The sequence below is a fragment of the Pseudonocardia alaniniphila genome (assembly GCF_022524485.1).
Classification (GTDB): Bacteria; Actinomycetota; Actinomycetes; order Mycobacteriales; family Pseudonocardiaceae; genus Pseudonocardia; species Pseudonocardia alaniniphila.
The window spans coordinates 115343-172539 of the sequence record NZ_JAKXMK010000008.1 but is presented as its reverse complement, the minus strand read 5'-3'; the positions used below and the strand labels follow the sequence as shown (position 1 = coordinate 172539).

General features: G+C 72.4%; 51 protein-coding genes (2 of these 51 running past the window's edge). 26 read left to right on the top strand and 25 right to left on the bottom strand.

Annotated elements, in window-relative coordinates; genetic code table 11:
- Together MMF94_RS10680 and MMF94_RS10675 are read right to left on the bottom strand one after the other, a co-directional pair.
- Nucleotides 1-1044 carry the 5' portion of a hypothetical protein gene (locus MMF94_RS10680; RefSeq protein WP_241036184.1) on the bottom strand. Its footprint begins 735 nt before the window's first position, so 1044 of the gene's 1779 nt are visible here — the first part of the coding sequence; the start codon lies at nt 1042-1044; the stop codon falls past the left edge of the window.
- A gap of 14 nt (nt 1045-1058) precedes the next feature.
- A complete protein-coding gene (locus MMF94_RS10675) occupies nt 1059-1676 on the bottom strand; it encodes a hypothetical protein (protein ID WP_241036183.1) in 618 nt (205 codons plus the stop codon).
- A gap of 309 nt (nt 1677-1985) precedes the next feature.
- Between MMF94_RS10675 and MMF94_RS10670 the strand changes: the two genes are divergently transcribed.
- Together MMF94_RS10670 and MMF94_RS10665 are read left to right on the top strand one after the other, a co-directional pair.
- Nucleotides 1986-2765 carry an SDR family NAD(P)-dependent oxidoreductase gene (locus tag MMF94_RS10670; protein ID WP_241036182.1) on the top strand — a complete coding sequence of 260 codons (780 nt, stop codon included), beginning with the start codon at nt 1986-1988 and terminating at the stop codon, nt 2763-2765.
- A complete protein-coding gene (locus MMF94_RS10665) occupies nt 2759-3232 on the top strand; it encodes a cupin domain-containing protein (RefSeq protein ID WP_241036181.1) in 474 nt (157 codons plus the stop codon). The genes MMF94_RS10670 and MMF94_RS10665 overlap by 7 nt, the downstream gene beginning before the upstream one ends.
- A gap of 17 nt (nt 3233-3249) precedes the next feature.
- Here MMF94_RS10665 and MMF94_RS10660 read toward each other — a convergent pair whose 3' ends face one another.
- Nucleotides 3250-4032: a VOC family protein gene (locus MMF94_RS10660; protein WP_241036180.1), complete on the bottom strand. Its 783-nt coding sequence runs from the start codon at nt 4030-4032 to the stop codon at nt 3250-3252.
- A gap of 167 nt (nt 4033-4199) precedes the next feature.
- Between MMF94_RS10660 and MMF94_RS10655 the strand changes: the two genes are divergently transcribed.
- From MMF94_RS10655 to MMF94_RS10645, 3 genes are all read left to right on the top strand, one after another.
- Entirely contained in the window at nt 4200-5936 is a 1737-nt protein-coding gene (locus tag MMF94_RS10655; protein WP_241036179.1) for an ATP-binding protein, read from the top strand.
- A 21-nt stretch (nt 5937-5957) separates the two neighbouring features.
- On the top strand, nt 5958-6689 hold the full coding sequence (locus MMF94_RS10650) for a Type 1 glutamine amidotransferase-like domain-containing protein (RefSeq protein WP_241036178.1): 732 nt from the start codon (nt 5958-5960) through the stop codon (nt 6687-6689).
- Nucleotides 6690-6999: 310 nt separating this feature from the next.
- Complete coding sequence (locus MMF94_RS10645) at nt 7000-7494, top strand: hypothetical protein (RefSeq protein ID WP_241036177.1); 495 nt, start codon at nt 7000-7002, stop codon at nt 7492-7494.
- 11 nt (nt 7495-7505) lie between these two features.
- Here MMF94_RS10645 and MMF94_RS10640 read toward each other — a convergent pair whose 3' ends face one another.
- Nucleotides 7506-9041 (bottom strand): long-chain-fatty-acid--CoA ligase, encoded by a 1536-nt coding sequence (locus MMF94_RS10640; RefSeq protein WP_241036176.1) that lies wholly within the window; start codon nt 9039-9041, stop codon nt 7506-7508.
- Between the two features lie 525 nt (nt 9042-9566).
- Between MMF94_RS10640 and MMF94_RS10635 the strand changes: the two genes are divergently transcribed.
- Together MMF94_RS10635 and MMF94_RS10630 are read left to right on the top strand one after the other, a co-directional pair.
- Complete coding sequence (locus MMF94_RS10635) at nt 9567-10040, top strand: hypothetical protein (RefSeq protein WP_241036175.1); 474 nt, start codon at nt 9567-9569, stop codon at nt 10038-10040.
- 80 nt (nt 10041-10120) lie between these two features.
- Nucleotides 10121-11113, top strand: a complete 993-nt coding sequence (locus MMF94_RS10630; RefSeq protein WP_241036174.1) for a cytochrome c oxidase assembly protein — start codon at nt 10121-10123, stop codon at nt 11111-11113.
- 36 nt (nt 11114-11149) lie between these two features.
- On the opposite strand, the gene MMF94_RS10625 is transcribed toward MMF94_RS10630, so the two are convergent.
- On the bottom strand, nt 11150-11701 hold the full coding sequence (locus MMF94_RS10625) for an MOSC domain-containing protein (protein ID WP_241036173.1): 552 nt from the start codon (nt 11699-11701) through the stop codon (nt 11150-11152).
- A 109-nt stretch (nt 11702-11810) separates the two neighbouring features.
- Here MMF94_RS10625 and MMF94_RS10620 point away from each other — a divergent pair, with 109 nt between their 5' ends.
- The 3 genes from MMF94_RS10620 to MMF94_RS10610 are packed head-to-tail and all read left to right on the top strand — an operon-like array spanning nt 11811 to nt 17334.
- Nucleotides 11811-12998, top strand: a complete 1188-nt coding sequence (locus MMF94_RS10620; RefSeq protein ID WP_241036172.1) for an exonuclease SbcCD subunit D — start codon at nt 11811-11813, stop codon at nt 12996-12998.
- On the top strand, nt 12998-16333 hold the full coding sequence (locus MMF94_RS10615) for an AAA family ATPase (protein ID WP_241036171.1): 3336 nt from the start codon (nt 12998-13000) through the stop codon (nt 16331-16333). Before MMF94_RS10620 ends, MMF94_RS10615 begins: the two co-directional genes overlap by 1 nt.
- Entirely contained in the window at nt 16330-17334 is a 1005-nt protein-coding gene (locus tag MMF94_RS10610; RefSeq protein WP_241036170.1) for a DNA double-strand break repair nuclease NurA, read from the top strand. Before MMF94_RS10615 ends, MMF94_RS10610 begins: the two co-directional genes overlap by 4 nt.
- A gap of 23 nt (nt 17335-17357) precedes the next feature.
- On the opposite strand, the gene MMF94_RS10605 is transcribed toward MMF94_RS10610, so the two are convergent.
- The 5 genes from MMF94_RS10605 to recC form a co-directional block, all read right to left on the bottom strand.
- A complete protein-coding gene (locus tag MMF94_RS10605; protein WP_241036169.1) occupies nt 17358-18335 on the bottom strand; it encodes a hypothetical protein in 978 nt (325 codons plus the stop codon).
- Between the two features lie 82 nt (nt 18336-18417).
- Nucleotides 18418-19626, bottom strand: coding sequence for an acyl-CoA dehydrogenase family protein (locus MMF94_RS10600; protein ID WP_241036168.1), 1209 nt, complete (start codon nt 19624-19626; stop codon nt 18418-18420).
- A gap of 150 nt (nt 19627-19776) precedes the next feature.
- Nucleotides 19777-21681 (bottom strand): exodeoxyribonuclease V subunit alpha, encoded by a 1905-nt coding sequence (gene recD / locus MMF94_RS10595; protein WP_241036167.1) that lies wholly within the window; start codon nt 21679-21681, stop codon nt 19777-19779.
- Entirely contained in the window at nt 21678-25061 is a 3384-nt protein-coding gene (locus tag MMF94_RS10590) for a UvrD-helicase domain-containing protein (RefSeq protein WP_241036166.1), read from the bottom strand. Before MMF94_RS10590 ends, recD begins: the two co-directional genes overlap by 4 nt.
- Nucleotides 25058-28387: an exodeoxyribonuclease V subunit gamma gene (gene recC / locus MMF94_RS10585; protein WP_241036165.1), complete on the bottom strand. Its 3330-nt coding sequence runs from the start codon at nt 28385-28387 to the stop codon at nt 25058-25060. Before recC ends, MMF94_RS10590 begins: the two co-directional genes overlap by 4 nt.
- A gap of 184 nt (nt 28388-28571) precedes the next feature.
- Between recC and MMF94_RS10580 the strand changes: the two genes are divergently transcribed.
- Complete coding sequence (locus MMF94_RS10580) at nt 28572-28955, top strand: hypothetical protein (RefSeq protein WP_241036164.1); 384 nt, start codon at nt 28572-28574, stop codon at nt 28953-28955.
- A gap of 127 nt (nt 28956-29082) precedes the next feature.
- Here the strand turns inward: MMF94_RS10580 and MMF94_RS10575 are convergent, their stop codons facing one another.
- Entirely contained in the window at nt 29083-29577 is a 495-nt protein-coding gene (locus MMF94_RS10575; protein ID WP_241036163.1) for a hypothetical protein, read from the bottom strand.
- A gap of 230 nt (nt 29578-29807) precedes the next feature.
- On the opposite strand from MMF94_RS10575, the gene pgm reads away from it, so the two are divergent.
- A complete protein-coding gene (pgm, locus tag MMF94_RS10570) occupies nt 29808-31436 on the top strand; it encodes a phosphoglucomutase (alpha-D-glucose-1,6-bisphosphate-dependent) (RefSeq protein ID WP_241036162.1) in 1629 nt (542 codons plus the stop codon).
- A 22-nt stretch (nt 31437-31458) separates the two neighbouring features.
- Here pgm and MMF94_RS10565 read toward each other — a convergent pair whose 3' ends face one another.
- A complete protein-coding gene (locus MMF94_RS10565) occupies nt 31459-31692 on the bottom strand; it encodes a hypothetical protein (RefSeq protein ID WP_241036161.1) in 234 nt (77 codons plus the stop codon).
- A gap of 112 nt (nt 31693-31804) precedes the next feature.
- The gene (locus MMF94_RS10560) at nt 31805-33484 is read right to left on the bottom strand and encodes a hypothetical protein (RefSeq protein ID WP_241036160.1); all 1680 of its coding nucleotides are present in this window, start codon (nt 33482-33484) and stop codon (nt 31805-31807) included.
- Nucleotides 33485-33674: 190 nt separating this feature from the next.
- Here MMF94_RS10560 and MMF94_RS10555 point away from each other — a divergent pair, with 190 nt between their 5' ends.
- Genes MMF94_RS10555 through MMF94_RS10545 form a run of 3 tightly spaced genes read left to right on the top strand, consistent with a single transcriptional unit; the run spans nt 33675 to nt 36897 of the window.
- Nucleotides 33675-34826, top strand: a complete 1152-nt coding sequence (locus tag MMF94_RS10555; RefSeq protein ID WP_241036159.1) for a Gfo/Idh/MocA family protein — start codon at nt 33675-33677, stop codon at nt 34824-34826.
- Complete coding sequence (locus MMF94_RS10550) at nt 34823-36004, top strand: dihydrodipicolinate synthase family protein (protein WP_241036158.1); 1182 nt, start codon at nt 34823-34825, stop codon at nt 36002-36004. Before MMF94_RS10555 ends, MMF94_RS10550 begins: the two co-directional genes overlap by 4 nt.
- Complete coding sequence (locus MMF94_RS10545) at nt 36001-36897, top strand: sugar phosphate isomerase/epimerase family protein (RefSeq protein WP_241036157.1); 897 nt, start codon at nt 36001-36003, stop codon at nt 36895-36897. The genes MMF94_RS10550 and MMF94_RS10545 overlap by 4 nt, the downstream gene beginning before the upstream one ends.
- A gap of 21 nt (nt 36898-36918) precedes the next feature.
- Here the strand turns inward: MMF94_RS10545 and MMF94_RS10540 are convergent, their stop codons facing one another.
- Nucleotides 36919-37536 carry a class I SAM-dependent methyltransferase gene (locus MMF94_RS10540; protein WP_241036156.1) on the bottom strand — a complete coding sequence of 206 codons (618 nt, stop codon included), beginning with the start codon at nt 37534-37536 and terminating at the stop codon, nt 36919-36921.
- A gap of 81 nt (nt 37537-37617) precedes the next feature.
- Between MMF94_RS10540 and MMF94_RS10535 the strand changes: the two genes are divergently transcribed.
- The 3 genes from MMF94_RS10535 to MMF94_RS10525 all read left to right on the top strand — a co-directional run bounded on the left by MMF94_RS10535 (nt 37618) and on the right by MMF94_RS10525 (nt 39682).
- Complete coding sequence (locus MMF94_RS10535; RefSeq protein ID WP_241036155.1) at nt 37618-37929, top strand: hypothetical protein; 312 nt, start codon at nt 37618-37620, stop codon at nt 37927-37929.
- 75 nt (nt 37930-38004) lie between these two features.
- A complete protein-coding gene (locus tag MMF94_RS10530) occupies nt 38005-38676 on the top strand; it encodes an MBL fold metallo-hydrolase (protein ID WP_241036154.1) in 672 nt (223 codons plus the stop codon).
- A 37-nt stretch (nt 38677-38713) separates the two neighbouring features.
- The gene (locus tag MMF94_RS10525) at nt 38714-39682 is read left to right on the top strand and encodes an NADPH:quinone oxidoreductase family protein (protein ID WP_241036153.1); all 969 of its coding nucleotides are present in this window, start codon (nt 38714-38716) and stop codon (nt 39680-39682) included.
- 45 nt (nt 39683-39727) lie between these two features.
- Here the strand turns inward: MMF94_RS10525 and MMF94_RS10520 are convergent, their stop codons facing one another.
- The 3 genes from MMF94_RS10520 to MMF94_RS10510 form a co-directional block, all read right to left on the bottom strand.
- Nucleotides 39728-41392 carry a BCCT family transporter gene (locus MMF94_RS10520; RefSeq protein WP_241036152.1) on the bottom strand — a complete coding sequence of 555 codons (1665 nt, stop codon included), beginning with the start codon at nt 41390-41392 and terminating at the stop codon, nt 39728-39730.
- Between the two features lie 275 nt (nt 41393-41667).
- Entirely contained in the window at nt 41668-42072 is a 405-nt protein-coding gene (locus tag MMF94_RS10515; RefSeq protein ID WP_241036151.1) for a PPOX class F420-dependent oxidoreductase, read from the bottom strand.
- Between the two features lie 74 nt (nt 42073-42146).
- Entirely contained in the window at nt 42147-42653 is a 507-nt protein-coding gene (locus tag MMF94_RS10510; protein WP_241036150.1) for an Lrp/AsnC family transcriptional regulator, read from the bottom strand.
- A 125-nt stretch (nt 42654-42778) separates the two neighbouring features.
- Here MMF94_RS10510 and MMF94_RS10505 point away from each other — a divergent pair, with 125 nt between their 5' ends.
- Entirely contained in the window at nt 42779-45127 is a 2349-nt protein-coding gene (locus MMF94_RS10505; RefSeq protein WP_241036149.1) for a transketolase-like TK C-terminal-containing protein, read from the top strand.
- 20 nt (nt 45128-45147) lie between these two features.
- Here MMF94_RS10505 and MMF94_RS10500 read toward each other — a convergent pair whose 3' ends face one another.
- A complete protein-coding gene (locus tag MMF94_RS10500) occupies nt 45148-45615 on the bottom strand; it encodes a DUF4262 domain-containing protein (protein WP_241036148.1) in 468 nt (155 codons plus the stop codon).
- 105 nt (nt 45616-45720) lie between these two features.
- Nucleotides 45721-46683, bottom strand: a complete 963-nt coding sequence (locus tag MMF94_RS10495) for a PAC2 family protein (protein WP_241036147.1) — start codon at nt 46681-46683, stop codon at nt 45721-45723.
- Between the two features lie 152 nt (nt 46684-46835).
- Between MMF94_RS10495 and MMF94_RS10490 the strand changes: the two genes are divergently transcribed.
- The 3 genes from MMF94_RS10490 to MMF94_RS10480 all read left to right on the top strand — a co-directional run bounded on the left by MMF94_RS10490 (nt 46836) and on the right by MMF94_RS10480 (nt 49622).
- Nucleotides 46836-48134 carry an MFS transporter gene (locus MMF94_RS10490; protein WP_241036146.1) on the top strand — a complete coding sequence of 433 codons (1299 nt, stop codon included), beginning with the start codon at nt 46836-46838 and terminating at the stop codon, nt 48132-48134.
- A 101-nt stretch (nt 48135-48235) separates the two neighbouring features.
- Nucleotides 48236-49195 carry an ATP-binding protein gene (locus MMF94_RS10485; protein WP_241036145.1) on the top strand — a complete coding sequence of 320 codons (960 nt, stop codon included), beginning with the start codon at nt 48236-48238 and terminating at the stop codon, nt 49193-49195.
- Nucleotides 49196-49226: 31 nt separating this feature from the next.
- Nucleotides 49227-49622, top strand: a complete 396-nt coding sequence (locus MMF94_RS10480; RefSeq protein WP_241036144.1) for an SCO5389 family protein — start codon at nt 49227-49229, stop codon at nt 49620-49622.
- Between the two features lie 71 nt (nt 49623-49693).
- On the opposite strand, the gene MMF94_RS10475 is transcribed toward MMF94_RS10480, so the two are convergent.
- A complete protein-coding gene (locus MMF94_RS10475) occupies nt 49694-50473 on the bottom strand; it encodes a PadR family transcriptional regulator (RefSeq protein WP_241036143.1) in 780 nt (259 codons plus the stop codon).
- 110 nt (nt 50474-50583) lie between these two features.
- Nucleotides 50584-51387, bottom strand: coding sequence for an alpha/beta fold hydrolase (locus MMF94_RS10470; RefSeq protein ID WP_241036142.1), 804 nt, complete (start codon nt 51385-51387; stop codon nt 50584-50586).
- A 196-nt stretch (nt 51388-51583) separates the two neighbouring features.
- On the opposite strand from MMF94_RS10470, the gene MMF94_RS10465 reads away from it, so the two are divergent.
- Entirely contained in the window at nt 51584-51757 is a 174-nt protein-coding gene (locus MMF94_RS10465) for a hypothetical protein (RefSeq protein WP_241036141.1), read from the top strand.
- Here MMF94_RS10465 and MMF94_RS10460 read toward each other — a convergent pair.
- Complete coding sequence (locus tag MMF94_RS10460) at nt 51754-52242, bottom strand: hypothetical protein (protein ID WP_241036140.1); 489 nt, start codon at nt 52240-52242, stop codon at nt 51754-51756. The genes MMF94_RS10465 and MMF94_RS10460 overlap by 4 nt on opposite strands.
- A 137-nt stretch (nt 52243-52379) precedes the next feature.
- Here MMF94_RS10460 and MMF94_RS10455 point away from each other — a divergent pair, with 137 nt between their 5' ends.
- Together MMF94_RS10455 and MMF94_RS10450 are read left to right on the top strand one after the other, a co-directional pair.
- Nucleotides 52380-52745 (top strand): YkvA family protein, encoded by a 366-nt coding sequence (locus tag MMF94_RS10455; RefSeq protein ID WP_241036139.1) that lies wholly within the window; start codon nt 52380-52382, stop codon nt 52743-52745.
- Between the two features lie 48 nt (nt 52746-52793).
- Nucleotides 52794-53198 (top strand): tautomerase family protein, encoded by a 405-nt coding sequence (locus MMF94_RS10450; RefSeq protein WP_241036138.1) that lies wholly within the window; start codon nt 52794-52796, stop codon nt 53196-53198.
- Nucleotides 53199-53210: 12 nt separating this feature from the next.
- Here MMF94_RS10450 and MMF94_RS10445 read toward each other — a convergent pair whose 3' ends face one another.
- On the bottom strand, nt 53211-53633 hold the full coding sequence (locus MMF94_RS10445; RefSeq protein WP_241036137.1) for a PPOX class F420-dependent oxidoreductase: 423 nt from the start codon (nt 53631-53633) through the stop codon (nt 53211-53213).
- Nucleotides 53634-53730: 97 nt separating this feature from the next.
- On the opposite strand from MMF94_RS10445, the gene MMF94_RS10440 reads away from it, so the two are divergent.
- Nucleotides 53731-54669, top strand: coding sequence for an NADP-dependent oxidoreductase (locus MMF94_RS10440; RefSeq protein ID WP_241036136.1), 939 nt, complete (start codon nt 53731-53733; stop codon nt 54667-54669).
- 11 nt (nt 54670-54680) lie between these two features.
- Here MMF94_RS10440 and MMF94_RS10435 read toward each other — a convergent pair whose 3' ends face one another.
- Both MMF94_RS10435 and MMF94_RS10430 read right to left on the bottom strand, forming a co-directional pair.
- Complete coding sequence (locus MMF94_RS10435; protein WP_241036135.1) at nt 54681-55973, bottom strand: aspartate aminotransferase family protein; 1293 nt, start codon at nt 55971-55973, stop codon at nt 54681-54683.
- Nucleotides 55974-56044: 71 nt separating this feature from the next.
- Nucleotides 56045-57197, bottom strand: the 3' portion of a protein-coding gene (locus MMF94_RS10430) for a sensor histidine kinase (RefSeq protein WP_241036134.1). 134 nt of this gene lie beyond the right edge of the window; 1153 of the gene's 1287 nt are visible here — the last part of the coding sequence; its start codon lies beyond the right edge, outside the window; the stop codon is at nt 56045-56047.

Below are 57197 nucleotides of genomic sequence, written 5' to 3'. Positions count from 1 at the left end.
GGTGACCCGCACCAGCGCGCTCCGGAGCGCAACCACCGCCACGACCAGGATGATCAGCAGCGCCACGCCGAGGTAGCCGCCCTGCTCGCCCGGATGCGAGTGCAGGTGCTCCCCGAGCCGCCCGGTGCCGAACCGGAACGAGGACAGAGGGCTCGGCACGACGACGTTGGCGACGTCGGCTCCGCTGGTGGCCGGGTCCCGGATCTGCCCACGGGGACGCGCCGGCCCGGCGAGGAGCAGGTAGAGGGGGTAGGGGACCAGGGCCACGTACGTGGCGACGCACGCCGCTGCCGCCCTGGCGACGCTCGGGATCCGCTCGGCGGCGAGCTGCGGCCTGCGGATGGCCAGGCACGCCGCAGTGACCACGAGTGCGACGCCGCCGAGCGCCGCGGTCTGCGAGTAGATCCCGGTCTGTACGGCGAATCCGCCACCGAGCAGCATGCCCGCGCGGGCCGGGCGGGCACCCGGCGTGACGAAGATGGCGTGCACCGCCCACAAGAGGATGGGCGGCAGGATGGCCCAGACGAGGTTGATGTGGCCGACCGAACTGTGCGCCACGACAAATGGCGAGAATGCATACAGTAGCCCGCCGATAGAGCGCGGCAGCCATCGATTGATGTACGGCCGCAGTGCCAGTACGAGAGCCAGCCCCGAAACCACCGGACCGAGAATCATTCCGATGTTGAAGGCAGCGACCGCCCCGGCGGTCAGGGTGATCGGGGCCAGCAGGAACGCGAGGAGGGGGACCGAGGTGTTCCACATCGCGTTCACGCCGGTCGGGTAGTGCTGGTACGTGGTGAACAGCGGGTCCTGGCCGTGGCCCGCAGCCCAGGGGAACCAGTTCAACCACCAGACGAACAGGTGGGCGTCGGAGGTCCAGCCGGTGGTGGAGCCGGCCAGGTCGCCCAGCACGCGATGGTGCAGCGCGAGCGACACGGCAAGATAGGCGGTGGCCGTCAGCGCGAGCGCGACGACCGGGTGCGTCGGAAGTCGGGTGATCTCGCGGTGGGGGGCCTCCGTGCGGAGGCGGGTGGGCGCGAGCACCGCCCAGTTCTAGCTCACGCCATCGTGCTGCGCATGGCCGCATGCCGGGCCTTGAGCGCGGTGTCCTTGTTGATGGGGTCGTGGGCCTCGTCCGGCTCGATCTTGCCGGCGATCGCCACGGCGTCGAGAACGCTGAACATGCGGACGAGATGGGCGATGCGCGCCTCGTCCTGGTCGACCGCTTCCTGTTCGCCGGTGGCGAGGGCGAGCGTGCGGTCGATCCAGATGACCTCGACGTGCAGGTCGGCGTGCTGCAGCATGTCGCACAGCCGGTCGCGCAGCTCGCCCGGATGCAGGTCGACCCACTCGGACAGAGCCTTCGGGTCGGTCGGAAGCAGCCGTCCACGCTTGCGGAAATAGATGAGCTCGGCCGCGTATGCGTGGCCGTAGGCGTTGTACCGGCATCCGTTGTGCAGCGAGATGCTCATGCAGATCAGTTGGGTGCGCAGCGGCCCCAGAGCGCGCAGGGTGCGGTCGTAACGGTGAATGCTTCCCAGGCTCCAACCCACCGCCCGGGTGGCTCCGAGCTGCTCGACGGTGGCGCCCGCGAGCCGAGGAACGAACCCCCAGTACTCCTTGCCCAGCCCTTCGAGGAGGCCTGTTGCGAGCCGATCGAGCTCGCCAGCAGCCATTCCCCTACCCCCTACCGTGTGAGTGTTACGAATAGTACTCGCACGTGCAGGCGCATGTGCGCTCATCGGCGAACGAGTTGTCGCCGGGCGCAGAGTCCTGTCAATCGCGAGTGACGTATCCAACGCAATAAGACTAGTAGTGGTTGACGTATTCGGCTGAAGGGGCGGTCACGACACCCCGCAGTTCGTCCAAACGTGCAGTTCGCAACGATAATGACTACTTGCTGTGATCAACTCGTGTCACGATCGCGCAACACACCGAACACGGGCCGACCGTTGCCCTCCGGCCCCGTCCGGCACACTCCGGTCGTGCCTCCACGCCAGGATTGTGGTCTCCCTGACCTCTCCGGCACCGTCGGGCTCGTCACCGGAGCGAGTGGTGGCATCGGTTCCGGCGTCGCTGCGCGTCTGGCGGCCGCGGGAGCCGCCGTGATCGTGCACCACCACCGGGGAGCGGACCGAGCGGCGGCGCTGGCGGCCGCGATCGCGGACCGGGGCGGGCAGGCCGTGACCGCCACGGCCGACCTCACCCGGCCCGAGGAGTGCGCGGCACTGATGGCGGTGGCCGTGGAGCGATACGGACGGCTCGACGCCGTGGTCGCAGCCGCGGGCGTGCAGCCCGTGGCAGCGCTTCCCGGCATGAGCGTCGAGGCGTGGCGCGAGGTGCTCGACACCAACGCCACGGGCGCCTTCGCCACCGTGCAGGCGGCGGCCACCGTGATGACGGGACACGGCGGGTCGATCACGCTCATCGCGTCGGTCGAGGGCACCCGCCCGGCCGGCGGGCACGCGCACTACTGCGCGTCCAAGGCGGCGACGATCATGCTCGCCCGCAGCGCGGCGCTCGAGTACGGCGGCGCCGGGATCAGGGTCAACACGGTATCGCCCGGGCTGATCGACCGGCCCGGCCTGACGCAGGACTGGCCCGACGGGGTGCAGAGCTGGGAGCGGGCCGCGCCGCTGGGCACGCTGGGCGAGAGCCGCGACGTGGGTGACGCGTGCGTCTTCCTGGCCTCGCCCATGGCCCGCTGGATCACCGGGCACGACCTCGTGGTGGACGGCGGGATGTCGGCGGTGCCGGCATGGTGACCCGCGCCGAGGGCGAGCGGGTGGCCGCGCTGCTCGGCCTGGAGCCGCTGCCCGGCGAGGGCGGCCTGTTCCGGCGCACCCACCTCGACGCCCATTCCTCGGCGATCTACTACCTGCTGCTGGCCCCCGACTTCTCCGCGTTGCACCGGCTCGACTCCACCGAGACCTACCACTGGTACGCCGGGGCACCCCTGCGGCTGCTCCTGCTGCATCCCGACGGCGAGGTCGACGAACCGGTGCTCGGACCCGACCTCGCGGCCGGGCAACGGCCGCAGGTGGTGGTGCCCGCGGGTACCTGGCAGGGCTCCGGCCCGCAGGGGGAGTGGTCGCTGGTGGGTACGACGACCGCGCCTCCGTTCGACTGGACGGGCTTCCGGCTCGGCGAGCGTGCCGATCTCCTCGCCCGGTACCCGGACGCCCACGCTCGCATCACGCAGCTGACCAGGCAGACCCGCTCCGACGGGTGAGCGCGGCCCGCCCGGGATCAGGTGCCCTGCTGCTCGTGCGCGGGCCCGCCGTGCACGGCGAACGCGGCACCGAACGGATCGATGAGCACCGCCATCCGACCGAACGGCATGTCCCGTGGCCCGGTGACCACCGCGCCGCCGCCGTGCTCGGTGGTGCTCACTGCCGCGTCGACGTCGGCGACGGAGAAATAGGGCAGCCAATGGTCGGGCATCCCGGCCGGACCGGCCTTCCCACCCATGCCGCCGGCCGTCCGACCGCCCACCTGGAACGTCTCGTAGTCGCCCGGCATGCCGGGGCTCGGCTGGAACGTGTGCCCGAAGACCGCCGTGTAGAAGCATCTGCCTGCCGCGAGGTCGGTGAGCCGGGCTTCGGCCCAGACCAGCGATCCCGGCTCGTCGTAGATCTCGATGCCGATCTGCCCCGCGGCCTGCCAGACGCCGAACGAGGCGCCGCACGGGTCGAGCCCGACGAGCATGCGGCCGTTGCCCGGGACGTCGAACGGGTCGATGAGCACGCTGCCGCCGGCCGCGCCCACGAGCTTTGCGGTGGCGTCGACGTTGTCGCTGGCCAGATAGACCGTCCAGGACGACGGCTGGCCCTCCTGCTGGAGCGACCCGATCGCGGCCGCAGCCCGGTCGCGCGGGCGGGCGATGTGGTAATGGCCGAACTGCGCTCCTGAGTCGACGAACGACCACCCGAAGACCGGGCCGTAGAACTCCGTGGCCGCCCGGACGTCGGGGACCGCGAGGTCGGCCCAGCACGGGGTGCCGGGGGGCCACGGATCATCACGCGTCGGCATGGCGCGCCTCCAGTGGAGCGGAACGCGAGGACAGTGGGACGGCGCACAGCCAACCACCGGTCCCCGACACAATGCGTCATCCGATCGGCTGCTCACGGTCACGGCCCCCCGGTCGTGGAGCCGTGGTGGCCGGTTAGGGTCCCACCAGCAGTGATGAGGAGGCACCCGTGTCCGAGGAAGCGCCTGTCGGCCGCGTCGTCGGCACCGAGGACTCCACCCCGCTCCAGTTCAGCGTGGCGCTCGCACCCGAGCAGTACCTGCAGCTCGACGACGTCGTGGTCACCGTCCGTCCCGTGCCGGGGATCGGTCCGGTGCTGACGTCCGGGGTGGTCACCGAGGTCCGCGCCCGCCACGAGGGAGCCACCTTCGGCTCCGACGTCTTCCTCATCGCCGACGGTGTGCTGCCCGCTCACGTGCAGGAGGTCGCGGAGGTCACCACCACGCGGGTGGAGCCGGAGTGCTATGTCCCGCCCACTCCCGGATCGCTCGCCCAGCGCGCCACCGGCGAGGAGCGCGCGCGGGCGCTGTACTTCGACCAGATGAGCCTCAAGGTGCCCGTCGGTCTCGGACGTGACGGCGAGCCGATCTACGTCAACCTGGAGTTCCTCGACGGCACCCGCGGCGGCCACGTCTCCATCAGCGGCATCTCCGGCGTCGCGACGAAGACGAGCTTCGCCCTCTTCCTGCTGTACTCGATCTTCCGCAGCGGAGTGCTGGGGCGGCGCTCGGTCAACGCCAAGGCGCTGGTGTTCAGCGTGAAGGGCGAGGACCTGCTGTTCCTCGACCAGGCCAACCGGCGTCTCGACGACGACCTGCGCGCGGCCTACGCCAAGCTCGGCCTGCTCGCGGCGCCGTTCGCGTCCGCGGGCTTCTTCGCCCCGCCCACCCCCGACGACCTCTCCGGACGCCCGCACGTCACCGGCCGCACCAGCGGCGTCACCGCCTTCTGGTGGACGCTCGCCGAGTTCTGCGCCGAGGAGTTGCTGCCCTACGTCTTCGCCGACGCGGAGGACGAGCGCAACCAGTACACGATGGTCATCCACCAGGTCGCCGCGCGGCTGCGGCGCGAGGCGGAAGCCGTCGGCGACGGCGCCGTCGCGGTGGGCGGCAAGGTGCTGCGCACCTACGACGACCTCGTCGAGTTCGTCTCTGACCGGCTCACCGACGAGGACGACCGCCGCGACTGGGCAGGCCCCGTCACCGGCACCGGCACGGTCAACGCGTTCCTGCGCCGGCTGCGCTCGAGCCTCAAGCCGCTGCGCACGATCGTCCGCGGCGACCTCACCGACACACCCGGCCGCCGCGTGAGCACCGACGCGCACCAGGTCACGGTGGTCGACCTGCACAACCTCCCCGAGCGCGCGCAGCGGTTCGTCGTCGGCGTGGTGCTCGCGTCCGAGACAGCCCGCAAGGAGGCCGCCGGACCGGGCGGGCTGCTCTTCACGATGATCGACGAGCTGAACAAGTACGCGCCGCGTGAGGGATCGAGCCCGATCAAGGAGGTGCTGCTCGACATCGCCGAGCGCGGCCGGTCGCTGGGGATCATCCTGATCGGTGCCCAGCAGACGGCGAGCGAGGTGGAGCGGCGGATCGTCTCGAACTCCTCGGTGAAGGTGGTCGGCAGGCTCGACCCCGCCGAGGCCGGGCGGCCCGAGTACGGCTTCCTGCCGGCGTCGCAGCGCCAGCGCGCCACGATCGCGAAGCCCGGCACGATGTTCGTCTCGCAGCCGGAGATCCCGGTGCCGCTGGCCGTCGAGTTCCCGTTCCCGGCATGGGCCACCCGGCTCTCGGAGTCGGCGGGCGACCCGGAACGCGCCGGCGCCACCACCAACGGCGCGGTGCGGCGCGACCCCTTCGCACGGCTCCCGGTGGCGCCGGACGACGAAGACGACGCACCGTTCTGAGAGAGATGATTCGATCAGCGCATGACCGCTGACGCTCCCACGATCCTCGCGACCTCGATGGGCTTCGCCTTCCGCGACCGGAACGAGATCGACTACGAACCCGGTCCGATCTTCCCCTTCGCCTTCGAGTTGGCGCGGGCGTCCGAGCGTCCGAAGCTGTGCTTCATCGGCACCGCCACCGGCGACTCCGTCACCTATCTCGCCACCTTCTACGCCGCCTTCGCCGATCACGACGTGCAGACGTCCCACCTGGCCCTGTTCGCGATGCCGAACGTCGAGGACGTGCGGGCGCACCTGCTCTCCCAGGACGTCATCTGGGTCGGCGGCGGAAGCACCGCCAACCTGCTCGCGGTCTGGCGGCTGCACGGGCTGGACCGGATCCTGCGGGAATGCTGGGAGGCCGGGGTGGTGCTGGGCGGGGTCTCGGCCGGTTCGATCTGCTGGCACGAGGGCGGCCCCACCGATTCGTACGGGCCGCAGCTCGAGCCCCTTACCGATGCCCTGGGCTTTCTCCCGTATTCGAACGGGGTGCACTACGACGTCGAGAAACGGCGCCGGCCGCTCTTTCACGATCTGATCGGGAACGGCACTCTCGGCGCCGGGTACGCCACGGACAACGGCGTCGGCATCCACTATCGAGGCACCGAGTTCGTCGAGGCGGTGGCGGATCGACCCGGCGTGTACGCCTACCGCGTGGAGCGGGCGTCCGACGGAACGGTGAATGAGACGCGGATTCCTCCGCGGTTGCTCTGATCCCGAGCGATTTCGTCGACAGTGTCCGGAATCTCTGTTGCGGGCCGCTCGATCAGGGCGCATGGTTCGTTCTGAAGGAATATCGAAAAGCAGGCAAACCGGTTCCGCGGTCCCTCGGTCGGGTCGGTGGCGACTAGGCTGCGGGGGGAACTGCAGTGGCGCGGCTCCTGGAGCGAGCCTCGTGGCCGGCGGTGGTGTCGGGGGCCTGCCGAATAACGCGGACCGGCGGAATTGTCGGTCTTCCGGACGACGGCGCAGCGGCGCGGGCTCGACATCCGATCATCAACCGGTTCGGCATCGGGGTCTGCGCATGAGAACTGTCTATCGAGTCCTGGCCTACGTGATCGCGCTCGAGGTCCTGGTCCAGGGCGCGATGATCACCTTCGCCGTATTCGGGTTGAGGCACTGGATCGACGAGGGCGGCGTCCTGGACGAGACCATCGTCCAGAACCATGCGGAGGGGTTCGGCGAGGTCGTCGGATTCCGGCTCCACGCCACGAACGAGCAGGTGATCGTCCCGGCCATCGCCGTACTGCTCCTGATCTCCGCGTTCTGCGCGAAGGTGCCGAAGGCCGTGATGTGGGCCGTGATCGTCCTGCTCTCGGTCGTCGTCCAGGTGCTGTTGGGCCTGTTCGCGCTCGATGCGCCCGCCCTGGGGATCCTGCACGGGATCAACGGGATCCTGCTGTTCGCCTTCGCGCTGGTCGCGGCACGCAGTGCGGATGTGTCCGGTGCCGGGCCGTTACGGGCGTCTCGTGACGCCGCCGACCTGGGCCGATCCGGGGTGATCAGATCCACGCGCTAGGCAGGCGGCGTTCAGTTCGTGGCACCGCGCCGGTACTGCTCGCGCAGCTCTCGCTTGAGGATCTTCCCCGTCCCGTTGCGCGGCAGGGTGGACGCGAAGTCCAGGGATTTCGGGCATTTGTATCCGGCGAGCTGCCCACGACAGAACCGGAGCAGCTCGGTGGCGTCCGGGTGGCGCGGTCCGACAGGAACGACCACTGCCTTCGGGACCTCGCCCCACTTCTCGTCGGGCACGCCGATCACCGCAACCTCGCTCACTGCGGGATGTTCTCCCAGCACGCGCTCCACCTCGGCGGCGTAGATGTTCTCCCCACCGCTGATGATCATGTCCTTGATCCGGTCGACGATGAACAGATAGCCGTCGTCGTCGAGGTAGCCGACGTCGCCGGTACGGAGCCAGCCGCCGGGAAGCCGGGCGTCCGTCGTGGCGGCCGGTTGTTTCCAGTAGCCGGCCATCACCTGCTCGCCCCGCAGGAGGATCTCACCGATCTCCCCGGCCGGGACCGCCTCACCGGTGGCGCCCGCTGTGATCGCCACCTCGATGCCCGCCAGGGGCCGGCCTGCGGAGCTCAGGTGCCGGTCGTCGATCGGTGCGCGATGGTCGGTGGAGTCCAGCACGGTGGCGACGCCGGAGACCTCGGTGGCTCCGTAGACCTGGTAGAGGCCGGCATCGGTCGTGGCCAGCAGGCGGCGAAGCACCGGGAGCGGTATCGGTGAGCCGCCGTAGGCGAGGCCTCGCAGCGAGGAGAGATCCCGCTCGGCGAGATCGGGGAGCTCCACCAGTGCGGCGAGAACGGTCGGCACCACGAAGGCGTGTGTGACACGGAAGGTCTCGATCATGTCGACCAACTGGGCGGGCACGACATCGGGGACGAGGATCAGCGTCGCCCCACGGTGCAGCGCCAGAAGTGCCCAGGCCAGCCCGCCGATGTGGTACATCGGCATCGGAACGAGGTTCACGCTCGTGCGTGTCAGGCCGATGTGCGTGGAGACGGCCTCGCTGTGGGCCGCGAGGTTGCGGTGGGTCAGCATGGCGCCCTTGGGGACGCCGGTCGTGCCTGACGTGTAGAGCTGGAGGAACGGCTCGTCGGCGTCGGCGTCCCGCGGATCACCGGGCGGTACCGCCGACGCGAGCCACTCCTCGTACTCCGGGCCGACCGCCACGACCCGGCGGTGGTATCCGAGATCCGCGAGCACGGGAGCGAACTCCGGGCGGACCACGACGATCGCCGCTTCGGCGTCCCGCACGACGTAGTCGATCTCGGCCGGTGCGAGCCGGTAGTTGACGACGATCGTCGTCGCCCCGATCCGGGCCCCGGCCAGCACGAGCTCGAAGGCCGCCGGGTGGTTCCTTCCCAGGAACGCGATCCTGTCGCCGGGGCCGATCCCCGCTTCCCTGAGCGCACCGGCCAGGTGACGGACCCGGTCGAGCAGCTCGGCCCAGGTCCAGCTCCGGTCCTCGAAGCGCAGTGCGACCGTGACGGGCTGCGTGACCGCCCAGTGCTGCAGCAGTCGGGTCACGCTCGTGGGGCTGTCGGCACTGGGCACGTGCTCCTCCATCGCGGTCGAAAGCCGGCCGCCGCCGCTCTCGGCGCGGTGCCGATCGACTCTTGTGCTTTCGGATTCATCCGCACCGGTGCGGAACATTTCGAGATCGCCCGACGACTGTTTCACAGTCAGTTATGACGGTCAAAAATGTAGCAGCGGATCGGCCGGTGGTGCAGTCGGAAGTGTCGGCGATCACTTCACCGTCGGAAATGATCGACGCATCGGGCCGGGTGTGCAGAACGTCCGAATTCGAAGATCGCCGCTGGGGTGGCTCCGACCTCGGGAGATGGGCCGAGTTCGTCCGGATGAGGCGTCGGCGCAAGGCCGGCGAACTAACCGCGTCGATGGCGGTAGTGTGGCGCCGCGAAGGCCGCGCTGGTGCGGTTCCGCGTCTGAAGTGCGCGGGCAGTGCAGATTCCGGTACAACCGCCGAGAATTGTGCACATCGGGGGGGATACGCCCATTCTGGGCAATGGCGCCGGCGTCGCCGTCGATCACAATCCGCTCAGCGGCAAGGAGTTGTGCATGAGGTCCGTCTATCGCGTTCTCGCCTACCTGGTGGCGCTCGAGGTCGTCATCCAGACCGCGTTGATCGCGTTCGCCTTCTTCGGGTTGAGGAAGTGGATCGCCGACGGTGGCGTGCTGGATGCGGCCGCCATCCGGAACCACACGGCGACCTACACCGGGGCCGAGGGAATCACGGTGCACGGGGTCAACGGGCAGATGATCGTGCCGGTGATCGCGGTGCTGCTGCTGGTCGCCTCCTTCTTCGCAAAGGTGCCGGGCGGCGTGCTGTGGGCCGCGATCACCGTGGTCACGGTCGTCGTCCAGGTGCTGCTGGGCATCTTCGGCAGCGCGGCCGCCGGGCTGGGGGTACTGCACGGCGTCGTGGCGATCGGGCTGTTCGTCATCGCGGTGATCGCCGCACGCCGCGCCGACGCCCCCGTGCCCGCCGAGCCGGAGACTCCGACCTCACATCACGCGGCCGGCATCGCCTAGTTGTCACCGACGCGACGGGCGGGCCGTTCGTCCGGCTTCGGCGGCGCTGGTGCCTCCGCACCCCGGCGTAGCGTCGGGGCGTGGCTTCCGGAGTGGTCGCGGCGCTGGCGTATGCCGGTCCGCCGCCGTTGACGCTGGTACGGACGTTCACGTCCTGGCGCTTCACGCCCGGCGTCGCCGCAGCGGTGGCCGTTCTCGGCGGCGGCTACGGACTGGGGTTGCGCCGTCGGCCCGCGTCGGCGGGAGCGTGGCCGCGCGGGCGGACCCTGAGCTTCGCCGCCGGAGTGGTGATCATCGCGCTCGTCGGGATGTCGTTCCTCGGTGTGTATGACGACACGCTGTTCTGGGTGCGTGCCGTGCAGAACATCGTGCTGCTGATGGTGGTGCCGATGTTGCTGGCGATGGGAGCGCCGTTCACGCTGCTGCGTGACCAACTGCCAGTTCCGGCGCGCGCCCGGTTGTCGCGGCTGCTGCACGGCAAAGCGGCCCGGCTGCTGACGTTTCCCCTGGTCGTGACGGTCGTACTCACCCTGCCCCTGTTGGTGCTGTACCTCAGCCCGCTCTACGAGATGACCCTGCGCAGCGCCGTGGCGAGCGCGGTGGCAGGGCTGGTGCTGGCCACCACCGGGTTCGTCTACTTCTGGACGCGCTTTCGCATCGACCCGGCCCCCCGCACGGACCCCTACGGCGTGACGCTCGCGATCACCGTGGTGGAGATGATCGGTGACGCCGTGCTCGGCGTGGTGCTCTGGCTGGGCCCGCTGGTCGCGGCCGGGTACTACACCGCGCTCGCGCGCGACTGGGGGCCGAGCATTCAGGTCGACCAGTGGCTCGGGGCCGGGGCGCTGTGGATCGGCGGCGACGTGGTGGGGCTGCCCTTCATCGGCGTGGTGTTCGCGCGGATGACGCGCGAGGACCATCAGAAGGCCGTGGTGATCGACGCCGAACTCGACGCACGCGACGCCGAGAGGGCCGCCGCGACGGCCGAGCCGGACGGCCCGCAGGAAGCGGAGCGGCCGCGCCTGTGGTGGGAGGACGACCCGGAGCTGTCCCACCGGTTCCGGCGCCGCTGACACCGGTGCGGTTGGGCGCTCGTCCGAGCGGTGGGGTCAGACGCGGGACAGGGCTACCGGTCGTCCCGTCGGGAGTTCCACCTGGATGTCTTCGCCGGGACGGACGTGACCACCGGCGATGACGACGCCCATGACCCCCGCCTTGCGGACCAGCCGGCCCTGCGCGTCGCGGTCCAGCACGGCCTTCATCAGCCCGTCCTGCAGGCCGTTGATCTGGGCACAGGGGTTGCGCAGGCCGGTGACCTCCACGATCGCCTCCGCGCCGATGTGCAGCCGGGTGCCGCGGGGGAGCCCGAGGAGATCGAGACCGCGAACGGTGATGTTCTCGCCCAACTGGCCAGGGGAAACGTCGAAGCCCCTGCTCCGCAGCTCGTCGTGCAGCTCGGCGTGGATGAGGTGGACCTGCCGCAGGTTCGGCTGGGTCGGGTCCACCGCAACGCGCGAGCGGTGCTGCACGGTGACGCCTGCGTGCGCGTCGTCACGGACGCCGAGGCCGGCCAGCAGCTCGATGCTGTCCTCGACCGGCTTGCTGAACTCGTGCACCGAGCTGCGACTGACCGCGACGACCGTGCCGGCGTCCTTCTTCACGTGCCCATGCTCGCATCGGGGGAGTCGACCCGTCGGACGAGCGGCTCTGGGATCGCTTGCGGCGTGCGTCCCCGATCCTGACGGAGCGCGCGCCTACGATGACCACCTCATGCGGCTGTTGCACACGTCCGACTGGCACGTCGGCAAGACGCTCAAGGGCCATTCGCGCCTCGACGAGCAGGAGCAGGTGCTCCGCGAGATCGTCGGGATCGCGCGTGAGCACGAGGTCGACGCGGTGCTCGTCGCGGGCGACCTCTACGACACCGCGGCGCCGTCGGCGCAGGCCCAGCAGCTCGTGATCCGCACGCTCATGGGCCTCGCCCGCAACGCGGAGGTCATCGCGATCGCGGGCAACCACGACCACGCCCCCACCATCGACGCCTACCGGCCGCTCGCGGGCGTCGCGGGAATCACACTGGTCGGCTCGGTGCGCACGGCGGAGCGGGGCGGGGTCGTCGAGTTCACGGCCCGGTCCACGGGCGAGCGGGCCACCGTCGCGGTGCTGCCGTTCCTGTCCCAGCGCTACGCGGTGCGTGCCGCCGAGCTGGTCACGAACACGCCCGCCGAGAACACCGGCGCCTACGACCAGCAGCTGCGCGACATCCTCGCGAGTCTCACCGCCGGCTTCCGCGACGACGCGGTGAACCTGGTGATGGCCCATCTCACGATCCTCAACGCCACCTTCGGGGGCGGCGAGCGGGCGGCGCAGTCGATCTTCGAGTACGCCGTGCCCGCCACGATCTTCCCCGTCGAGGCGCACTACGTGGCGCTGGGGCACCTGCACCGCCGCCAGCGCGTCGACGCGCCCTGCCCCGTGCACTACTGCGGCGCGCCGCTCGCCATCGACTTCGGCGAGCAGGACAACACCCCGGTCGTCTGCCTGGTCGAGGCAGCGCCGGGCACGCCGGCGAAGGTCACCGACATCCCGATCACGGCCGGGCGGCGGCTGCGGACGCTGCGCGGCACGGTCGCCGAACTGTCGGTGCTCGCGGGCACCGTGGGCGAGGACTTCCTGCGGGTCTGGGTGCGCGAGCCCGCCCGTGCCGGGCTGCGAGAAGAGGTGATGGCGATTCTGCCGGGAGCACTGGAGGTGCGGATCGACCCCGAGTTCGCCGCGCCCGTGGCATCGTCGCGGCCCGCGTCCGGGGCGGAACGCGCTCCTTCCGAGCTGTTCCGCGAGTACCTCGGCACGAGGAACGTGGCCGATCCCCGCGTCGAGCAGTTGTTCGCGCGGCTGCACGACCGCGTCACCGATGGGTCGCTTGCGGGCCCGAACATCGATACCGGAGCCCGCTGATGCGACCGGTCCTGCTGGAGATCGCCGGGTTCGGGTCCTTCCGCGAGCCCACCACCCTCGACTTCACCGGCGCCGAGTACTTCGCGCTGGTCGGCCCCACGGGCGCCGGCAAGTCCACCGTGATCGACGCGATGACGTTCGCGCTCTACGGCTCCGTGCCGCGCTGGGACAACAGCCGCACGGTCGCGCTGGCGCTCGCGCCCACCGTCAACCGCGGCACGGTCCGGCTCGTGTTCGACGTGGGCGGTGCGCGGTACGTCGCAGCGCGCGAGCTGCGGCGGGCGGCCACCGGGAGCGTGTCGGTGCGTAGCGCCCGGCTGGAGCGGCTGCGTGACGCCGCAGGCACCGGCGGCCCCGACGAGGAGATCGAGCCGCTCGCCGACGGCGCCGGTGCCGTCACCAAGGCGGTCGAGGATCTTCTGGGGCTGCCTTTCGGCGATTTCTGCACCTGCGTGGTGCTGCCGCAGGGCGACTTCGCGGAGTTCCTGCACACCGAGCCGCGTAAGCGCCAGGAGAAGCTGGTGCGGATCCTCGGACTCGGCGTCTATGACGTGATCGCACGGGAGGCCAACAGCGAGGCAGCGGCGGCGCGGCAGCGGTCGGAGGTGCTGGCCGAGCAGCTCGCCGCGTACGCCGACGCCACGCCGGAGGCCGAGGAGGAGGCCTCCACGCGGGTGAGTGAGCTGGAGGCGCTCGCGGAGCGCGTCGGCGTGGCGGTTCCTGAACTCGCCGCCGCGGCGGCTGCGCTCGACACCGCGCAGGAGCAGGTCACCAGGCTGCGCCGCGAGCGCGAGCAACTCGGCGCGCTCACCGTGCCTGGCGGCCTCGCCGAGCTCGACGCGCGGCAGCGCGCCGTCGCCCAGGAAAGAGCTGCGGCGGCCGAGCGCGCCGCCGTTGCCGAGTCCGCCGACACCGCAGCCAGGGAACGACTCGCCGCAGCCCCGGCCCGGGGGCCGCTCGAACAGGCGCGGCGCCACCACGCCGAGCTCGCGAGCCTGTCCGGCGAGCTGCCGGGCGCGCGGGAGCGCCACGAGAAGACGAGCGCGGCCTACGCCACCGCTGTGAGCGACGCCGCCGACGCCCGGGCAGGCGTCGACGAGGCGCGGTCGCGCCGCGATGCTTCCGTCGCCGCGCTCACCGAAGCCCAGGAGGCCCTGCGCCGGCTCACGGCCGAACGCGACACCCTGCGGTCGGTGGCCGTGCCGGCAGGGCTGGACGCGCTCGATCGGCGCCGGTCCGCGGCCGCCACCGCTCTCGACCGTGCCGTCGCCGTGCTCGTCGAGGCCGAGGGCGCCGACGCCGAGGCGCGCACGGCCGTCGCCGCGGCGCCGGCACGGGGACCGTTGGAGCAGGCCAGGCGCGACCGCCACGATCTCGACGGCGCCGAGGTGGAGCGGCACGCCCTCGCGGAGCGTGCCGCCGCTGCCGAGCAGGAGATCGCAGCCGCCGCGGGATCGGTCGCCGAGACCCGCCACCGCCTCGACCACGCCCAGGAGCAGCAGGCGCTCGCCCAGCGCGCCGACCTCGCTGCCTCGCTGCGGCCCACGCTCGTCGCGGGCGATGCGTGTCCCGTGTGCGCGCAGGTGGTCGCAACGCTGCCCGCGCCGCTGCCGAGCAGCTCCGATGCCGACCCCGACGCTCCGCGGCGGGCCGTGGCCGCAGCCGAGCGGGCCCTCGACGAGGCCCGGCGCCGGGAGGCGGCCGCAGCTGCGGCACGCGGGCGGATCGCCGCCGAGTCGGAGCGGCTCGATGCCACGGTTGTGCGTCTCACCTCCGCGCTGCAGGGCGTGCTGCCGGGCCGGGCCGGCGCGGTGCCGGGGGCGGAGATCGATGCGGCTCTCGCTCGGCTCGACCGGCTCGCCGCGGCCTCGGACGAGGCGGCCACCGCGGTGCGTGGCGCCCGGCGCAGCCGCGACGAGGCCGCAGCCGGGGTGGAGGAGCTGCGCGCCGAGGTCGCCGCGGCCACCGCAGGCCTGCGCGCCGCGCGCGACCCGCTGGTGCCACTGGGCGTCCCCGCCGTCGCCGACGGCGATGTCGTCGGCGGCTGGACGGCACTGGTCGCGTGGGCGCGCCAGGCCGCCGAGGAGCGTGCGGCCGGCCTCCCGTCCGCGCAGGAGGCCGTGGCGGCGGCCGAACGCCACCGGCACACCGCCGAGGAGTCACTGGCCGCGGCCGACCGGGCCGCGGCCGAGCGCCGTCGTGACGAGACCTCCGCCGCCCGTGCGGAACAGGACGCCCGGGGTGCGGTCGAGACGATCGAGCGGCGCACCGCGCAGCTCGAGGCCGCCCTCGCGGACGCGCCGTCGGACGCCGAGGCCGCCGAGGAGCTCACACGGCTCGACGCCCTCGACGTCGCCTGCCGGGAAGCCGACGCGCAGCTGCGGGGCGCCCGGGCGGCGCTGCGGTCCGCGGAGCGCACCGCCGACGACGTCGGGCGTGAGGTCCGGGCGGCCTGGGAGGGGCTGCGGCAGGCCCGCGACCCGCTCGTCCCGCTCGGCGCGCCCGCCGTGAGCGGCGACGAACTGCTGGCGGGATGGCAGGCGCTCACCGGCTGGGCCCAGCGCGAGGCGGCGGTGCGAACCGAGCGGCTCGCCGAGGCGGAGCGGGCCGCGCAGTCGGTCCGGGAGGCCCGCGATGCCGTCGAACGACGGATCGGGGAGGACCTGCTCGCCCACCAGGTCACCGCAGCTCCGCCCCTGGGCACCAGCGCGCCTGCCGCCGTCGCGGCGGTGCTCGCGCGCTCGCGGTCGGCGCAGGAGCGCATCGCGGAGCGGCGGGAGGCGGCCGAGAAGATCCGCGCCGATCGTGACGAGGCGGAGTCCGCTCAGCAGGTCGCGAAGCTGCTCGGCAACCTGCTGCGCTCCGACGGGTTCCCACGCTGGCTGGTGGCCTCCGCCCTCGACACGCTCGTGGCCGATGCCTCCAGGAGCCTCGCCGAGCTGTCTGCCGGTCAGTTCGAGCTCACCCATGAGGGCGGCGAGTTCCTGGTGATCGACCACGCCGACGCCGACGCACGGCGGCCGGTGAAGACGCTGTCGGGCGGCGAGACGTTCCAGGCGAGCCTCGCGCTGGCCCTGGCGCTCTCGGCACAGATGTCCGGGCTCGCCGCGAAGGGTGCGGCCCGCCTGGAGTCGATCTTCCTCGACGAGGGGTTCGGCACGCTCGACGAGACCAACCTCGAGGTCGTCGCGGGCACGCTGGAGAACCTCTCCACGCGGGGTGATCGCATGGTCGGCGTCATCACACACGTGGCGGCGCTGGCCGAACGGGTGCCGGTACGGTTCGCCGTGCGCCGAGACCAGCGCACCTCGTCCGTCACGCGGGAGGGCCTGTGAGGTTCGCCGTCGAGGCCTGGGACCCGTCCTACGGCGCGAGCGTCGAGTCCGAGCTCAACGAGTCGGCCGCCGAGGTCGTCCTCGACGTCGAGCGGCCGGTGCAGGCGTGGCACCCGATCGATCCCGACCCATCGGTCCGGCCACCCGCCGCGGTGTTGTTCGTCGACGGTGTGCGACGGGTCGACGCGCAGGTGTGGGTGGAGGAGCAGGAAGGGCAGGCATCCCCCGCGCTGTGCGCCTCCTACGCGGCCGGGGCCGTGTGCTGCTGCCGCGATGGCGCCCATCTGCTGCCGCCCGAGGTCCGCCGCGGCCTGTTCAGCACGGCCCCGGAGGCCGACGACATCGCCACCGGCGCCGGCACATACCAGGCGCAGCGCACCGACGAGCGCAGCGGCGTAGCTCCCGGCCAGGTGCTCAGCTCCGCGCTGCAGAGGGCCCTCGCCGACACGGAGTTCGCCGCCGCCACCGCCGCCCGTGGCGGCCACCTGGCCCCGGAACATCCCGGCGCCGACGGCGATCTCGACGACCTGCTCGTGCTCGACGGTTCCCTGCGGGGCCGCCAGCACCTGCCGCGCACGATCGGTTACGTCAAGACCCACCACAGCAACTACCTCCCGCCGCAGCTCGCGGCCGTGATCGCCACGCTCGGCCCGGGCCAGCGCACCCCGGCGTTCCGGATCGAGGCCCCGTGGCGGCGCCACACCTGGTACCTGCGGCTGCCCTGCCGTCCGGGTGCCCCCTGGGCCGGGGTGGTGCGGGTGGAGTGCAGCGCGGAACTTCCCGCCGCCGACGTCGTCACGCTCGCGTCGCGGAGCCAGGTGACGTTGGGGCGGTTCGCCTCCGCGGAGTACAAGGACTCGCGCGCGCCGCAGAACCTCTATCCGATCGCCGGCCTCGAGCGGGAGCTGCGCAGGCGGCTGGGGGATCCCAACCTGCTGTACCGGGCGCTGCGCCGGGCTGCGGTGCGCGAGCGTGAGGCACAACCGGTGGCGGTGGCCTGACGGCCCGGCGCCGCACCAGAAGCTCAGGTCCGCGGCAGGCGCGGCTCCACGGGCAGATCGAGGATGCCTGCCGCCCGGGCCGACCTCCCCGTGCCGGGCGGGAAGTCCGTGGAGCGAATGCGGCTCTGGAGGAACTGCCGCTCGTCGCGGCTCCACCTTGACCACAGCTGCTCGATCGCGGCGAGGGCCTGGAGCTGCTCGTTCGCCGACGCCGGGGCGGTCACCGCCGACGCCAGGAGCGCCACGTCGGCGGTCGACGGGTCGCCCTTCATGAACCCGATAGCGAGGGTGCGCAGCACCGGTGATCCTTCGAGAAAGATGGCGCGGACCTCAGCGGCGGGGATCTTGGATCCGAACGCCATGGCCCGGGCCCGCTCCACCAGGACGTCCTGGAGGTGCACCCGCGCGTGATCGAGTTCGGGGGTGCCCCGGAGCTCGGCGTGGACGATCTCGTAGGCGATCGCGAAGCGGGACAGCCCGGAGTTCTCCATCACGGCCGCGGCGATGGGTGCTCCCGTGGCGGCGGCCTCCTGCGTGAGCTTCAGGCTCACGCCGTCCGTCCGCACGTCGAGCTCGGTGAGCCGGGGCAGCACCACGGAGACGATCAGTAGCGCCGTTCCGGCGGCGAGCACGGCCACGGCTGCCGCATCGCTACCCAGCACGAACGAGCCCACGCCACCGGCGATCAGAGCGAGAACACCCACCGCGGCGATCCCGAACCGCACGAGGACCTGGGATGACACCTTCGGCCGCCGAGACGCGGCGCTGTCTCCCCGGACGGGAACGTTGCGGACGTCAGCGGCGGCAGCGGCACGCGCCCGATCACCGGGAGCGGCCGGATGCCGCGGCGTTGCCACGGCGTCCGCTCGGGTCGGCGTCTCGTGCTTGTCCGTCACCTGAGCGGGATCAGGGACCGGACTGCGCGGCCGATCACCGTGGGTGCTCGGGTGCTGCTGCGCACCGAGGTCCGCTCGGGCCGGAGTCTCGTGCTTGTCCGTCACCGGAACATGATCAGGGCTGGGGAGTGCTGCCGATCTCCGCCGCGCCGTCCCGCCGCGCGAACGTGATCGAATCGGCCGGAGTTCAGATCAGCGGGCTGACCTGATCCTGGGAGCCGACGAGCGCCCGGCCGTACATCTCCCGGCTGAGGCCACCGTTGAGGGCGGGGTGGCGAGCCGCGGTCTCGAGATCCCGCCAGTAGCGCTGGATGACCTTCGCCCGCGAGAGCGAACTCGCACCGCTCACCGTCAGGAGAAGCTGCACCGCCTCGCTCAGGCATCGGCACGCGTAGCTGGAATCCATCCGTACGCGTGTGCGCTCGACCATGTCCGGCTGCTGTCCTGCCGCAGCAGCTGCGCCGACGAAATCCGCGGATCGGCTCATGTGCAACCAGGCCGAGTCGATCAGGTTCATGGCGTCGGCAAGCGTGGCCTGCACGCTCGGTGAGTCGGCAAGCCGCGTGTAGATCGACATGGCGAGGGGCTTGCCGCCATCGACCAGTTCCATCGTCTGCGCGAAGACTGCTCGGGCGATTCCGTGCAGTGGCGCGACGAGCGCGAGGCTCAAGGAACCCGTGGGGATCCGGTACACCGGCTCGCCGGCCCGGGAGGCCCCCTCCGCGATGTCGGCGAAACGGCGGATCCGATGGTCCGGTACGAAGACACGCTCGCCTACGAGTGTGTGGCTGCCGGTTCCGCGCATCCCGACCATGTCCCAGGTGTCCTCGATGGAGAGGGAGTCGCGAGGCACGATGGCAAGGGCCTGGTCGATCGGCACATCGTTCTCGTCCAGGATCGGCATGCCGATCGCAGACCAGCCCGCCTGATAGCAGCCGGAGCTGGAGGGCCAGCGACCGGAAACGATCTGGCCGCCCTCGGTGCGAGTGGCGGTGAGGCCGAGCCCGGTGAACGAACCGCACATGGCCACATCGGGGCCATCACCCCACACCTCGCGGCGGACGGTGTCACCGAACGACGCCCCGATGTGCTGAATGCCGTAGGAGAGGGCCACGACCCAAGCGCTCGACGGGCACGCGACGGCCACCTCGGACACGACGGCGATGCAGGTTGCCAGGCCGGCCTCCGATCCGCCGACGGCGCGAGGCACACCGAGACGGAAGAGGCCCGCCGCGCGGAGCGCCTCGGCGGCTTCGGCGGTCAGCCGGCTCTCGCACTCGGCCCGATCCGCGTTGTCCCGCAGCACCGGTGCGATCGCCCGCACGGCATCGAGAAGCGCGGCGCGAGTGCTGTCGGTCGAGTCGTTCAGGGTCGGCGCAAGGTGTGGTGCGTGCATGAGCGGCACTCCAAGGCGTGCAGGCAGATACGGCGTCCGGACGGTCGTTCGGAGGGCTACGAATCCCTTGCCTCTCAAGCCGACTGCACCGGCGGCGCCGGGGCCACCGAGTGTGGACGAGATCACCTCGCCCCGTCACCGCAGGCTTGTTCAGCTCTCCAGGCCGAGCCGGCGTCGCAGCCCGCTCGCACGCCCGACCGGGCGCTGCACCGCTGCGCGGACGGCTTCCTCCGTGCCGACCACCCGAACGAACTCCCGCGCCCTGGTGACGGCGGTGTAGAGCAGCTCCCGGGTGAGCAGGGGTGACTCGGCCGGGGGCAGCACCACGGTGACCCGGCGGAACTGGCTGCCCTGCCCGCGGTGGACCGTCATGGCGTGCACCGTGGCCACCTCCGACAGCCGCGCCGGCGCGTGCAGCGTGGGCGGCCCGCCCCGCGCGAAGGCGACCCGCAGCCCTTCGGGCTGTTGCACGACCACGCCCGTGTCGCCGTTGAAGAGGCCGGTGTCGTAGTCGTTGGCGGTGACCAGCACCGGGCGGCCGGGGTACCAGGGGCCGGCCGGAGCGCTCCCGCGCGGGGCGCCTGCGCGTGCGGCGTGGGGGCTGCCCAGCCAGCGCTCGATCTCCATGGTCCACCGCGCCACCCCGTAGGGGCCCTGCCGGTGGGCACACAGCACCCGGTGCTGTTCGAGCGCGGCGAGGGCGGTCTCGACCTCACCCGCGGCCGCCGCCCTGGCCAGCTCACGCCCTGCCTGCACGACGTCGTCGCGCACCGCCTCGGGTGCCGCCGCGAAGGCGAGATCCGGGCGGCCACTGCGCAGCAGGGCGACCGCGGCATCGGCGTCGCCTGCCTGCACCGCCCTGGCGAACTCGGCGATCGCGCCGCCGAAACGCCAGACGTGGTCGAGCGTGACGACACCGTTCACCACCCCGCCGGGCAGGCCGAGTTCGGCCAGCGCCGCATCGAGGGCGGTCTCGGGACGGCCGGGAGCGCGGGCGAGATCGCCCAGCACGGCTCCGGCCTCGACGGACGCGAGCTGATCGGGGTCGCCGACCAGCACCAGCCGAGCCTGCGGCCGGACGGCCTCGAGCAGCCGGGCCATCATCGTGAGCGACACCATGGACGTCTCGTCCACGACCACCACGTCGAACGGCAGCCGCTGGGTGCGGTCGTAGCGGAAGCGTCGGGTGCCGGGCCGCCACCCGAGCAGCCGGTGCAGAGTGGCCGCCTCGGGCACACGCCCTCGCAGCTGCGCCGGAAGCTCCGCCGCCACCGCCTCCTGCAGGCGTGCCGCGGCTTTGCCGGTGGGGGCGGCCAGTGCGACGCGGGGTGGCGGCCCGGGCTGGTCGTGCAGCAGCGCCAGCAGCCGCGCCACGGTGGTGGTCTTGCCGGTGCCGGGACCACCGGCCAGCACGGTGACCCGGCGCAGCGCACTCACCGCCGACGCGAGCCGCTGCTTCTCCGATCCGGCGGCCGGGAAGAGCCGGTGGAGCCCGGTGGCGAGCCTCGGCAGGTCGACCTGCGGCGGGGCGGCTGCCGCCCGCTCAGCAAGCGAGCACCGCACCTGCTCCTCCTCGCGCCAGTAGCGGTCGAGGTAGAGCAGCCCGTCGACCGCCCGCAGCGGCCGGCCGGGCGGCGCATCCGCCCCGTCGGCGACGAGCGGTCCGGCCGTGCACATCGCGAGCCAGCCCGCGGGCTCCGGCCAGGGCAGGGCGGACACGTCGACGAGCTCGTCGCCCTCGCCCAGCACGGTGCGGCTGACGTCGGCGAGGTCGACGCACACCGAGCCCTGCCGCACCGCCCGCACGGCCAGCGCCACCGCGAGCAGCACCTCCTCGCGCGCTTCACCGCCGAGCCGCCCCACCCTCGTGGCGACGTGGACGTCGGAGGGCTCCAGCACCCCCGCGGCGTTGAACGCGGCCAGCAGGCCGGTGGCCGAGTGGGCGAGGCGCATGTCCCCCGGATCGACCGGTGCGGCGGCTGCGGCGGCACCATCGCGCGTGGGTCCGGCCGCGGCGGACGTCGGCCCGGCGAGGGCCTCGGCCACTCCGGTCATCGCGAGACCTCGCCGTCGAGCAGCGCGGAGAGCTCCACCACCAGCGCCGCGGGCGGATTCCAGCTGAACACCCCGCACGGAACACCGTCGACCACGGGGGTGTCGGCGCCGCACATACCGCGGACGAACAGGTAGAGCACGCCGCCCAGGTGGCGCCCCGGTTCGTAACCGGGCTGTCGCCAGCGCAGGAACCGGTGCAGCGCGACCGAGTACAGCAGCGCCTGCAGCGGGTACTGCGCCGCGATCATCGCGTCGGCGAGACGCGCTGGCGTGTAGTGGGCGGAGGTGAGTGGCGCCCGGCCGTCAGGCCCGAGCGGGCCCAGCCAGTTGGTCTTGTAGTCGACCACCGCGAACCGCTCGTCCGGCAGCCGGAGCACGGCGTCGATGCTCCCGGTGAGGTAGCCACGCAACTGCTGTTCGGGAAGCCCGGCGAGGACATCCGGGTAGCCCACCAGAGGGTCGTCGGCCGCCAGGTGGCGGCGCAGCAACGGCGCGACCGCACCGAGCGGCACGGCGGCGCCGGGCCCGTCGCCGCCTGCGAGGGGGAGCTCGAAGTCGAGCTCGGCGAGCCGGTGGCGCGGGGCGATGTCGGCGAGCCGGAGGCCACCGGCGAGCGGCCCCATCGGCGTGAGCGCCGCAGGCAGCAACGCGGCGGCGAGCACATCGGCATCGACGCCGGGGGTGGGGTGCAACGCGAGCTGCTCGTGGGCGTGGGCACTGAGCTCGGTCGGCAGGTCGGCCGCCGTGAGATCGGCCGCCTCGAAGATCGCATGCACGAGGGTGCCGAACCCGGCACCGACCGGCAGCTCGCCCATCGGCGACGCCAGGCCCTCGCCGTCGGCGGGCTGGTCTGTCTCCCCGATCACGCCGACCGTTCCGCCGCCGTCCGCCTCCTCGCTCTCCGGGCTCCCCTCGTCGTCGGTGCCGGGCTCTTCGGGCTCGCTGCCGACCCCGGGACCGTGGCCCGCGGTGGCCGTGAGCGCGCTGTAGGAGGTGCGGCGCCAGTCGCCCTCGAGCCGGCGCGCGAACTCGGCCGCCCGCAGGTCACCCGGCTCGGACCCGGCCGCGGTGAAATCGGCGGCGGGCCGCAGCCCGACCTCCTCGACCGCGATCTCCGCGCGGGCCAGCTCGCGCAGCGCGGCCAGGGCCGCAGCGTCGGGCGGCACCCGGTAGGCCTCAGCGGGGTCGGTGCCTTCGGCCGGTCGCCCGATGAGCAGCCGGTGCACCGGCGACGTCGCGGTGGTGGTGGCCGGCACCCACCACGTGACCACCTGGGAGCGCGCACGCGTGAGCGCCACATAGAACAGGCGCAGGTCCTCCCCGGCCTCCTCGAGCCGATGCCGCGCGCACCGTTCCTTCCACCCCTCGCCGGTCTCGCCGCCGACGTCGAGCACGCGGGCGCCCGACTCGTCGTGCAGCAACGGCACCTCGGGGTCGCGGACGTTGCGGTCCCACCCGAACGGCACGTAGACGATCGGGAACTCCAAGCCCTTGCTGCGGTGGATGGTGATGATCTGCACCGCGGCGGCGTCGGACTCCAGGCGCCTGCTGCGCTCCGCGCCGACGTCCTCCGCGGCGTCGGAGATGCGGTGGCGCAGCCAGTCGGTGAGCGCAGCCGGGCCGAGGTGCTCGGCCACGGCCGCCGCGTGCAGAGCCTGCGCAACGTGGCGCAGGTCGGTGAGCCGACGCTCGCCGTCGGATGTGGCGAGCAGGCGACGGGGCAGCGCCGTGGCGGTGGTGACCGCCTCCAGCAGGGCCGCGACGCCGCGGTCGTGGAGCACGGCGGCCCACGCGCGCAGCGTGCCGCCGAGGGCGTCGAGCAGATCGTCGGCCCCTGGACCGCACAGCTCCTCGACCGTGTGGCCCAGGAAGCAGGTGAGAGCAGCCGCGCGGGCGCGGAACGCCCTCGGCTGCTCCAGCGCCTCGAGCAAGGTGAGCCACTCGCGGGCGATCGGGGTGCCGAAGACGCTCGCCGTGCCCGAGAGCACGGCCGGGACACCCGCCGCGGCCAGGGCGTCGCGAATCCGCGAACCCTGCTCGTTGGTGCGTACCAGAACGGCCACGTCGCCCGGCACCACCGCTTCGCCCGCGACGCGGGCCGGGCTCGCCAGCAGCGCGGCGATGTCGGCCGCGGCGTCGCGTGCGACGAGGTCGCGCGCCGGGCCGACGACGGCGAGGTCGCGCTTGGGCGCCCGGGGCAGCCCGACGCGGGACACCACTCGGATCCGCAACGGCGCGTCGACCGGTGCTCCGGCCAGCTGCCGGTCGTGATGCGCGGCCTCGACGGGATGCACGGTGATGCGCCGGTCGCCCAGCGCCGCGCCCGCGAACACGACGTCGAGCGCGGTGAGCAGCGAGGCGTCGCTGCGCCAGTTGCGGGCGAGTGTGGCGTGTTGACGTGCGCTCTCGGTGGCGTCGAGGTAGCTGACGACGTCGGCGCCACGGAAGGCGTAGATCGCCTGTTTCGGGTCGCCGATCAACACCAGCGTGGTGTGCTCGTGGAAGGCGCGGCGCAGGATGTCCCACTGCACCGGGTCGGTGTCCTGGAACTCGTCGACGAGCACGACGCGGTACCGGTCGCGCAGCCGCTGCGGCGCACCCCGCGCAGGGTCGGCCAGCGCGTCGGCGAGCCGGGTGAGCATGTCGTCGTAGGTGTAGATCCGCTGCGCCCGCTTGCGGCGGGCCACCTCACCCCGCACCGCGACGGCGAAGCGGTGGCGGACGTGCGCTGTGCTCCCCGGGGTGGCGTCGAGGGGCTCGAGCCGCGCCTGCCCGTCGTACACGGCGTGGCGGGCCAGCACGAGCGCCTCTGACCGGCTGAAGGCGGGCGTGCCTGCGGCGTGCGCGCCGTACTTGCGCACGTAGAAGTCGTCGACCACCTCGGTGAGCAGGTCGTCGATCGAGTCGACGAACACGGCGTCCGGATCGCCGTCGCCCGCGACCCCCAGCCCGGCGAGCATCTGCTGGCAGAACTGGTGGGTGGTGGCGATCGTGGCGGCGTCGAACTGGGCCAGAGCGCGGGCGAGCCGGGCTCTGCGGGCCGCGACCTCGTGGTCGGCGGCGTCGGCCAGCAGCCGGACCACCTCGTCGTCACCACTGCGCGCCGCGGACGGGTCGGCCAAGGCCCGCTCGGCCGACACGAGCCGCTCACGGACCCGTTCGCGCAGCTCCTGGCTGGCCTCCCGGCCGAACGTGACCAGCATCAGCTCGGGCAGCGTGGCGTGGCCCTCCGCGACGTAGCGGGCGGCGAGCGCGGCGATCGTGAACGTCTTGCCGGTGCCGGCGCTCGCCTCGAGGACCGTGGTGCCGGTGGGCAGGGGACCGCAGACGTCGAACGAGGCCGGGGCGAGTACGGGGGTGCGACCGATGGTTGTCGTCACAGCCGTACCACGTCCTCTGCCGTCAGCAAGGGTGCCCACAGGCGCATGGCGAGCGCCCCGAACCGGGTGGGCTCGCTCCCGGGATCGCCCGGCCCGACGAGCACGTCCGGCCCCGGCGCCCGCCCCCAGACCCGTACGTGCGCATCGTCGGCCTGCTCGGCACCCGCGCCGTTGGTCCACTTCCGCAGCGCCTCGTCGAGGGCCGCCTCGGCGTCGGCACCGCCGCGCCGGACCGAGGCGTAGGTGTGGCCCGCGACGGTGGGCAGCGGGAGCGGCTCCCGCAGGCCCGCACGGTGGAGCTCCACCAGTTCGGCGAGCAGCTCGGTGGCCTGATCGGGATCGAGCGGGCCCGCGCTCGCCCTGCTCAGCCCGAACCGCGTGCCCCGGCCGATCGTGATCGCGCACCACGGCTCCCGGCTGGACGCGGTGAGCGCCAGGAGCCGGACCCACGCCCGCATGCGCTGCTTCGGCGCCAGCCGGGAGAACTCGACGCGCACCAGCGCCGTGCCGTGGAGTCCGCCGAGCGTGCCCACCACGCGGACGCCGCCGGGCAGCGCGACGTCCACGTCGCGATCCGCTGCCTCACCCACCAGGAGCGGCGCCGCGGCGGCCACGAGCGGCTCGACGTCGTCGAGCACCCGGCGGAGCACGGCGTCGCCCAGCGCACCCGGGGGCAGCTCCCCGCGCCGCCACTCCGCCTGCCGGCAGTGGTCGAGATCGTGGCCGGCGAGCCGGTCACGCAGCAGCCGGTCGCCGATCGCCCACGTGGCCAGCCCGTCGAGATCCACCGGTAGCGCGTCGGACGGGTCGTCCTCCCCGGCGAAGAGCGACAGCCCGACCCGCTGCCGGAGGAACTCCTTGACCGGGTGCTCCAGGAACGCGACGAGATCGTCCAACGCCACGACCTCCCGCTCGACGGGCGGGAGCGGCCCCCGCACGAAGGGTGCGGGCGGCGCCTTCGTGCCGGCTGCCGCCCGCGCTCCGGCCAGCTCGGTGCGGTCGAAGCTGAACGGGCCGGGCGTGGTCAGCGCTCCCGGGGTGAAGTTGCGGGCGTCGAACGGCTGCAGCGGATGGCGCACCATGACGTGCTGACGACCGGCGGGACCGGCGGTGGCCTCGATCGTGTCGAGCAGCTCCCCGAGCGGCACCGCGGGTGGGCGCCGGGCTCCTGTGCGCTCGTCGGCCCCCGAGTGCACGACGACGAGATGCTCGGTGGCCGCGCAGATCGCGTCGAGCATCAGCTGGCGGTCCTCGCTGCGGGGATCGCGCTCGCCCACCAGGGGATCGCGTGCGAGGACGTCGTCGCCGTCGGGGACGCCGACGCGGGGGAACACCCCGTCGTCGAGCCCGAGCAGGCAGACCACCCGGTGCGGGACCGACCGCATCGGCACGAGCGTGGCGACCGTGAGCGTGCCGGTGCGGAAGTTGGCGCGCGTCGGCCGGCCGCGCAGCCGCTCCGTGAGAAGCCCCCGGATGTCGGCAAGCCCGAGTGGGACGGTGGCGGCGTGGGGTCCGGCGGCACGGGCGGCGTCGGCCAGCTCGCCGCAGGCCTGAGCCGCCTGCCAGGCGTCGGTGGTAGTGGTGTCGGTGAGTGCGTCGAGCCCGGCGACCAGCGCCGTGACCCACTCGTCGAGCGTGTGATCGCCCGCCAGCCGGGCCAGGGTGGCGGCCAGCCGGTCGACGAACTCGGCCAGGCGCCCGATGCGCTCGACGTCGCCGGAGTCGACCTCCTCCAGCGGCAGCGCGGTGCCGAGCCACCCCTGCTCCCCGGAGCCGCCCGCCATCGTGACGCCCAGCAGCAGCCGGTCGAGCCCGGCGGACCAGGTGTTCTGCGCGAACCCGTCGAGATGGAAGGGAGCGCGGTGGGGCCCGTCGAGCCCCCAGCGCACCCCGGAGCGGACGACGAGCTCGCGCAACCGGTCGAGGTCGGTGTCGTCGAGGCGGAAGCGGCGGCGCACCGGGATGGAGCCCAGCAGGTCGAGCACCTGGGACGCGGTGAGCCGGGCGTCGGCGAGCTCGAGGAGCTGGGAAACCGTGTCGAGCAGGGGGTTGACCTGCCGCAACGCGCGGTCGGCCAGCCGGACCTGCAGCTGGTGGCCGGGATGGGTGTGCGCGCCCGCGGCGTCCGGTTCGGCGAGCCCGAAGGCAGCGGAGATCAACGGCGCGAACGTCTCGATGTCGGGGCACATGACGAGCACATCGCGCGGTTCGAGCGTGGGGTCGTCGTGGAGCAGCCCGAGGACGATCTCGCGCAGCACCTCCACCTGCCGGTCCGGGCCGTGGCAGGAGTGGACCTGGATGCTGCGGTCCGCCGGGTGCAGCGGGGCATCACCGCTGGGTGGCTGGTCGTCCCTCAGGTCGCGCTGCAGCCTGCCGAGCAGGGTGGGGGGAGGGTCGGGCAGCGGGTGGTGGTGGTCGACGAGATCAGGGGCCGACCCCGAAAGCCGGACCTGGAGCTCACGGACGTCGCGCCCGAGCGACGACAACAGCGGATGCCGCGGCAGAGCCGCGGTGGGGTCGGCGCGCCGGAGCGGAACGTGGCCTACGGGGGCGACGGCGCTCCAGAGCGCGGGGGAGGGGTGGGCGAGCCAGAGGTGCACCTCACGGTGCTCGGCGAGAGCGGCGATCACGGCGAGGTGCTCGGCCGGCAACCGGGTGGGGCCGAACAGCGACAGCCGTGGCGGCAGCGGCGCCGCCGCGGGATCCGCACGCAGGGCCGTGCACGCGGCGCCGACGCGTTCGGCGGGGCCGGGGACGCCGATCCGCTCCCGCAGCCGCCGCCACAGCTCCGGCTGCCACGCAAGATCGGCGGCCCGCTCGCCCGGGACGCCCTCGCCCGCCTGCCAGCGGGCCAGCATGTCGGGCCGGGCCGCCGCGTAGGACGCGAACAGATCGGCGAGGTGGCGAGCCGTGGCGTGCCTACGGCCGCGCTGGGATCCGCCGTCGCGGAGGTGGACCCCCAGCGGCGCGCACCACGGCTCGCCCGCGCTCTCGTCGATGACCTCCAGCAGTGGCCACACCGCCCGCTCCGGACGCCACGGGTCCTCCCGTGGGTCGATGCCGACGGCGCCCCCGATGGCCACCGCGACCACTGCTGCCGGCGACGGGAACGCGACCCCCGCGCACACACCGTCGCCCCGCCCCGCCGCCGCGCCCAGCCGGTGCGACAACCGCTGCGCCAGCCAGCGCTCGATGCCCTTCGCCGGAACCGCGACGACCTCGTCGGCGAACGGATCGTCGAGCGGATGGGCGAGGAGGTCACCAAGCGCATCGGCCAGTGCGTCGGCCCGCTCGGACCTGTGCACGTGCAGCCCCACTCGGATCACCCCCCTCCCTCGTGAGGGACAAGGTAGGTGGCGGGTCGGACAGTTCCGTACGCGGGCGGCTTTGTCACTGACAGTGAGCTCTTCGGAGAAAAGGACACGATGGTGGTATCCCGCTACTGCCGCGTAAACGGGAAGCTGTGCCTCGCGATCTTCTGATGGTGCGAAGTGCAGGAGGAGCCCGGACATGAGCGACGCGATCCCCGGACCGGGAGTGCCGGAGCAGCGCGGCGTCCGTGATCACGCCCGTGGTGAGGTTCTGCACCGCCACGCCCGCCTGACCAAGAGTGGCCGGCCGATCTTCTGCACACCCAGCCGCGCCGAGATCGAAGGGCACATGCTGCCCCGCCAGAGTCGCGGCACCGACGGCAAGGTCATCTACCCCACCCGGGAGGCAGCGGAGGCCGCCGCTCGTGAGCTCGAGTCGCTCGGCTCACGGCTGCTCCGCTCATACCGATGCGGCCGGTCGCGAGGCGGGCACTACCACCTCACCACCGACACCGGGTTCCGCGCCGGCCAGACCCCTCTGCACCTGCGCATTCCTCAGCAGCGTCCGCCCCTGTCCGCCTGAGCCGCCTCCGCCCGGAGCCCTCCCCGATGGTGCTCCGGCCGGAGCGGGCTCAGCGGCTACCGGACTGATCCGGCCTGAGGACGCCCTGCCGCGGTCGCCGGGCGGTGACCCGACGACCAGCGTTGATTCAGTTCGACTTGCGGGCGGTACGGCGAAGGGCGATGGCACCCGCGCCCGCACCCAGCGTGGTCAGGCCACCGAGCACCAGCAGGCCGGGGAGCAGCTCGTCGGAGCTGGATCCGTCGCCCGTCTCCACGCCGCCAACCGGGGGAGTGGGGACCTGCGGAGCGCCGCCACCGCCGCCGCCGCCGCCACCGCCGTCGTTGTTGTCGTTGTTGTCGTCGCCATTGCCGTTGTCGTCGCCATTGCCGTTGTCGCCGTTGTCATCACCGTTGTCGTCACCGGTGTAGGCGAAGTCCTCGCACGCCTGCCCGTCCGAGTCCGCGTCGAGGGAGGTGATGTTCTCGTCGCTGCTGTCAGCGGACTCGAGCGCGCTCTGGGCCTGCTCCTGCGAGGTGAAGCTCGCGCAGCCACCCTCGTCCTGGGCATACGCGAGGCCGGCCATGGAGATGGAGGAAGCGGCGGCGAGGATGACTGCCGCCGCGGTCGTGCGAACGCGCATGATGCCTTCCCTCAAATGTTCGAGCGGACGCCGCCAGCACTGAACGTGACGGTCGCTGTACCCGCTGTCACGCCCAACGCAGGCCGCCAGAGGCGGATACGGGCCTTCAGGACAGGACGCCCGGATCGGATGACCGGTTGCAGTCTGTGATCGCTCTCGCCTGACCTGCATCGGCTCGATCGCGATGGCAAGGTGATTCCGACCCCCGACACAGCACCGCAGGAGCATTCATGTCGATCGATCCCCGCGCCGGAACCCCCGCCCAGGCAGGCGATCTCGTCGACGTCGACGCATTACTGGCCGCGTACCACGACCGTCACCCCGACCCGTCCGACCCGGGTGAGCGGGTGTCGTTCGGGACGTCCGGGCACCGCGGTTCCTCGCTGCGCACCACGTTCAACGACGATCACATCGCCGCCACCAGCCAGGCGATCTGCGAGTACCGGGCGGCCCACGGCACGACGGGCCCGCTGTTCATCGGCCGGGACACACACGCACTCTCGGAGCCGGCGTGGATCACCGCCATCGAGGTGTTCCAGGCCAACGACGTGCACGTGCTCGCCGACGGGGACGACGCCTTCACACCGACGCCCGCCGTCTCCCACGCGATCCTCACCCACAACCGGGCGCGGGTGAGCGGGGTGGCCGACGGGGTCGTCGTCACGCCGTCGCACAACCCGCCCGCCGACGGTGGCTTCAAGTACAACCCGCCCGACGGCGGCCCGGCAGACACCGATGCCACGAGCTGGATCGCCGCGCGGGCCAACGAGCTGCTCGCCGGGAAGCTGGCCGGCGTGCGGCGCAGCCGGATCGATCGCCAGGAGCTCGGGCGCTACGACTTCCTCGGCGAGTACGTCTCGGACCTGCCCTCGGTGCTGAACCTCGACGCCGTCCGCGACGCGGGTGTGCGGATCGGCGCCGACCCGCTCGGCGGCGCGAGCGTGGCCTACTGGGGCGCGATCGCGGAGCGGTACCGGCTGGATCTCACCGTCGTCAACCCGGCCGTGGACCCGCAGTTCGGCTTCATGACGCTCGACTGGGACGGCAAGATCCGGATGGACTGCTCGTCGCCCTACGCGATGGCCTCCCTCGTGGAGCGCCGCGGCGACTTCCGGATCGCCACCGGCAACGACGCCGACGCCGACCGCCACGGCATCGTCACCGCCGACGGGCTCATGAACCCCAACCACTTCCTGGCCGTCGCCATCGGCTACCTCTACGGCCACCGTCCCGGCTGGTCGCCCGCCGCCGGCGTCGGCAAGACCGCCGTGAGCTCGTCCATGATCGACCGGGTGGCAGCCGACCTCGGCCGCAAGCTCGTGGAGACGCCGGTCGGGTTCAAGTGGTTCGTGCCGGGGCTGATCGACGGCACCATCGGCTTCGGGGGCGAGGAGAGCGCCGGTGCGTCGTTCCTGCGCACCGACGGATCCGTCTGGACCACCGACAAGGACGGGATCATCCTCGCGCTGCTCGCGTCGGAGATCGCCGCCGTCACCGGGGAGACGCCGAGCGAGCGCTACCGCGCGCTGACGGAGAAGTTCGGCGAGCCCGCCTACGCCCGAATCGACGTGGCGACCGATCCGGAGTCGAAGGCCAAGCTGGGCAAGCTGTCGACGCAGGACGTGACCGCCACGGAGCTGGCCGGCGACCCGATCACCGAGCGGCTCACCTCCGCGCCCGGCAACGGCGCCCCGCTGGGCGGGCTCAAGGTCGTCACCGAGGGCGGATGGTTCGCGGCGCGGCCGTCGGGCACGGAGGACGTCTACAAGGTCTACGCCGAGAGCTTCCGCGGGACCGAGCACCTCGCCCGGATCCAGGACGAGGCCCGGCAGGTGGTGCAGACCGCGCTGAAGGCGTGATCGCGGGCCCCGAGGGCAGGCCTCAGGGAGCCGGTGCCGGGGTCGGCGCGCTGAGGTCGGTGGCCGAGCTGTGCGGGGCGCCGAGGGCGAGCAGGACGGCGGCCATCGCGAATGTCGCGAGCTCCCCCCGTCGCCCGGATTGCTGCGGCGCTTCAGGGCGGGCGTCCGAGGCGAGCTCCGGCGGCTCCTGCCGCTGTTCCGGGACGACGATCCAGTGCTTGGGTGCTCCGGACCAGCTCGAGTAGGGGTCGCACATCGCCGCTGTTCTCCTCCGCGCGGACGGGCGGCGACAGCCGCCCGATTCCTACTCGCACCGCGCGAGACCGATGTGACGTGGAGGTTTCGCGGCCACCCGAACGGCTGATCGGTCAGGGGCGACGTGCTCGCGCGTCGCACTCGACACGCGGCTGGGCCCCGGTGGCGGGCGCGCGCAGCGCAGCCGCCGGACGTCCGCGCCACCGCACCGCCTCGCGGCCGGGCACACCGGCACGGGAGAGCGCGAACAGGGCGAGCTCCCGGTGTGCCGGCTCCTCCACCCGCTGGAGGTAGCGCATGATCTCCTGCGCCGCGGCCCGTCCGCTGCGGGCGCGTACCCAGGCCGTCAGCTCGGCGTCGACGACCTCGGGGCGCAGGCCCGTGCAGCGCACGCAGACGTACTCGATGTCCTCGTCGGCCATCTCGCCGGCGAGCGGTGCGTGCACTCCCTGGTCGGTGAGCATTTCCTGCACGGCCCAGAGGCCGATCGGGGTCAGCGAGACCAGCGTGGGGTCCGGGTCGTCACGGCCCGCGAGCTCGATCAGCTCGTCCTGGTTCTCACCGTCGAGGCTCTCGGACAGGTGCACGGCGCCGAGCAGCTCCAGCGCGTCGAGCAGGGCCGTGACGTCGCGGCGCCACAGCCGGTGCTCGACGTCGCCTGCCAGGTCGTCGACGACGCATCCCATCCGCTCGTTGACGGTGTCGCGCACGACGCGGTGGAACAGCTCCACCGGGATGGGGTCCCCGCCGGCGGAGTAGAGCTGGAACAGCAGGATCGGGAAGGCCTCCCCGAGGCTCATCCCGAAGAGCGACGGCGCGCCGAACACGTTGCTGCCGCCGAAGTGCTCGCCGATGCCTCCCACGGCCTCGAACGCCCGCCGCCACAGCTCGATCGGCCGGCTGAGGATCGGAGCCGCGCTCTTGACCTGCAGCAGCCGTCCGCGCACCACACGCACGAGCCGCGCCTGCCTGGCCCAGTGCAGCAGGAGGCTGATCTCCGGGAGGTCGTCGCTGGTACGGGCGTGGTCGCGGCTGAAGTGGTCGAGGTCGAGGGCGTCGGCCACCGCGCGGGCGTCGGAGAGCAGGAGCCTGCCCTCCCGCGTGACCGCGCGTCCGGCCCGCACCCACCGCGTGAACGCGCGCAGCCGGGAGACCGCGACGCTGGAGTCGGCGGCCGCCAGCATCTGCGCGGCGCTGGGCAGGAGCACGGGCGCCAGCTCGGGCCGCGTGGGTTCGGTGGTCTCGTTCTCCTGGCGGCGCCGGATCTCGTCGAGCGCATCCCGGTTGATCTCCAGCTCCCCGGCGTGCACCTGCGACAGGAACCGGGCGACGGCGGCGGGGTCGGCCGTCGCGACGCCGTGGCGCAGCATCTGCACCGCCCAGAACGTGCCGAGGTCGTGGTTGCGCTCGTCGTCGAGGGCGTCGTGCAGGGCCGGCGTCGAGTCGGAGACCTGCGCGTGCAGCTCGGCGGGCGCGTCGGAGCGGGAGTCGAGCCAGTCGTGGTCGGCGAGGAAGCCGATCAGGGCGTGCAGCGCGGTGGGGACGGCGTCGCGATCGTCCTCGAGCAGCGCGACCGTGCGCGGGAACCACACGGCCAGCGCATCGGCGACGTGCTCGCGCGTCCAGTGGCCGAGGCGGCCGTCGACGCTGTGCTTGTGGTCGAGCGCCGCGGCCACGAGTGACGGTTCCACCTCGATGCCGCGTCGGCGAGCCCAGGCGACGATGTGCAGGCGCAGGCGGTCGCGGACGGCCGAGTACTCCTCATGATCGTCGGAGCGGAAGACGAGACGCACTCCGCCCACCCTGTCAGCAGCCTCCGAACGGACTACACCCGGGGCGCCGCCAACGTTGTTGCGCGGGGTGCTAGCCCCGCCGGTCTTGCCGCTTCGTCGCCGTTCACCCTATCCTCGGAAAGCGCTTACACGCGCGTCGACCGACACCGGGCCGTTCACCGCCGAAGCCCGGAGAGAGCAGGTAGAGCCCATGTCAGGACCCACCGTCCGCATCGTCATGAACGGCGTGACCGGGCGGATGGGCTACCGCCAGCACCTCGTCCGGTCCGTGCTCGCGATCCGTGACGAGGGCGGGGTGCTGCGTCCCGACGGCACCCGCCTCCAGGTCGAGCCGGTGCTCGTGGGTCGCAGCCGCGACAAGCTGGCCGACATCGCCCGCCGCCACGACATCGACCTGTTCCACACCGATCTCGACGCCGCTCTCGCCGAGGACGGAGCGTCGATCTACTTCGACGCCCAGGTCACGAGCGAGCACAAGAAGGCGATCCTGCGGGCGATCGCCGCGGGCAAGCACGTCTTCACGGAGAAGCCGCTCGCCGAGTCGGTGGACGAGGGCATGGAGCTCGTCGAGGCGGCCCGCGCCGCCGGGATCGTCGACGGAGTGGTGCACGACAAGATCTATCTGCCCGGCCTGATCAAACTGAAGCGGCTGATCGACGCCGGGTTCTTCGGCCGGATCCTGTCGGTGCGCGGGGAGTTCGGCTACTGGGTGTTCGAGGGCGACATGTTGCCCGCACAGCGGCCGAGCTGGAACTACCGCGCCGAGGACGGCGGCGGCATCACGCTCGACATGTACTGCCACTGGAGCTACGTGCTCGAGCATCTGTTCGGCGGCGTCGAGGCCGTGATGACCAGGTCCGTCACGCACATCCCGCACCGCTTCGACGAGCAGGGCAACCGTTACGAGGCCACCGCCGACGACGCCGCCTACGGAATCTTCGAGCTGGCTGGCGGCGTCATCGCCCAGATCAACTCGTCGTGGGCGGTGCGGGTGGACCGCAAGGAGCTCGTCGAGTTCCAGGTGGACGGCACCCACGGCTCGGCGGTGGCGGGTCTGTTCGGGTGCCGCATCCAGCACCGGGTGCGCACGCCCAAGCCGGTGTGGAACCCCGATGTGCCGACCGACCAGGACTTCCGCGCCCAGTGGGAGGAGGTGCCCGACAACCAGGAGTTCACCAACGGCTTCCGCGCCCAGTGGGAGCGCTTCCTCCTCGACGCCGACGCGGGACGGCCCCATCCCTACGACTTCATGAGCGGAGTGCGCGGTCTGCGACTGGTGGCCGCGGCGCTGAAGTCCTCGGCCGAGGGCGTGCGCGTCGAGCTGCCGGGAGCGTCGGCATGACGCAGGTCGCCCCGCGCATCGGCCGGCGGATCGACCTACCGGTCGCCGGGGGCGGCTGGCGCACCGTCGAGCTCGCCGAACCCCGGCAGTGGGCCGAGCACCCCGGGCCCTACCGCAGCCGGGTGGCCTTCGCCGCCGCTCACGTCGCCGCCGACCCGTGGGGCGAGAACGTCCCCGGTGCTCCCGCCGCGGTCGACTGGGACGCCACGCTCGCGTTCCGCCGCCACCTCTTCTCCTACGGCCTCGGCGTCGCCGAGGCGATGGACACCGCGCAGCGCAACATGGGCCTCGACTGGGTGGCCGTCCAGGAGTTGGTGCGCCGCAGCGCCGAGCAGGCGAGGACCGACGGCGCCCGGATCGCGGCGGGAGCAGGCACCGACCACCGCACCGACCTCACCTCGATCGACGGCGTCATCGCCGCGTACAGCGAGCAGGTCGAGTTCGTGGAGGGAACCGGCGCCCAGGTGATCCTGATGGCCTCGCGCCAGCTGGCTGCGCTCGCGTCCGGCCCGGACGACTACCTGCGCGTCTACGACGAGCTGCTGCGTCAGGTCAGGGAACCGGTGATCCTGCACTGGCTCGGCGAGGCCTTCGACCCGCAGCTGCGCGGCTACTGGGGCTCCACCGACATCCCGGCGGCGACGGCGACGTTCCTGCAGCTCGTCGAATCGCATGCGGCGAAGGTCGACGGCGTGAAGGTGTCGCTGCTCTCGGCAGAGCACGAGATCGGCTTGCGCGCCGCGCTCCCGGCGGGTGTGCGCCTCTACACCGGCGACGACTTCAACTACCCGGAGCTGATCCGCGGCGACGGCACCCACCATTCGGATGCGCTGCTGGGCGCGTTCTCCGCCATCGCCCCGGCGGCGTCGGCCGCACTGGCGGCACTCGACGACGGCGACGTCCACCGCTACGACGCGGAGCTGGCCCCCACTCTCGCGCTGTCGCGGCACGTGTTCGCAGCGCCGACCTTCTACTACAAAACAGGCATCGCCTTCCTGGCCTGGCTCTGCGGCCACCAGCCCGGGTTCACGATGGTCGGCGGTCTGCAGTCGGCGCGGTCGATCGTGCATCTCGCGGAGGCGTTTGCGCTGGCCAACGACGCGCGGTTGGTCCCGGACCCGGAACGCGCCGCCGAGAAGTTCCGCGGGCTGCTCGCAGTGGCCGGGGCGACGCGGTGACGGCCGTCCTCGACGTTCCCAGCGGCGCGCCCGCGCGTATCGGCACGCCCGAGCCGGGGGACCCACGCCTCGCACGGCTGTCGCTCAACCAGCGCACCACCGCACACTGGAGCCTGCGCGAGGCGGTCGACGGCGCAGTGGCAGCAGGCCTACCTGCGATCGGGCTCTGGCGGGAGCCGGTGGCCGAGGTCGGGGTCGACACCGCCCGCCGCTGGGTGGACGACGCGGGCCTGCGCGTCTCGTCGCTGTGCCGCGGTGGGTTCTTCACCGCGTCCGACCCGGCGGCCCGCGCCACCGCCCACGAGGACAACCTGCGCGCGATCGACGAGGCCGCGGCGCTCGGCACCCGGGCGCTGGTGCTCGTCCCCGGTGGCCTGCCGGCGGGCGACAAGGACCTCACCGGGGCCAGAGCGCGGGCGGCCGAGGCGATCGCGGCGCTGGTGCCGCACGCCGTCGAGCGGGGAGTCACGCTCGGCATCGAGCCGATGAACCCGATCTACGCGGCCGACCGCGGGGTCGTCTCCACCCTGGCGCAGGCACTGGAGATCGCCGAGTCGTTCGCTCCGCACGAGGTCGGCGTGATCGCCGACACCTTCCACCTCTGGTGGGAGCCGGGGGTGCACGCCCGGATCGCCGCGGCGGGTGAACGGATCCTGAGCTACCAGATCTGCGACTGGATCACCCCGCTCCCGGCCGACACGCTGCTCGCGCGCGGGATGATGGGTGACGGCCACGTCGACTTCCCCGCCTTCACGAAGGCGGTTGCGGCATCGGGCTACACGGGCGACGTCGAGGTGGAGATCTTCCACGCCGACGTCTGGGCCGCGCCGGGGGACCAGGTGCTCGCCACCCTCGCGCGCCGCTACGTCGAACTGGTGGAGCCCTACCTCTGAGCCGGTGTGTCTGCTGGAGACTCAGTCACCGCTGCGACGCAGCGGTTTCCGCGCCACGTAGACCACGGCGGGCGGCAGGTTCCTCCACACCGCCGGAGTGATCGTCACCTCGCCGAAGTGCGCGCGCAGGTCGGCGAGCTGCCGCCGGGCGGGAGGTGCCCAGCGCGTCCAGGTGTAGGCGAACTGGGTGAAGACGCCGCCGGGTGCGAGCGCGTCGGTGATCACGGCGTGCAGGCCGCGCCCGTCCGGGCCGGGGGAGTAGGCCACCCACGGCAGCCCGCTCACCACCCCGTCGACGGCCGTGATCCCCCGGTCGGCGAGCAGTGCGGGCAGCTCACGGGCGTCGCCGAGCACCACGTCGACCTCGGGGTGGCGCTCCCTGAGCAGCTGCGCCCAACCCGGGTTGAGCTCCACGGCGATGTGCCGGACCCGACCGCCGGTGCGTTCCTGGATGGCGCGGGTGAACGCGCCGGTGCCCGGGCCGAGCTCGACGACCACGGGGTCGCCGGTGGTGGCCAGAGGCGCCGTCATCCCGGCGGCGAGCGCCGCCGAACTGGGGGCGACAGCCGCGGTGTTGAGGGGGTGACGGACGAACTCGCGCAGGAACAGGCCGGTGTCTGCCCACGGCGACCGCGACATGATCAGCACCGTAGCGGGGTACCGCCTCGGAGCCGCGCGCCGGTACCGTCGAGGTGATGGCTGTCACCTGAGGGGGTACTCGTGCATCCGCACCGACTGCAGCAGCTCGTCGCATCCGTTCCGGACAACATCACTTCGGAGCAGCGCGCCCGTCTGCTCGCCCACGTGCAGACCTCGGACGGCTGCCGTGCCCGCGCGGCCCGGGTACGCCACGAGCTGAGCCAGGCCCTCGACGGCGGCGACTGCGGCGTGGACCGTGCGCTCGACCTGGCCTGCGAGCTCGACACCCTCGATCGTGTCCAGGAGCGGGTGGACGGGTGGCTCGGCGTGCTCGTGGACGAGCTGACCCATACGCCGCGCGTCGTGCGCTACGACGACGGCGTGCCGGCCTGACGGTTACTCCCTGAGCTGATCCTCCGAGGGCGAAACCGGGCAGGACGGCGCCGTCAGCGGTCCTACGGTCGCCCGATGGACCTCCTCGAGCTGGCACCCCGACTACACCTGCTGCGCTTCTCGGTGGGCCAGGCCTACCTGTGGCAGGACGGCGACGACCTGACGTTGATCGACACAGGACCTGCCGGTTCCGCACCGGCCATCGCCGCCGCGGTCCAGGGGCTCGGCACGCTGCGGCGGGTGGTGCTCACCCACTTCCACGACGACCACACCGGCTCCGCTGCCGAGATCGGATCATGGCCCGGCGTCACCGTGCTCGCCCACGGTGCCGACGCGCCGATCATCCGCGGGGAACGGCCAGGGCCGCCCCCCGACTTCAGCGAGGCCGAGCGCGAGCTGCACGCCCGTGTCGCGCACGGCCTGCCACCCGCCCCGCCTGCCCGCGTCGACGTCGAGCTGCACGGCGGGGAGGACCTCGACATCGGTGCGGGCGCCCGGATGCTGCACGTGCCCGGCCACACCGACGGCAGCATCGCCCTGCACCTCGCCGACCGGGTGCTGTTCACCGGCGACGTGATCGCGGAGCACGGCGGAGAGCTGATGCTCGGCCCGTTCAACCTCGACCGCGACCGTGCCGCAGCGTCGATGCGCAGGCTGGCCGCCCTGGACGTCGATATCGCGTGCTTCGGGCACGGTGACGCGCTGGTCGGCGGGGCAGGTGAGCGGCTGCGTCACCTGCATGGGTGAGGATGGGGGCAGGTGACCCCTACGGAGAGGTAGCGACGTGCGTTCGGTGCAGGTGGTGCGGTTGGACGGCCCGGCGGCGGTCGAGGTGCGGGACGTCCCGGAGCCTCAGCGACGGGCCGACGAGGTGCTGATCGAGGTGCGTGCCGCCGGCGTGAACTTTCCGGACGTGCTGCAGAGCAAGGGCCTCTACCAGTACAGGCCCGATCTCCCGTTCGTCCTCGGTTCCGAGGTGGCAGGCGTCGTGCGGGAGGCGCCCGACGGCTCGCCGCTGCAGCCGGGACAGCGGGTCGTCGCCTTCGCCGGCACCGGCGCCTTCGCCGAGGTCGTGGCGGTGAACGCCGACCACGTCCTGCCCCTGCCCGACGAGGTGTCCTTCGCCGCGGGCGCGTGCCTGCCGATGAACTACCTGACCGCACACTTCGCGCTGCTCGTGCGCGGCCACCTGCAAGCGGGCCAGACGGTGCTCGTGCACGGGGCGGCCGGTGGGGTCGGCACGGCGTGCATCCAGCTCGCGGCGGCACTGGGCGCCCGGGTGGTGGCGGTGGTCTCCACCACCGAGAAGGCCGAGGTGGCCCGCGCCGCAGGCGCCCACGAGACGGTGCTCGCCGACGGGTTCCGCGACGCCGTGAAGAGCCTCACCGCGGGTGCGGGCGTCGACCTCGTGGTCGACCCGGTCGGTGGCGACCGCTTCACCGACTCGCTGCGTTGCCTCGCGCCGGCGGGCAGGCTGCTCGTCATCGGCTTCACCGCGGGCGAGATCCCGACGGTGCGCGTGAACCGGCTGCTGCTCAACAACATCGACGTCGTCGGCGTCGGCTGGGGTGCCTACGCGCTCGCCCGGCCCGGTTACCTCGCCGAGCAGTGGGCCGAACTGGAGCCGCACCTGCGATCGGGTGCCCTCGATCCCGTGATCTCCGAGACCTTCCCGTTGGTGCAAGCGGCGGATGCCCTGGCCCGGATCGACGAGCGCAAGGTCACCGGCAAGGTCGTGCTCGAGACGTCCTGAGTGCGCGGCCGCGAGACCACCTCCGGCCCGCGGCCGCTCCACCGGTCAGGTGCGCTCGGGTGGGGTGGCGCCGCCGGTGGCCCCGTTGCTGCCGCCCGCGTCCTCGACCGACCCGTGCATTTCCGGGTGCGGTTTCACCGAGACCACGAACCCGTCGCGGTAGTGCTTCGTGCCGTAGTCGACCGCCTGCTCGACGACGGCCACGGAGCGCCGGTCGCGCAGCATGAGCGCATCGTGGCGCAGGTCCTTCGCCAGCGCCACGCACAGCACCACCATCACCACGGCGAACGGCGCGGCCATGATGATCGTGATGTTCTGGATGCCGGTGAGCGCCTCGCCCTCGTCGCCCACGAGCAGCATGATGATCGCGATCGCACCCATCACGACGCCCCAGAACACCACAACCCAGCGGGCGGGGGCGATCGAGCCGCGCTGCGAGAGGGTGCCCATCACCACAGCTGCGGCGTCGGCACCGGACACGAAGAAGATCGCGATCAGCACCATCGCGATGATGCTGAGCACGTTGCCGAGCGGCAGCGTGTCGAGCAGCCCGAACAGTTGGGCCTCGGTGGGCTGGGAGGCGAGGTCGGTGCCGCTGCGCTGCAGGTTGATCGCCGCGCCGCCGAAGATCGCGAACCAGAGCAGGCTCACGAGGCTCGGGATGAGGATGACGCCCGTGATGAACTGCTTGATCGTGCGACCGCGGCTGATCCGGGCGATGAACATGCCGACGAAGGGGGTCCAGGAGATCCACCAGGCCCAGTAGAAGACCGTCCAGCCGGCCAGCCATTCGGCAGTGGCGTCGCCCCCCGTGGCGGCGGTGCGGGCAGCCATCTGCGAGAGGTTGCCGAGGTAGTCGCCGATGGCAGTCGGGATCAGGTTGAGGATCAGGATGGTCGGCCCGGCGACGAACACGACGATCGCCAGCACCGCGGCGAGCACCATGTTGATGTTCGAGAGCCACTGGATGCCCTTGGCGACCCCGGTGACGGCCGAGCAGATGAACGCGATGGTGAGCACCGCGATGATCGCCACCAGCAGCAGGTCGCCCAGCGGCGGCAGCCCGTAGGCCTGCAGGCCACCACCGAGTTGCAGCGTGCCGAGCCCGAGTGACGCCGCGGAGCCGAAGAGCGTGGCGAAGATCGCGAGGATGTCGATCGCCCTGCCGAACGTGCCCTCGCTGCGCCGCTCGCCCAGGAGAGGCGCGAAGGCCGAGCTGATCAGCTGGCGGCGACCCTTGCGGAACGTGCTGTACGCGATCGCGAGCCCGACCACCGCGTAGATCGCCCACGGGTGCAGCGTCCAGTGGAAGAGCGTGGTGGCCATCGCCACGTCCAGCGCCTCGGCCGAGTCCGCGGGCACGGTGCCCGGCGGCGGGCTCGTGAAGTGGGCGAGCGGCTCGCTGACGCCGTAGAACATGAGGCCGATGCCCATTCCGGCGCTGAACATCATCGCGACCCACGAGACGGTGCGGAACTCGGGCTTCTCGCCGTCGCGGCCCAGCGGGATCTTCCCGTACCGGCTGACCGCCAGCCACAGCGCGAACACCACGAAGCCGCTCGCGGCCAGTACGAACGCCCATCCGCCCGCGTTCATGACGCCGGCGAGCACCGCGGCGGCGACCGCGCTCAGCGTGTGGGTGGACAGGGTGCCCCAGGCGATGAATGCGACGACGAGCGCCGCAGCCACGCCGAAGACCCACCAGTCCACCGGCTGGCGCTGCTCGGCCGAACCTCCGGGCGAGGCCGTAGCCGGCGGGGTGGGATCACTACCCCTGGGTGTCTCGCTACTCCTGGGTGTCTCCGAAACGGTCATGGTCTGCGGCCCCGCTGGGCGGGGCATCCCCCTCACGTGCGGATGAAGCGGATGAACGGGCGACGTTCGCGGATGGGCCACATTGCGTCCCCGACGTGGCGCCGTCAACTTGAGTGCGGACTACCGCAACCTTCTCGTTGCCTGGAAGGCGGGAACGTGAAACCTGCCGGTCAGGCGAAACGGCCCCACCCGTGCCAGGTCTCGATCTCGAGCACGCCGGTGACGCGGGGCCGGTCCCGTTGCGGGTACGGCTTGCCGATGTAGTGCTGGGCGATCTCGTCGATGTCGCGCAGATCGGGATCGTCGTGCAGGGTCAGCCTGCCCTGCAGGCTGACGTGGCTGCCCCAGTCGTCGCCGTCGAGCACCGTGATCGACACGCGGGGGTCGCGGCGGATGTGGTCGAGGCGACGGCGCTGCGCGTCCATGTTCACCAGGAGCTCTCCGTCGCGGAAGAGGTACCAGGTGGCCACGGTGACCGGTGCCCCGTCGCTGCGCACGGTGCCGATCACCGCAGGGTTGGCCCGGTGCAGCATCTCGACGATCTCGGGTGCCAGCTCGCGTTTCGGTTTGCTCATGGCGTGATCGTCACCCATCACCGCCGCGTGCGCAGTGCCAGGTCGAGCGGGTTGTGGCTCGCCGCGGAACTACCTCACTGCGGCCCCGATTGCCCGGAGCGCTGCTGCTCGGCGACACGCTGCAGCAGCGGGGAGAGGCGGTGTTCCACGAGCGTGCGCATCACGAGGGAGGTGTTGGTGCGCTCGACCCCCTCCGTGGCGAGCAACTGGCCGGCGATGCGGTACAGGTCGTCGGCGTCGCGGGCGACGACCTGGACCAGCAGGTCGGCCGGTCCGGACAGCCCGAGCACCTCCACCACCTCCGGCACCTCGGAGAGCGCTGCTGCCACCTCGTCGAGCCGGCGCTGCACGACCTGCACCGTGACGAAGGCGGTGAGCGGGTAGCCGAGCGCGGCTGGGTCGATCCGGCGCTCGAACGACCTGACCGCGCCCCGCGCCTCGAGCCCCGACAGCCGGGCCTGCACCGTGTTGCGGGATAGCCCGAGCCGCTCCGCCAGCGCGAGCACCGACGCCCGTGGGCTCTCGTCGAGCGCGAGCAGCAATCGCGCGTCGGTGGCGTCGACACCCTCCGCGTTGCGCATTCTGCCCGCTCCTTTCCCACGCTGATCGTTTGTTCTTGAGCAGTCTGCTCAATCATGCCGCCATCAGTTGTGCAGTCATCGTGGTGATGGTGCAGTTGAGCGGCAACTTTGGTCAGGAGGGCGTGATGACGAGCATTGAGGACCGGACGGGCGTCGCCGGGGGTGCGTCCGGAGCCGATCCGTCGGAGGTGCTGCGCGAGATCGAGCAGCGCGTGCTCTGGCTCGCCACCGCGATCGTGCACCACGCCAACCGCGTGCGCCCGAATCCGAGTGGGCTGAAGGTGGGCGGACACCAGGCGTCGAGTGCGTCGATGGTGACGATCATGACGGCGCTCTGGTTCGAGCACCTGCGCAGCGGCGACCGGGTGTCGGTGAAGCCGCACGCCTCGCCGGTGCTGCACGCGATCAACTACCTGCTCGGGGAGCTCGACGAGCGCTACCTGACCACCCTGCGCGAGTACGGCGGACTGCAGAGCTACCCGAGCCGCTCCAAGGACCCCGACCCCGTGGACTACTCCACCGGTTCGGTCGGCATCGGCGCGACCGCCCCGATCTGGGGGGCCCTCGCCCGCCGGTACGTCACCTCCCTCGGAGCCGACCCGGGGACGGGTCGCCAGTACTCCCTGGTGGGGGACGCCGAGCTCGACGAGGGCGCCTGCTGGGAGGCGATCCTCGACCCCATGGTGGCCGAGCTGGGCGAGGTGGTGTGGATCGTCGACCTCAACCGGCAGTCGCTCGACCGCGTGGTGCCCAACATCGGGACCCCCCGGCTGCAGGGCATGTTCGACGCCGCCGGCTGGCAGGTGCTCACCGTGAAGTACGGGCGGCTGCTCGAGAAGCTCTTCACCCGGCCCGGCGGCCCTGCCCTGCGGCGCCGGATCGACGAGATGCCGAACCCGGAGTACCAGCGTCTGCTGCGCTGCACCCCCGCCCAGCTGCGCGAGCGACTGCCCGGCGACGACGCGGAGCTGGCCGGGCTCGTGGCCGAACTCGACGACGCGACACTGCACGCCGCCATCCGCAACCTCGGCGGCCACGACCTCGCCGCACTCGGGGACGCCTTCGCGGAGATCGACGACTCCCGCCCCACGGTGATCTTCGCCTACACGGTGAAGGGCTACGGGCTCGCGAGCGAGGGGCACCCCCAGAACCATTCCTCGTTGCTCACGACCGAGCAGATGGAGCAGCTGGGCGCGGTCGTCGGAGCCTCCGTGGACGATCCGTGGGCGCGGTTCCCGGCGGGGAGCGCCGCGGCCCGGCTCTGCTCCTCGGTGGGTGCCCGGCTGCGCAGGGAACCGGTGGTGCGGGGCGCCGTGACCGGGATCCCGGCCGACATCGGCCGCACGCCCTCGGGCACCGCCACGACGCAGGCGGCGCTGGGCCGCGCGCTGCTCGACCTCACCCGCTCCGCACCGGAGGCCGCCCGGCGGGTGGTGACCCTCTGCCCGGACGTCAGCTCGTCGACGAACCTCGGCGGCTGGGTGAACAAGGTGGGGGTGTGGTCGGCGCGCGAGCGGGTGGACTGGTTCGCCGACGATCCCGAGACGATCCTGCACTGGCGCGAGCGGCCGACCGGTCAGCACCTCGAGCTGGGTATCGCCGAGACGAACCTCGTGGGGTTGCTGGGGGAGCTGGGCGCCACCTGGAGCCGCTGGGGTGAGCCGCTGCTGCCGATCGGCGTGCTCTACGACCCGTTCGTGGAGCGCGCGCTCGAACCGTGGTCGTTCGGGATCTACGCGGGCGGCCAGTCGATCCTCGTCGGTACGCCGTCGGGGGTGTCGCTCGCGCCGGAGGGCGGGGCGCACCAGTCGATCAGCACGCCGTCGGTGGGGCTGGAGCAGCCCGGCTGCATCAGCTACGACCCCGCCTTCGCCATCGACGTGGAGTGGACGCTGCTGGCGTCGCTGGCCCGGCTCGGCCGCCCCGACGGGACCTCGGCCTACCTGCGCCTCTCCACCCGTCCGGTGGACCAGACGCTCGCCGCGGTGCCCACCGACCCCGCCGCCAGGGAGCGCCGCCGGCGCCAGGTGGTGGCCGGTGCGTACCCGCTGCGCCGGGCCACGCAGGACGGGCGGGCCGTGGCTCCCGCGTTGACCATCGCCGCGATGGGTGCGGTGGTGCCGGAGGCACTGGCCGCGGCCGAGCGGCTGGAGGGGCTGGGCACACCCACCGACGTGGTCTGCGTGACCAGCGCCGGGCTGCTGTTCGACGCGCAGCAGGCACGCGGCGGACGCGGGGACGCGGAGACCTGGATTCTCGACGCCGCATTCCCGGCCCACCGCGCGACGCCGCTGGTGACCGTGCTGGACGGGCACCCCCACACGCTGGCCTTCCTGGCGGGGATCAACCAGGTGCGGGCCGCCCACCTGGGGGTGTCGCGGTTCGGGCAGTCCGGCGATCTCGACGACGTCTACCGCCACCACGGCCTGGACGCGGGCACCATCGTGAGTGCGGGGCTCGACCTGACCGCCTGAGCCGTCCCGGTACGCGAGCCTCATCTCGCCCGCCGGCCCAGCACGGGCTGGCCGCCTTGGCGTGCACGGAAGCCCTCGTCCCACGGCCAGTGGTCGTGGTCGTCGGCCCACACCACTTGCAGCGCGCGCACTGCGGCGCCGTAGAGGGCCTGGGCCATGGCCAGGTGGATCTCGGGATGGTCGACCTCGACGAACTCGACGAGCGGCCCGCTGACGAGCCGAACCTGATCACCCGGCGGCGGCGCGGTGGCGTGCACCAGGTGCGCCGCGACGCCGTCGAGCAGCGCTGCGGCCCGGGCCGCAGGCAGCCCGGTGGTGACGAGCTCCGGGCGCTGGTGGGACGTGAGCCCCACGGTGTACGACCACGGGGGCCTGCCGCGCTCGCCGCGCACGCCCTGCACCACCCAGCAGTGCTTCCGGACCAGCCGGGCCATGCGCGCCAGGTACTCCTCGGGGGTGAGGGCGGGGTCGTCGCACTTCCAGCACATCGGTTCCTCCTCGGTCGGTCGACTCCGACCGGGCAACCGTGACCGTCGCCACCGACGGCGACGGGCCTGCGCGGCGCGCTGCCGAGGAGTTGTCCACAGGGCGGTTCAGCTGGACTGGGCGCCTCCCCGTCCCTCGTCGCCCTCCCCGTTGTCGCCGCCCCTGTCGCTGTCCTTGTCGTCGTGGCCGGCCAGGAACCGCTCCACCTCGGCGGCGAGCTCGTCGGCGCTGGGCAGCTCGCCCGAGAGGCCGAGACTCGATCGGTCGCCGCGGCCGGTGGACACCGTGTCGTACTGCCGCTCCAGAGCCTGGACGACCTGGCGCACCTCGTCGGAGCCCGCCACCTGCTCGGCGATCTCGGCCTCGGCGAGCTCAGCGGCCTTGGACAGCCCTTCTGTGGGCAGATAGAGCCCAGCGGCGATCCCGATGTGGTCCAGCAGCACCCGGGCGGCCTGCGGGTACTCCGCGCGCGCCAGGTAGTGCGGAACGTGGACGGCGAAACCCATCGCGTCGAGCCCGGCCTCACCGAGGCGGAACTCCATCAGCCCCACCGCGCTGCCGGGGACCTGCGCCGTGGCGAACCACGCCTCGTGCCCCTCGGTGAGCTCGGGCCGCGTGCCGTGGACGGTGACGCCGATCGGACGGGTGTGCGGCACGGCCATCGGGATCGCGGTGAGGTTGATCACCAGGCGCACGCCGAACCGGCGCACGATCTGCTCGACGGCGACGCAGAACCGTTCCCACTGCACATCCGGCTCGGGCCCCGTGAGCAGCAGGTAGTCGGTGTCGCCCGTGTCCTTCAGTGCGACGACGTCGAGCTGCGGCCGTTCGTAGGCGGCCCAGTGGTCGGACTCGAAGCGCAGAGGAGGCCGCCTCGATCGGTAGTCCACGAGCTGGTCGATGTCGAAACGCGCCACCGTCCGTGCCTCACGGTCCGCCAGGATCGCGTCGACGGCCAGCTGTGCCGCGTTCCCCGCGTCGACGAAACCTTCGAGCGCCACGAGTAGCACGGGCTCGTCGACCTCCGGCGCGTCAGCCGCCACCTCGTAGAGCTCAGCCGGGTCCAGCACCGCACACCTCCGGTTCCTCGACGGGGTCCCACCCCGCCCGTTGCAACGTCGCACGGTCCGGGGATCCCCGGCGAGCAAGTCTCCCCCGTGCAACGTGAACTTCCCCGCACAGCATCCCGTTCGGGCATCCGTGCCCGCACCATGAGGAGGAAATGAAACTGCATCATCGCGTCTGGGTGGTCTGGGCTGTCGGTCTGGCCGCGTATCTCGTCGGCGTCATGCATCGCACCTCCTTCGGCGTGGCCGGACTCGACGCGGCTGCCCGCTTCACCGCAGGTCCGGAGGCGCTGTCCGGGTTCGTGGTGCTGCAGTTGCTCGTCTACGCCAGCCTCCAGATACCCGTCGGTGTGCTGCTCGACCGGTTCGGCGCCCGGCGGCTCGTCGTGGCCGGGGCGTTCACGATGGCCGCCGGTCAACTGATGCTCGCGCTCGCCACCGACCTGCCGCTGGCGATCCTCGCGCGCGTGCTGGTGGGCGCGGGCGACGCGCTGACGTTCATCAGCGTGCTCTCCGTGGTCACGGCCTGGTTCCCCGCCCGGCGAGTGCCGCTGATGACGCAGCTCACCGGCTTGATCGGCCAGCTCGGACAGGTGCTGAGCGCCGTGCCGCTCGCCCTGCTGCTGCACGGCTCCGGCTGGACCGCGGCGTTCGCGTCGGCCGCCGGGCTGGGGGTGGCCGTCGCGCTCGCGGCGCTGGCGGTGGTGCGCAACCGGCCGCCGGGTGCTCCCGCGCCGCCACCGGCGGCCTCTCTCCGTGAGGTGGTCGACGGGCTCGTCTCGTCGTGGCGGGAGCCGGGCACCCGGCTCGGGTTGTGGACCCATATGGGCACGCAGTTCTCGGGCACGGTGTTCGCGCTGCTCTGGGGCGTGCCGTACCTGGTGGTGGGCCAGGGGCTCTCGTCCGCCGCGGCGAGCGCGATGCTCGCGCTGCTGGTCGGCGTCGGCATCGTCGCGGGGCCGCTGTTCGGCGAGTTCACCGCCCGGCACCCGCTGCGCCGGTCGTGGCTGGTGCTCGCGGTGATCGGGACGACCGCGGTGATGTGGACGGTCGTGCTGGCGGTGCCGCCGCCGGCTCCGCGATGGCTGCTGGTGCTGCTCGTGTGCGTGCTGGCGCTGGGCGGCCCGGCGTCGATGGTGGGCTTCGACTACGCCCGCACCTTCAATCCCGGGCACCGCCAGGGCGCGGCGGTCGGCATCGTGAACGTCGGCGGGTTCTTCGCGTCGCTGGTCGTGTCGCTCGCGGTGGGTGTGGTGCTCGGGCAGATCGGTCCGGACGGTGGGTACAGCCCCGACGCGTTCCGGGGCGCCTGGATGGTGCAGTACGTGATCTGGGGCCTCGCGCTCGTCGGTGTGCTGGGGGCCCGCCGTCGCGCTCGCCGCAAGCTGGCGGTCGACGGTGTTGTGGTGCCTCCGCTGCGTGAGCTGTTGGCCGCGCGGCGCCGCGCCCGCTGACCGTCCCGACACGCGCCTCACACGCCGGACCCGAGCCCGTCACCCGATAGTGATAATGCTTATCATTCCCGAGTATCGTAAAGTCGATCTTGGGAGGCAGGGTGCGAATCGCGTTCGTCGGCAAGGGCGGTAGTGGGAAGACGACGTCGGCGGCGGTGTTCAGCCGCTACCTGGCCGAGCTCGGCCGTCCGGTCGTCGCGATCGACGCCGACATCAACCAGCATCTGGGCGCGGCTCTCGGTGACGACGGGCCGCCACCGCGCGCGCTCGGCTCCGACCTGGTGTGGCTCAAGGACCACCTGCGCGGCACCAACCCGCTCATCCCCTCCGCCGACATGATGATCAAGACGACCCCGCCCGGGCCGGGTTCGCGGCTGCTCGACCTGGCGACGGACGGCGAGCTGCTCCAGCGGTACTCGGCCGTCGCGGGCGGCGTGCGCTACCTCGTCACCGGCGAGTTCGACGAGGCCGACGTGGGCGTCTCCTGCTACCACTCGAAGACGGGCGCGGTGGAGCTCTACCTCAACCACCTCGTCGACGGCCCGGGTGAGTACGTGGTGGTCGACATGACGGCGGGCGCCGATGCCTTCGCGTCCGGCCTCTTCACCCGCTTCGACCTGACGGTGCTGGTGAGCGAGCCGACCAAGCGCGGTATCGGGGTCTACCGGCAGTACGCCGAGCACGCCGCCGGTCACGGCGTGGCGCTTCGGGTGGTCGGCAACAAGGTGGCGGACCCGGATGACGTCGACTACCTGCGTGAGCACGCGGGTGACGCCCTGCTCGGATGGTTCGGCCAGTCGGCGTGGGTGCGGGCGGCCGAGCGCGGTGAGCCCGCACCGATCACCGCCCTCGAGCCGGCCAACCTCGCGGTGCTCGACACCGTGCTCTCCACGCTGGACGACCAGCGACGCGACTGGGCGGCCTACCACCGGGGCACCGTGGAGTTCCACCTGCGCAACGCCGCCGCCTGGGCCAACCGTGCGGTCGGTGCCGACCTCGCCGCACAGGTCGACCCGGAGTTCGTCCCCGGGCCGGTCACGGTCCGGGCCGCAAGTGTGTGACCGAACGATCCGTCTGCATTCAGGAGGTTCCGTGTCTCTCGACGTCCCCGCCCACGTGCTGACCGCAGCAGAACGCGGCGAGCTCGACGACGCGCAGTTCGTCGCGGTCGTCCGGGACTCGCTGCCCTATGCCTGGGAGGTGGTCACCGCGGCCGCCGAGGACCGCGCCGCGCGACCTGACGCCCGGTTCGGCGAGCACGAGGTGCCCCCGCCGTCGGAGGGGGAGCGCGGTCAGCTCCTGCGGGCGCTGGCCAGCAACGCGATCCGGGGTGCGCTCGAGCGGCACTTCGGCGTGGTGTTCGCGTTCCAGAACTGCCACCGCGTTGCGGCGTTCGCCCCGGCGGACGTCGACGGTGCGGCGTACCGGGAGTTCATCAGCCCGCGCGGCCAGGTCCTCAACCAGAGCCCGGAGCTGCGGGACTGCTGATCCTGCGGTGGACATGACCGTGCGCGGGCCCCGCGCCCCGGGGGGGCGGGGCCCCCCCCACGTCCCCCTGATTATTCGGCGAGCAGCCGGTAGATCGTCCTGCGTGCCTCGGTCAGTGCCGTGGTGGCTGCCGTGATCTGCTCCGGGTTGCCGGCGGCCATCACCTGCTGGGCTGCGGCATGGAGCTGGCCGAGCTGCTCCCACAGCTCACCCGCCCCGTTGTCGTCGCCGTCGTCGCCGCCCACCGACGCCCAGACCGCGTCCAGTTCGTCGCGGTGCTCCTCGACGTACCGGGTGCCCTCCTCGGTGAGGTGAACGACCCGGCGGCCATCGGCCTGCTCCACGCGGACCAGGCGCTCGTCCTCCAGCTGGGACAAGGTGGGGTAGACCGATCCCGGGCTCGGGCGCCAGGCTCCGCCCGTGCGCTCGCTGATCTCCTGGATGATCTCGTAGCCGTGTCGCGGCTGCTCCGCGACCAGGGCCAGCACGGCGGCGCGGATGTCGCCGCGGGCTGTCCGGCGGCCGCGCCTTCCGTGGTGGTGTCCCGGAAAGCCACGGGGAGGCATGCCCGGGCCGAAGCCCGGGCCGAAGGGGGGTCGGCCACGGCGTTCATGCCGCCTGTGGCCGCGCCGGCCGTGGTGCCCGTGGTCGCCGTCGTCGTCCGGGCCGTCGAACGGCCGTGGCGGCACGATCGCGCCCATCGCAGCGGCCATCGGCCCGGCAGGCGGCATCGGGTGTCCGTGCCCGTGCCCGTGTCCGTGCCCGTGTCCGCGGCCGAAGGGGTTGCCTCGCAGGCCTGCGCCCCCGAAGCCGGGGAAGGGAAGGTTCCACGCGGGGTTCATCGCGTTCATCTCGTGATCTCCTCGAACGGTGCGAGCCTCCTGCCCTGATGGCAGCGAGTAGCTCGTGTGCCATCACGATATATCGCGATACGGTGAAGACCTATCGCATGTGACGCCGGTCACGTTCTAGCGGGCGCCGCGAAGGCGAGCAGCTCCTTGTTCAGCCGGTCCTTCTCCGTGACGTACAGCCCGTGCGGCGCACCGGCGTAGACCTCCAGCCTGCTGTTCGGCAGCAACGCGGCGGTCGGCCGCCCGGTGACGTCGATCGCCGCCGACGCGTCGGCGTCGCCGTGCACCACCAGCGTGGGGATGTCGATCGAGCACAGCTCCGCCCGCAGGTCGACGCCCATCGTCTGCAGGGTGGCCGTCTGCACCTCGAGCGGGGTGACCAGGATCGACCGGATGGCGTCGTCCACCAGCGCGGGCGAGAGCCACGCGCCGGTGCCGCTCGTGGCGAAGTACGCCGGTGCCCCGTCGTGGAACCACTTCGGGCGGTCGGCGCGCAGTGCCGCCACGATCGCCTCCAGATGCTCCTGGGGCACGCAGCCGGGCGCCATCCCACCGACGTACGCCGCGCGGTCCACCCGGCCGGTGCCGTAGCGGGTGAGGTAGCGCGTCAGCTCCAGAGTCCCGAGGCTGTGCGCGACGAACACGACCCGGCGCAGGTCCAGCCGATCGAGCAGCCCGGCCAGGTCGCCTGCGAGGGTGTCGAGGTCATATCCCGTGCCCGGGACGTCCGAGCGGCCGTGGCCGCGCCGGTCGAGCGCGATGCAGCGGTATCCCGCCTCGCGGAAGGCCGCGACCTGGTACTCCCACATGGTCGAGCTCATCGACCAGGCGTGGACGAACACGGCCACAGGTCCCGTGCCGCCGCCGTCGTAGTAGTAGAGCCTGGTGCCGTCCGCGGCCTCGATGTGCGGCATGTCGTTTCCCTTTCACGTCTGCCCGATGTGTCGATGTCGACGATCGGGCATGACGCGTGGCCGGTCGATTACGCCAGGGGTAACGAGGTGCGTCACCCGCTCGGGGGGCCCGGCTCGGGAGCGGGGCTGATAGGAACACGGAGCCGGTCGTTCGAGCAGTCGCGCGACCGGGTGAGGACCGAGGAGGTCGGATCACATGCTGCTGAAGATCCTGGGCATCATGGTGGTCATCTGGCTGGCCCTCGCGGTGCTGGGAGCGGTGTTCGAGTTCCTCGGCACCGCGCTCGTGATCGGTGCCGTGGTGGTGGTCGGCATGGTCACGTACTCGGCCGTGAAGGCCGGGCGCTCCCGCCGTTCCATCGGTCGCTAGCGACCGGTGCCCGGAAGCGCGCCGCAGTTCTCGTTCACGTAGGCCTGAACCCGTTCGCGCGCGGCGGCGAGCTCCGGCGCCGCGAGCCGGGCGTTGAGCTGCGGGTCGCGGGCCACGGCCGCCCCGTTGCCGCCGTTGGCCAGTAGCGCATCGAGCTGCAGACCCATCGAGTCCACGGTGAGCTGGACGTCGTCGTGGATCTCGTCGGGGGCGGAGTTCAGCATCGCCGCGCCCGCGCGCCGTACCCCGTCGATGGTGTTCGTCAGCTCCTCGGGACTGCCGCCGCCGCGGGTGATCAGGGCCGACAGCGGCCGCACCGCGGCAACGTTCTGCTGGGCGGCGACACAGAACGGGCTCGAGGCCGGCGGCGCCGCACGGGTCGGCTCGCGGCCGTCGGCATCGGCGACGGACCCGCCGCACCCCGCCGCGAAGGCGCAGGCGACCAGCGTGGCGGCCAGCATCGTGGCACGCGGAACGAGACCCATCGTCACTTCCCCGAAAGCGATCTGTGGAGGTGCAGACGATAGACCTCGCCCGGATCGGTCCTTGTGAGGCGGCTGCCCCGAATGGGGGCACTTCTCCCGCCCGGAACGTTCTCGGCGTCCTGATCGTTGTTACGGACGTGCCCACCATCGGACCTCGCCGGATCGCGGCGTTCACAGCCCTCGGGCGTGTACTGGTCAGCGGACTCAGGCCGGGCGCCCCGGGGTTCGGCGATCGGCTGCGCTCGGTGCCCCGGATGCTGCGTGGTGCCTTCTCGGGGCGTTACCCCGACCTGACCCGTGGGCGGCTCGGGCTCCTGCTGCTCGCGCTGGCCTACCTGGTCTCGCCGATCGACCTCGTCCCCGAGGCGTTCCTGGCCCTGCTGGGCATCGGCGACGACGTCATCGTCGCGGCGTGGCTCGGCGGCGCCGTTCTCGTCGAGACCGAGCGGTTCCTCGCGTGGGAGCGCAACCAGCCGGTCGTGATGGACCAGCAGCCCGCCTGACGCGGGGTCGATCTTGTACCGCATCGGCGGCCCCTTACGGTGAGCGCCATGCCGATCCTCGAAGTCCATCTCGTCGAGGGGATGCACACCCCCGCACAGCACGCCGAGGTGCTCACGGCGATGAGCCTCCGCTGCGCGGAGCTGCTGGACACGCCCCTGGATCAGGTGCGTGCCTACGTCACGCTGCACCGGCCCGAGCACTGGGCCACCGCGGGCAGCCCCGCGTCGGGACGTTCGGCCCCCTACTTCACGGCCACGCTCCTGGAGGGCCGCTCGACCGAGCAGCGCCACCGGCTGCTCGGTGCCGTCACCGACATCATCGTCGACGTGCTCGGTGCCGACCGGCGGATGGTGCAGGGCCGGATCATCTCGGTGCGACCCGAGGACTGGGCGATCGGTGGCGTGCCGGCCACCGCCCGCCGCGGCGAGCCGCGCGCCCGCGCCGCCACCTGAACGAGCTCTGCCCTAGCGCTGGGTCCAGGGGCCCACGCCACCTACCCGCTCCACGGCGATCCGCACCACGAAGCCGGGCGGCGGGTCGGGCGGCAGCGGGAACTCGGCGTCCGGCCCGGCGTAGACCTTGACGAGCCGTTGCAGCAGCTCGGGCGCCCCACCCTCGGTGACCGTGGCCGTGCCGTGGATCACCAGGTTGTACTGCATCCCCATCGCGTTGCGCTCCTCGGAGTCCAGCGACAGGACGACGCGGGGGTTGCGTCGGAGGTTGCGAACCTTCCGGTGCTCGGGAAGGTGTGCCATCACGATCTCGTCGCCGTCGAGCCCGATCCACACTGCGCTGAGGTGAGGGCTGCCATCGGCGTTGACGGTGGCGCAGTGGGCGAGCCGCCCGGACTCGACCAGGGCACGAGCGCTGTCGGGAAGGGTGGCCACCGGCGCACCGTAGCGCGTGTATCTACCGGTCGCCGCAGATTTCGTGCCCCGCCAGGTGCCATCGCGGTCCTGATGGTAGGCATCGACCGTGGGAACGATGCGCGTGATCACGCAGCTGTCGACGGGCGGACCCGAGGTGCTCGAGGTCGGTGAGGCGGAGGTACCGACGCCGCTGCCCACCGAGATCCGCGTTCGCGTCGCGGCGGCGGGGGTCAACCCGGTGGACTGGAAGACGCGCGCCGGTGCCGGCATGGCCCCGGTGATCGGTCCGCCGCCGTTCACCGTCGGCTGGGACGTCGCGGGCACCGTCGACGCGGTCGGCCCCGGGGTCACCCGGTTCTCCGTGGGCGACTCGGTGTTCGGGATGCCGTGGTTCCCGCGCCAGGCCGGCGCGTACGCCGAGTTCGTCACCGCTCCCTCACGGCACTTCGCGCACCGGCCGGCCGGTCTGTCGGAGGTGGAGGCGGCCGGGCTCCCGCTCGCGGGGCTCACCGCGTGGCAGGCGCTGGTGGACATCGCGGGCGTGCAGCCGGGCCAGCGGGTCCTCGTGCACGGTGCCGCGGGCGGGGTCGGGCACCTGGCCGTCCAGATCGCGAAGGCCCTGGGCGCCTATGTGGTCGGCACCGCCTCCGTCGGCAAGCACAACCTGCTCAACGACCTGGGGATCGACGAGGCCGTGGACTACCGGACCGAGGCGTTCGAGAAGGTGATCGAACCCGTCGACCTCGTCCTGGACATGTTCGGCGGCGAGGTGGCCGTGCGCTCGCTCGACGTGCTGCACCCCGACGGCCGGCTCATCTGCCTGCCCTCAGCAGCAGCGGCGGATGCCGTGGCCGCCGCGGGGGATCGGGGCCTGCGCGCCACCGGCATGCTCGTGGAACCCGACGGCGACGGTCTCGACGAACTCGCCGAACTGGTCGGCGACCGGCGGCTGCGGGTGCTCGTGGCCGAGACCTTCCCCCTGGAACGGGCCTCGCACGCCCATCGGGCAGGCGAGCTCGGGCACACAACCGGGAAGTTGGTGCTGACGACCTGATCCGGCCGGGGTCAGCTCGTCACGTCGGTCAGCGCGGCGTCGAGGATCTCCAGACCACGGCCGATCTCGCCCTCGGTCGCGGTGAGCGGCGGCGCGATCCGGAACGTCCCGCCCATGCCGGGCAGCTGCACGATGTTCATGTGCAGGCCGAGCTCGGCGCACCGCTGGGTCACCGCGGCGCCGAGCGTGTCGGTGTCGCCGATGCCCGGTCCGGCCACCAGCTCCAGCCCGACCAGCAGGCCGCGCCCGCGCACGTCCCCGATCACCGGGTGCTTGCCGGCCAGCTCGCGCAACCCGTCCTGCAGGATCTTCCCGAGATCGTGCGCCCGTTCGTCGAGCCGGTCGCGGACCAGCACGTCGAGCACGGTGTTCCCGACAGCGGCCGGCAGCGGGTCGTTGACGTGCGTGGTGAAGAACAGGTAGCCGCGGTCGTGGGCCTCCTGCTCGACCTCCGCGCTGGTCAGAACGGCGGCGAGCGGCAGCCCGGCACCGAGGGTCTTGGACAGCGTCAGGATGTCGGGGACCACTCCGTCGCGCTCGAACGCGTACCAGTCCCCGGTCCGGCACAACCCGGTCTGGGCCTCGTCGAGGATCAGCAACATCCCGCGCTCGTGGCACTTGTCCCGCAGCGCAGCCAGGTAGCCGGGCGGGAGATCGACGACACCGCCGGAGCTCAGGATCGGCTCGACCAGGCAGGCGGCGAGACTGCCGACCGACTGGGCGTCGATCAGGTCGAACCCGAGGTCGAGCTGACGGCGCCAGTCGAGGTTCCCGTCGGCGTCGACGAGGTCGGGCCGGAACCGGTCCGGTACCGGCAAGGCGAAGTTGCCCGGCGCTGCCGGCCCGTAACCGGAGCGGCCTGCGACATAGGTGGCGTTCGCCGCGGCCTGGGTCATCCCGTGCCAGGACCGGGCGAACGATACGATCTCGTGCTTCCCGGTGACGAGTTTCGCCATCCGGATCGCGGCCTCGTTCGACTCGGCACCGGTGGTCAGCAGCAGCACCTTGTCCAGCGGAGCGGGCACGCTGTCGGCCAGTCGCCGGGCCAGGTCGACAACCGGACGGGACAGCATCCCGCTGTAGAGGTGGTCGAGCCGGCCGACCTGCTCGCGGACCGTTGCGACGATCGCCGGATGGGAGTGTCCGAGTATCGCGCTCATCTGACCTGAGGTGAAGTCGAGCAGCTCGCGCCCGTCCTCGGTGAACACCCAGCTGCCGGCCGCGCGGTCGATGATCCCTGGGCTGAAGGCCGCGCGGCCCGCGTAGCGGATCAGGTGACGGTCGGGGGCGGTGTCGTCCGGCATGGCGTCGACGGTAGGAAGAACGGATCTCTGCGTCCACACGACATCTGCCAGCGCCCCGGAGAACGATTGCGTCAGCGCACCGGCACACCTCGTCGCAGGGGGATGCGGGCGCGCAAGGATGCTCCCGCCGGGCCATCGACGACGGCGATGGTGCCGCCGTGGCGGACGGCGATGTCGCGGGCGATGGCGAGCCCGAGCCCGGACCCTCCCGCGTCCCGGGCCCTTGCCTCATCGAGCCGGGTGAAGCGGTCGAAGACCGCCTCGCGGTGCTCGGGAGGGATACCTGGTCCGTCGTCGTCGACCTCGAGCACCGCGTCGCCGCCGCAGCGCACCAGGCGGACGACCACGGCGGTCCGGGCGTGCCGCACGGCGTTGTCCACGAGGTTGGCGACCACGCGGCGCAGTTGCTCACAGGACCCGTTGACCACGATCTCGCTGCTGATGTCCAGCGAGACGCCGACCTCGGTCCGCGAGCGGGCACGGGAGGCCTCTTCCGCGGCGACCTGGCCGAGGTCCACCTCCTCGTGCTCCGCCGGCTCGTCGGCGTCGAGGCGGGCGAGTAACAGCAGATCGGTGGTGAGGCGCTGGATCCGGTCGACGTCCGTGAGCGCTTCGGCCGTGAGCGCCTGGGGTGGCGCGATCTCCAGGCGGGCGCGGAGCACGGCGAGCGGACTCCGCAGCTCGTGGGCGGCGTCGGCCACGAACTGCCGATGACGGCCCACGGCGTGCTCGAGCCTGTCCAGCGTCCGGTTCGTCGTCGCGGCGAGGCGGGCGATCTCGTCACGGGCCGGGGGCACCGGGACCCGTCGGTGCAGATCGCTCGCGGTGATGTCCGCGAGCTCCTGACGGATCGCCGAGACGGGCGCGAGGGCCCGTCCGACCGCGAGCCAGGTGAGACCCGCGACCAGCAGGAGCAGGGCGGGGATGCCGGGCAGCAGCACGCTCCACAGGGTGGCCAGCGCGGTGGCGACGGGCTGCAGGGAAGCTCTCGCCTGTACGAGAACCTTCCCCGCCGCGGTGTCCACCGGCTTGCTCACCACCGTGTAGGTCGCCGACGGGGTCCATTGCTTGGGCACCACCAGGACGTTGCGCGTCGGGGGCTCGCCGATGATCACGACATCGGGGTCGACGGCAGCGCCGGGCGAGCCTGCTCCGGCCGCCCCGCTGCCGTCGGCCAACCGCTCGGCCGTGATCGCGGCGCGCCGGGTGGCCTCCGCGGCCGCG

Coding starts and splice junctions, on each gene's coding strand:
- MMF94_RS10635 (WP_241036175.1), top strand. CDS start 9,567: ATGAGGTCCGTCTATCGCGTTCTCGCCTACCTGGTGGCGCTCGAGGTC.
- MMF94_RS10435 (WP_241036135.1), bottom strand. CDS start 55,973: ATGCCGGACGACACCGCCCCCGACCGTCACCTGATCCGCTACGCGGGC.
- MMF94_RS10555 (WP_241036159.1), top strand. CDS start 33,675: ATGTCAGGACCCACCGTCCGCATCGTCATGAACGGCGTGACCGGGCGG.
- MMF94_RS10650 (WP_241036178.1), top strand. CDS start 5,958: ATGACCGCTGACGCTCCCACGATCCTCGCGACCTCGATGGGCTTCGCC.
- MMF94_RS10565 (WP_241036161.1), bottom strand. CDS start 31,692: ATGTGCGACCCCTACTCGAGCTGGTCCGGAGCACCCAAGCACTGGATC.
- MMF94_RS10475 (WP_241036143.1), bottom strand. CDS start 50,473: ATGAACGCGATGAACCCCGCGTGGAACCTTCCCTTCCCCGGCTTCGGG.
- MMF94_RS10490 (WP_241036146.1), top strand. CDS start 46,836: ATGAAACTGCATCATCGCGTCTGGGTGGTCTGGGCTGTCGGTCTGGCC.
- MMF94_RS10470 (WP_241036142.1), bottom strand. CDS start 51,387: ATGCCGCACATCGAGGCCGCGGACGGCACCAGGCTCTACTACTACGAC.
- MMF94_RS10575 (WP_241036163.1), bottom strand. CDS start 29,577: ATGCGCGTTCGCACGACCGCGGCGGCAGTCATCCTCGCCGCCGCTTCC.
- recD (WP_241036167.1), bottom strand. CDS start 21,681: ATGACCGGAGTGGCCGAGGCCCTCGCCGGGCCGACGTCCGCCGCGGCC.
- MMF94_RS10645 (WP_241036177.1), top strand. CDS start 7,000: ATGAGAACTGTCTATCGAGTCCTGGCCTACGTGATCGCGCTCGAGGTC.
- MMF94_RS10615 (WP_241036171.1), top strand. CDS start 12,998: ATGCGACCGGTCCTGCTGGAGATCGCCGGGTTCGGGTCCTTCCGCGAG.
- MMF94_RS10620 (WP_241036172.1), top strand. CDS start 11,811: ATGCGGCTGTTGCACACGTCCGACTGGCACGTCGGCAAGACGCTCAAG.
- MMF94_RS10515 (WP_241036151.1), bottom strand. CDS start 42,072: ATGAGCAAACCGAAACGCGAGCTGGCACCCGAGATCGTCGAGATGCTG.
- MMF94_RS10675 (WP_241036183.1), bottom strand. CDS start 1,676: ATGGCTGCTGGCGAGCTCGATCGGCTCGCAACAGGCCTCCTCGAAGGG.
- MMF94_RS10510 (WP_241036150.1), bottom strand. CDS start 42,653: ATGCGCAACGCGGAGGGTGTCGACGCCACCGACGCGCGATTGCTGCTC.
- pgm (WP_241036162.1), top strand. CDS start 29,808: ATGTCGATCGATCCCCGCGCCGGAACCCCCGCCCAGGCAGGCGATCTC.
- MMF94_RS10660 (WP_241036180.1), bottom strand. CDS start 4,032: ATGCCGACGCGTGATGATCCGTGGCCCCCCGGCACCCCGTGCTGGGCC.
- MMF94_RS10450 (WP_241036138.1), top strand. CDS start 52,794: ATGCCGATCCTCGAAGTCCATCTCGTCGAGGGGATGCACACCCCCGCA.
- MMF94_RS10665 (WP_241036181.1), top strand. CDS start 2,759: ATGGTGACCCGCGCCGAGGGCGAGCGGGTGGCCGCGCTGCTCGGCCTG.
- MMF94_RS10550 (WP_241036158.1), top strand. CDS start 34,823: ATGACGCAGGTCGCCCCGCGCATCGGCCGGCGGATCGACCTACCGGTC.
- MMF94_RS10440 (WP_241036136.1), top strand. CDS start 53,731: ATGCGCGTGATCACGCAGCTGTCGACGGGCGGACCCGAGGTGCTCGAG.
- MMF94_RS10530 (WP_241036154.1), top strand. CDS start 38,005: ATGGACCTCCTCGAGCTGGCACCCCGACTACACCTGCTGCGCTTCTCG.
- MMF94_RS10505 (WP_241036149.1), top strand. CDS start 42,779: ATGACGAGCATTGAGGACCGGACGGGCGTCGCCGGGGGTGCGTCCGGA.
- MMF94_RS10460 (WP_241036140.1), bottom strand. CDS start 52,242: ATGGGTCTCGTTCCGCGTGCCACGATGCTGGCCGCCACGCTGGTCGCC.
- MMF94_RS10540 (WP_241036156.1), bottom strand. CDS start 37,536: ATGTCGCGGTCGCCGTGGGCAGACACCGGCCTGTTCCTGCGCGAGTTC.
- MMF94_RS10600 (WP_241036168.1), bottom strand. CDS start 19,626: ATGCACGCACCACACCTTGCGCCGACCCTGAACGACTCGACCGACAGC.
- MMF94_RS10465 (WP_241036141.1), top strand. CDS start 51,584: ATGCTGCTGAAGATCCTGGGCATCATGGTGGTCATCTGGCTGGCCCTC.
- MMF94_RS10580 (WP_241036164.1), top strand. CDS start 28,572: ATGAGCGACGCGATCCCCGGACCGGGAGTGCCGGAGCAGCGCGGCGTC.
- MMF94_RS10500 (WP_241036148.1), bottom strand. CDS start 45,615: ATGTGCTGGAAGTGCGACGACCCCGCCCTCACCCCCGAGGAGTACCTG.